The sequence below is a fragment of the Methylobacterium sp. WL8 genome (assembly GCF_008040045.1).
Classification (GTDB): Bacteria; Pseudomonadota; Alphaproteobacteria; order Rhizobiales; family Beijerinckiaceae; genus Methylobacterium; species Methylobacterium cerastii.
Window position 1 is genome coordinate 1 of sequence record NZ_VRVF01000025.1, and the last position, 55,656, is coordinate 55,656.

52 protein-coding genes, 1 tRNA gene and 1 pseudogene are annotated in these 55,656 nt (G+C 70.2%); 33 read left to right on the forward strand and 21 right to left on the reverse strand.

The features are described from left to right. Positions 1–117: pseudogene (locus FV234_RS11105) on the forward strand (IS5/IS1182 family transposase); the annotation flags it as partial. 9 nt (positions 118–126) lie between these two features. On the opposite strand, the gene FV234_RS11110 reads toward FV234_RS11105, so the two are convergent. Next, positions 127–2,673: a glycogen/starch/alpha-glucan phosphorylase gene (locus FV234_RS11110; RefSeq protein ID WP_187273650.1), complete on the reverse strand. Its 2,547-nt coding sequence runs from the start codon at positions 2,671–2,673 to the stop codon at positions 127–129. A 322-nt stretch (positions 2,674–2,995) separates the two neighbouring features. On the opposite strand from FV234_RS11110, the gene FV234_RS11115 reads away from it, so the two are divergent. Both FV234_RS11115 and glgA read left to right on the forward strand, forming a co-directional pair. Beyond that, positions 2,996–4,582, forward strand: a complete 1,587-nt coding sequence (locus FV234_RS11115; RefSeq protein ID WP_147764089.1) for an alpha-amylase family glycosyl hydrolase — start codon at positions 2,996–2,998, stop codon at positions 4,580–4,582. A gap of 175 nt (positions 4,583–4,757) precedes the next feature. Next, positions 4,758–6,293: a glycogen synthase GlgA gene (gene glgA / locus FV234_RS11120; protein ID WP_147829299.1), complete on the forward strand. Its 1,536-nt coding sequence runs from the start codon at positions 4,758–4,760 to the stop codon at positions 6,291–6,293. Between the two features lie 26 nt (positions 6,294–6,319). Here glgA and FV234_RS11125 read toward each other — a convergent pair whose 3' ends face one another. The 7 genes from FV234_RS11125 to FV234_RS11155 all read right to left on the reverse strand — a co-directional run bounded on the left by FV234_RS11125 (position 6,320) and on the right by FV234_RS11155 (position 14,065). Further along, positions 6,320–7,753: a DUF2142 domain-containing protein gene (locus FV234_RS11125; RefSeq protein ID WP_147764091.1), complete on the reverse strand. Its 1,434-nt coding sequence runs from the start codon at positions 7,751–7,753 to the stop codon at positions 6,320–6,322. Continuing rightward, a complete protein-coding gene (locus FV234_RS11130; RefSeq protein WP_147764092.1) occupies positions 7,750–8,535 on the reverse strand; it encodes a glycosyltransferase family 2 protein in 786 nt (261 codons plus the stop codon). Before FV234_RS11130 ends, FV234_RS11125 begins: the two co-directional genes overlap by 4 nt. A 46-nt stretch (positions 8,536–8,581) precedes the next feature. Further along, positions 8,582–9,538, reverse strand: coding sequence for a glycosyltransferase family 2 protein (locus tag FV234_RS11135; protein WP_147829362.1), 957 nt, complete (start codon positions 9,536–9,538; stop codon positions 8,582–8,584). Further along, positions 9,538–10,413 (reverse strand): glycosyltransferase family 2 protein, encoded by an 876-nt coding sequence (locus FV234_RS11140; protein ID WP_238271966.1) that lies wholly within the window; start codon positions 10,411–10,413, stop codon positions 9,538–9,540. Before FV234_RS11140 ends, FV234_RS11135 begins: the two co-directional genes overlap by 1 nt. A 133-nt stretch (positions 10,414–10,546) precedes the next feature. Continuing rightward, positions 10,547–11,665: an NADH:flavin oxidoreductase/NADH oxidase gene (locus FV234_RS11145; protein ID WP_147764095.1), complete on the reverse strand. Its 1,119-nt coding sequence runs from the start codon at positions 11,663–11,665 to the stop codon at positions 10,547–10,549. A gap of 129 nt (positions 11,666–11,794) precedes the next feature. After that, the gene (locus tag FV234_RS11150) at positions 11,795–13,726 is read right to left on the reverse strand and encodes a propionyl-CoA synthetase (protein WP_147764096.1); all 1,932 of its coding nucleotides are present in this window, start codon (positions 13,724–13,726) and stop codon (positions 11,795–11,797) included. Positions 13,727–13,882: 156 nt separating this feature from the next. Further along, positions 13,883–14,065, reverse strand: a complete 183-nt coding sequence (locus FV234_RS11155) for a DUF465 domain-containing protein (protein ID WP_147751100.1) — start codon at positions 14,063–14,065, stop codon at positions 13,883–13,885. Between the two features lie 157 nt (positions 14,066–14,222). On the opposite strand from FV234_RS11155, the gene FV234_RS11160 reads away from it, so the two are divergent. The 5 genes from FV234_RS11160 (at position 14,223) to FV234_RS11180 (ending at position 17,924) form a co-directional block, all read left to right on the forward strand. Beyond that, complete coding sequence (locus FV234_RS11160) at positions 14,223–14,441, forward strand: DUF465 domain-containing protein (protein ID WP_147751101.1); 219 nt, start codon at positions 14,223–14,225, stop codon at positions 14,439–14,441. 122 nt (positions 14,442–14,563) lie between these two features. After that, a complete protein-coding gene (purE, locus tag FV234_RS11165) occupies positions 14,564–15,061 on the forward strand; it encodes a 5-(carboxyamino)imidazole ribonucleotide mutase (protein ID WP_147751102.1) in 498 nt (165 codons plus the stop codon). After that, positions 15,058–16,158: a 5-(carboxyamino)imidazole ribonucleotide synthase gene (locus FV234_RS11170; RefSeq protein ID WP_147764098.1), complete on the forward strand. Its 1,101-nt coding sequence runs from the start codon at positions 15,058–15,060 to the stop codon at positions 16,156–16,158. Before purE ends, FV234_RS11170 begins: the two co-directional genes overlap by 4 nt. A gap of 275 nt (positions 16,159–16,433) precedes the next feature. Beyond that, positions 16,434–17,303 (forward strand): tetratricopeptide repeat protein, encoded by an 870-nt coding sequence (locus FV234_RS11175; protein WP_147764099.1) that lies wholly within the window; start codon positions 16,434–16,436, stop codon positions 17,301–17,303. Between the two features lie 174 nt (positions 17,304–17,477). After that, on the forward strand, positions 17,478–17,924 hold the full coding sequence (locus FV234_RS11180) for a hypothetical protein (protein WP_210250878.1): 447 nt from the start codon (positions 17,478–17,480) through the stop codon (positions 17,922–17,924). 56 nt (positions 17,925–17,980) lie between these two features. Here the strand turns inward: FV234_RS11180 and FV234_RS11185 are convergent, their stop codons facing one another. Next, positions 17,981–19,102 carry an aminotransferase class I/II-fold pyridoxal phosphate-dependent enzyme gene (locus FV234_RS11185; RefSeq protein ID WP_147764101.1) on the reverse strand — a complete coding sequence of 374 codons (1,122 nt, stop codon included), beginning with the start codon at positions 19,100–19,102 and terminating at the stop codon, positions 17,981–17,983. Positions 19,103–19,188: 86 nt separating this feature from the next. On the opposite strand from FV234_RS11185, the gene FV234_RS11190 reads away from it, so the two are divergent. The 4 genes from FV234_RS11190 (at position 19,189) to FV234_RS11205 (ending at position 22,312) form a co-directional block, all read left to right on the forward strand. After that, positions 19,189–20,457: an adenosylmethionine--8-amino-7-oxononanoate transaminase gene (locus FV234_RS11190; RefSeq protein WP_147764102.1), complete on the forward strand. Its 1,269-nt coding sequence runs from the start codon at positions 19,189–19,191 to the stop codon at positions 20,455–20,457. Between the two features lie 121 nt (positions 20,458–20,578). Beyond that, the gene (locus FV234_RS11195) at positions 20,579–20,977 is read left to right on the forward strand and encodes a response regulator (protein ID WP_147751108.1); all 399 of its coding nucleotides are present in this window, start codon (positions 20,579–20,581) and stop codon (positions 20,975–20,977) included. A gap of 281 nt (positions 20,978–21,258) precedes the next feature. Next, the gene (locus tag FV234_RS11200) at positions 21,259–21,843 is read left to right on the forward strand and encodes a MarR family winged helix-turn-helix transcriptional regulator (RefSeq protein WP_147829364.1); all 585 of its coding nucleotides are present in this window, start codon (positions 21,259–21,261) and stop codon (positions 21,841–21,843) included. A 55-nt stretch (positions 21,844–21,898) separates the two neighbouring features. Further along, the gene (locus tag FV234_RS11205; RefSeq protein ID WP_147764103.1) at positions 21,899–22,312 is read left to right on the forward strand and encodes a hypothetical protein; all 414 of its coding nucleotides are present in this window, start codon (positions 21,899–21,901) and stop codon (positions 22,310–22,312) included. A 42-nt stretch (positions 22,313–22,354) separates the two neighbouring features. On the opposite strand, the gene FV234_RS11210 is transcribed toward FV234_RS11205, so the two are convergent. Further along, positions 22,355–22,861, reverse strand: a complete 507-nt coding sequence (locus FV234_RS11210; protein ID WP_147764104.1) for a hypothetical protein — start codon at positions 22,859–22,861, stop codon at positions 22,355–22,357. A 360-nt stretch (positions 22,862–23,221) separates the two neighbouring features. On the opposite strand from FV234_RS11210, the gene FV234_RS11215 reads away from it, so the two are divergent. The 12 genes from FV234_RS11215 (at position 23,222) to FV234_RS11265 (ending at position 32,867) form a co-directional block, all read left to right on the forward strand. Continuing rightward, positions 23,222–24,760, forward strand: coding sequence for an ABC transporter substrate-binding protein (locus FV234_RS11215; protein WP_147829366.1), 1,539 nt, complete (start codon positions 23,222–23,224; stop codon positions 24,758–24,760). A gap of 24 nt (positions 24,761–24,784) precedes the next feature. Then, the gene (locus FV234_RS11220; RefSeq protein WP_147751111.1) at positions 24,785–25,762 is read left to right on the forward strand and encodes an ABC transporter permease; all 978 of its coding nucleotides are present in this window, start codon (positions 24,785–24,787) and stop codon (positions 25,760–25,762) included. After that, positions 25,759–26,694: an ABC transporter permease gene (locus FV234_RS11225; RefSeq protein WP_147764105.1), complete on the forward strand. Its 936-nt coding sequence runs from the start codon at positions 25,759–25,761 to the stop codon at positions 26,692–26,694. The genes FV234_RS11220 and FV234_RS11225 overlap by 4 nt, the downstream gene beginning before the upstream one ends. Further along, positions 26,691–27,671, forward strand: a complete 981-nt coding sequence (locus FV234_RS11230) for an ABC transporter ATP-binding protein (protein ID WP_147829303.1) — start codon at positions 26,691–26,693, stop codon at positions 27,669–27,671. The genes FV234_RS11225 and FV234_RS11230 overlap by 4 nt, the downstream gene beginning before the upstream one ends. Next, positions 27,668–28,660, forward strand: a complete 993-nt coding sequence (locus FV234_RS11235) for an oligopeptide/dipeptide ABC transporter ATP-binding protein (protein ID WP_147829305.1) — start codon at positions 27,668–27,670, stop codon at positions 28,658–28,660. The genes FV234_RS11230 and FV234_RS11235 overlap by 4 nt, the downstream gene beginning before the upstream one ends. A 49-nt stretch (positions 28,661–28,709) precedes the next feature. Next, the gene (locus FV234_RS11240; protein ID WP_147829307.1) at positions 28,710–30,164 is read left to right on the forward strand and encodes an amidase; all 1,455 of its coding nucleotides are present in this window, start codon (positions 28,710–28,712) and stop codon (positions 30,162–30,164) included. Positions 30,165–30,311: 147 nt separating this feature from the next. Further along, positions 30,312–31,217 (forward strand): MipA/OmpV family protein, encoded by a 906-nt coding sequence (locus FV234_RS11245; protein WP_147829310.1) that lies wholly within the window; start codon positions 30,312–30,314, stop codon positions 31,215–31,217. An 84-nt stretch (positions 31,218–31,301) separates the two neighbouring features. Beyond that, positions 31,302–31,646, forward strand: coding sequence for a hypothetical protein (locus FV234_RS11250; protein ID WP_147829312.1), 345 nt, complete (start codon positions 31,302–31,304; stop codon positions 31,644–31,646). Between the two features lie 110 nt (positions 31,647–31,756). Continuing rightward, positions 31,757–31,846: transfer RNA gene (locus FV234_RS11255), tRNA-Ser, on the forward strand. A gap of 192 nt (positions 31,847–32,038) precedes the next feature. Beyond that, positions 32,039–32,203, forward strand: a complete 165-nt coding sequence (locus FV234_RS26650; protein WP_246686176.1) for a hypothetical protein — start codon at positions 32,039–32,041, stop codon at positions 32,201–32,203. A gap of 3 nt (positions 32,204–32,206) precedes the next feature. Further along, a complete protein-coding gene (locus FV234_RS11260) occupies positions 32,207–32,491 on the forward strand; it encodes a hypothetical protein (protein ID WP_246686177.1) in 285 nt (94 codons plus the stop codon). A 172-nt stretch (positions 32,492–32,663) separates the two neighbouring features. Then, complete coding sequence (locus FV234_RS11265) at positions 32,664–32,867, forward strand: hypothetical protein (RefSeq protein ID WP_147763852.1); 204 nt, start codon at positions 32,664–32,666, stop codon at positions 32,865–32,867. A 20-nt stretch (positions 32,868–32,887) separates the two neighbouring features. Here FV234_RS11265 and FV234_RS11270 read toward each other — a convergent pair whose 3' ends face one another. Then, positions 32,888–33,175 (reverse strand): MTH1187 family thiamine-binding protein, encoded by a 288-nt coding sequence (locus FV234_RS11270; protein WP_147763851.1) that lies wholly within the window; start codon positions 33,173–33,175, stop codon positions 32,888–32,890. Positions 33,176–33,352: 177 nt separating this feature from the next. Between FV234_RS11270 and FV234_RS11275 the strand changes: the two genes are divergently transcribed. After that, positions 33,353–34,120 carry a lytic transglycosylase domain-containing protein gene (locus tag FV234_RS11275; protein WP_238271984.1) on the forward strand — a complete coding sequence of 256 codons (768 nt, stop codon included), beginning with the start codon at positions 33,353–33,355 and terminating at the stop codon, positions 34,118–34,120. Between the two features lie 225 nt (positions 34,121–34,345). Beyond that, positions 34,346–35,509 (forward strand): DUF2778 domain-containing protein, encoded by a 1,164-nt coding sequence (locus tag FV234_RS11280; RefSeq protein ID WP_147829314.1) that lies wholly within the window; start codon positions 34,346–34,348, stop codon positions 35,507–35,509. Positions 35,510–35,518: 9 nt separating this feature from the next. On the opposite strand, the gene FV234_RS11285 is transcribed toward FV234_RS11280, so the two are convergent. Next, positions 35,519–36,727: an oxalate decarboxylase family bicupin gene (locus tag FV234_RS11285; RefSeq protein WP_147829316.1), complete on the reverse strand. Its 1,209-nt coding sequence runs from the start codon at positions 36,725–36,727 to the stop codon at positions 35,519–35,521. Between the two features lie 247 nt (positions 36,728–36,974). On the opposite strand from FV234_RS11285, the gene FV234_RS11290 reads away from it, so the two are divergent. Both FV234_RS11290 and FV234_RS11295 read left to right on the forward strand, forming a co-directional pair. Further along, on the forward strand, positions 36,975–37,670 hold the full coding sequence (locus FV234_RS11290; protein WP_147829318.1) for a response regulator transcription factor: 696 nt from the start codon (positions 36,975–36,977) through the stop codon (positions 37,668–37,670). A gap of 40 nt (positions 37,671–37,710) precedes the next feature. Beyond that, positions 37,711–39,144 (forward strand): HAMP domain-containing sensor histidine kinase, encoded by a 1,434-nt coding sequence (locus FV234_RS11295; protein WP_147829320.1) that lies wholly within the window; start codon positions 37,711–37,713, stop codon positions 39,142–39,144. Positions 39,145–39,327: 183 nt separating this feature from the next. Here FV234_RS11295 and FV234_RS11300 read toward each other — a convergent pair whose 3' ends face one another. After that, a complete protein-coding gene (locus FV234_RS11300; RefSeq protein WP_348643057.1) occupies positions 39,328–39,918 on the reverse strand; it encodes a hypothetical protein in 591 nt (196 codons plus the stop codon). Between the two features lie 178 nt (positions 39,919–40,096). On the opposite strand from FV234_RS11300, the gene FV234_RS11305 reads away from it, so the two are divergent. Further along, positions 40,097–41,458: a nucleotide sugar dehydrogenase gene (locus FV234_RS11305; protein ID WP_147829322.1), complete on the forward strand. Its 1,362-nt coding sequence runs from the start codon at positions 40,097–40,099 to the stop codon at positions 41,456–41,458. Between the two features lie 298 nt (positions 41,459–41,756). On the opposite strand, the gene FV234_RS11310 is transcribed toward FV234_RS11305, so the two are convergent. Next, the gene (locus FV234_RS11310; protein ID WP_147829324.1) at positions 41,757–42,746 is read right to left on the reverse strand and encodes a phosphoribosylaminoimidazolesuccinocarboxamide synthase; all 990 of its coding nucleotides are present in this window, start codon (positions 42,744–42,746) and stop codon (positions 41,757–41,759) included. 173 nt (positions 42,747–42,919) lie between these two features. Here FV234_RS11310 and FV234_RS11315 point away from each other — a divergent pair, with 173 nt between their 5' ends. After that, positions 42,920–45,592, forward strand: a complete 2,673-nt coding sequence (locus tag FV234_RS11315) for a glucosidase (protein WP_147829326.1) — start codon at positions 42,920–42,922, stop codon at positions 45,590–45,592. Here FV234_RS11315 and FV234_RS11320 read toward each other — a convergent pair whose 3' ends face one another. The 5 genes from FV234_RS11320 to FV234_RS11340 all read right to left on the reverse strand — a co-directional run bounded on the left by FV234_RS11320 (position 45,593) and on the right by FV234_RS11340 (position 50,641). Further along, a complete protein-coding gene (locus FV234_RS11320) occupies positions 45,593–47,284 on the reverse strand; it encodes a TadE/TadG family type IV pilus assembly protein (protein ID WP_147829328.1) in 1,692 nt (563 codons plus the stop codon). Further along, positions 47,275–47,901, reverse strand: a complete 627-nt coding sequence (locus FV234_RS11325) for a TadE/TadG family type IV pilus assembly protein (RefSeq protein ID WP_147829330.1) — start codon at positions 47,899–47,901, stop codon at positions 47,275–47,277. Before FV234_RS11325 ends, FV234_RS11320 begins: the two co-directional genes overlap by 10 nt. Next, on the reverse strand, positions 47,895–48,461 hold the full coding sequence (locus FV234_RS11330) for a TadE family protein (RefSeq protein WP_238271931.1): 567 nt from the start codon (positions 48,459–48,461) through the stop codon (positions 47,895–47,897). The genes FV234_RS11325 and FV234_RS11330 overlap by 7 nt, the downstream gene beginning before the upstream one ends. 394 nt (positions 48,462–48,855) lie before the next feature. Further along, entirely contained in the window at positions 48,856–49,410 is a 555-nt protein-coding gene (ssb, locus tag FV234_RS11335) for a single-stranded DNA-binding protein (RefSeq protein WP_147829332.1), read from the reverse strand. A gap of 214 nt (positions 49,411–49,624) precedes the next feature. After that, on the reverse strand, positions 49,625–50,641 hold the full coding sequence (locus FV234_RS11340; RefSeq protein ID WP_147829334.1) for an NADP-dependent oxidoreductase: 1,017 nt from the start codon (positions 50,639–50,641) through the stop codon (positions 49,625–49,627). A 134-nt stretch (positions 50,642–50,775) separates the two neighbouring features. Between FV234_RS11340 and FV234_RS11345 the strand changes: the two genes are divergently transcribed. Next, entirely contained in the window at positions 50,776–51,186 is a 411-nt protein-coding gene (locus tag FV234_RS11345) for a DUF4174 domain-containing protein (protein ID WP_147763840.1), read from the forward strand. A 63-nt stretch (positions 51,187–51,249) separates the two neighbouring features. On the opposite strand, the gene FV234_RS11350 is transcribed toward FV234_RS11345, so the two are convergent. Then, positions 51,250–51,741: a hypothetical protein gene (locus tag FV234_RS11350; RefSeq protein WP_147829336.1), complete on the reverse strand. Its 492-nt coding sequence runs from the start codon at positions 51,739–51,741 to the stop codon at positions 51,250–51,252. A gap of 197 nt (positions 51,742–51,938) precedes the next feature. Here FV234_RS11350 and FV234_RS11355 point away from each other — a divergent pair, with 197 nt between their 5' ends. Next, complete coding sequence (locus FV234_RS11355) at positions 51,939–52,688, forward strand: phosphodiester glycosidase family protein (protein ID WP_147753234.1); 750 nt, start codon at positions 51,939–51,941, stop codon at positions 52,686–52,688. Here FV234_RS11355 and FV234_RS11360 read toward each other — a convergent pair. Further along, entirely contained in the window at positions 52,645–54,093 is a 1,449-nt protein-coding gene (locus tag FV234_RS11360) for a cytochrome P450 (RefSeq protein ID WP_147829338.1), read from the reverse strand. The two genes, FV234_RS11355 and FV234_RS11360, sit on opposite strands and share 44 nt — an antisense overlap. Positions 54,094–54,225: 132 nt before the next feature. On the opposite strand from FV234_RS11360, the gene fumC reads away from it, so the two are divergent. Then, entirely contained in the window at positions 54,226–55,653 is a 1,428-nt protein-coding gene (gene fumC / locus FV234_RS11365) for a class II fumarate hydratase (RefSeq protein ID WP_147829340.1), read from the forward strand. Positions 55,654–55,656: the final 3 nt, after the last annotated feature.

The following is a 55,656-nucleotide window of genomic DNA, read 5'->3' on the forward strand; positions in this document are numbered from 1 at the left end:
ATCAGTCGATGCCGCAGGCTCGCCCGTGATCACGAGGCGACGGCCTCTTCCGCACTCGCCTTCTTCGTCCTGGCAGCAGCCATGATCCTCGTCAGACGCCTGGCACGAGCGTTATGAAACGGGGTCTTAGACCTGCACCCGCCAGATCTCCTCGGCGTATTCCCGCATCGAGCGGTCGGAGGAGAACCACGCCATCCGCGCGGTGTTGCGGATCGCCATGGCCCACCAGCGGGCCTGGTCCTTCCAGGCGGCGTCGATCTGGCGCTGGGCCCGCCAGTAATCGTCGAAGTCGACGGTGAGCAGGTACTGGTCGCGGTGGCGCAGGTCGTCGGTCAGCGGCCGGAAGCGGTTCGGCTCGTCGGGCGAGAACCGGCCCGAGGCGATCATGTCGAGGGCGGCGCCCAGGCGCGGAGAGGCCTGGATCGCCTTTTGGGCGTAGTTGGTCTCGGTGATGCGCGCCTGCACGCCGGCGGCGTCGAGGCCGAAGATGAAGATGTTGTCCGCGCCGACGTGGTCGCGGATCTCGATGTTGGCGCCGTCGAGCGTGCCGACGGTGAGCGCGCCGTTCAGCGCGAGCTTCATGTTGCCGGTGCCCGACGCCTCCATGCCGGCGGTGGAGATCTGCTCGGACAGGTCGGCGGCCGGGATGATCGCCTCGGCGAGGCTCACCGAGTAGTTCGGCAGGAACACCACCTTCAGCCGGTCGGCGACCTCGGGGTCGTCGTTGACGGCCTTGGCGACGTCCAACGCCAGCTTGATGATCAGCTTGGCCTGGCTGTAGCTCGGCGCCGCCTTGCCGCCGAAGATCTTGACGCGGGGCGTCCAATCCTTGTGCGGCTCGGCCTTGATCGCCTGGTAGAGCACCACCGTCTCGATGACGTTGAGCAGCTGGCGCTTGTATTCGTGGATGCGCTTGATCTGCACGTCGAACAGGGCCGAAGGGTCGACCTCGATCCCGGTGCGCTCGACAATGATTTCGGCGAGCGCCTGCTTGCGGCTGAAGCGGGCCGCCGCGTAACGCTTCACGAAGGCCGGATCCTCGGCGAAGGCATCGAGGCCGCGCAGCAGGCCCGGGTCGTCGAGGACGCCGGATCCGACGGCCTCGACCGCGAGCCGGGTCAGGCCGGGGTTGGCGTTGTGGAGCCAGCGGCGGAAGGTGATGCCGTTGGTCTTGTTGACGATCTTGTCGCCGTCGAGGGCGTGCAGGTCGCGGAACACCGTCGAGCGCATCAGGTCGGTGTGGAGCGCGGAGACGCCGTTCACCCGGCGGGCGCCGTGGAAGGCGAGGTGCCCCATCCGCACGCGACGCCCCTGCGATTCGTCGATCAGCGAGACCGAGGCGAGGTGGGCGGCGAAGTTCGTCTCGCCCTGCCGGCCGTGGCGGCCCTGCTCTTCGAGGTGCATCCAGTTGATCAGGTAGATGATCTGCATGTGGCGCGGCAGCAGCCGTTCCATCAGCTCCACCGGCCAGGTCTCGAGGGCTTCCGGAAGCAGGGTGTGGTTGGTGTAGTGCAGCGTGTTGGTGGTGACGTGCCAAGCGTCCTCCCACTGCAGGCCGTGATCCTCCAGCAGGATGCGCATCAGCTCCGGTACCGCGATCGCCGGGTGCGTGTCGTTGAGCTGGATCGCGGCGTGGTCGTGCAGCGAGCGGACGTCGCCGCGCTCGGCCACGTGCCGCCGGACGAGGTCCTGCAGCGAGGCGGAGGTGAAGAAGTATTCCTGGCGCAGGCGCAGCTCCTGGCCGGCGGTGGAGGAATCGCTCGGATACAGCACCCGCGAGATCGCCTCGGCCCGCATCCGGGCGGAGACCGCGCCGACGTGGTCGCCGCCGTTGAACTGCGCCAGCTCCACCGGCGCCTCACTCTCGGCCTTCCAGAGCCGCAGCGTGTTGACGGTCTTGCCCTTCCAGCCGACCACCGGCACGTCGTGCGCCACGGCCAGCACGGTCTCGGCGGGATACCAGTGCCGGCGGATCACGCCGTCCGACACCGCGGCCATGGTGACGTGGCCGCCGAAGCCGATCGTGTAGGTCGCGTCCGGCCGCGCGAACTCCCACGGGTTGCCTTCCGCGAGCCAGGTCTCGGGCGCCTCGCGCTGCCAGCCGTCCTCGAAGGTCTGCCGGAACAGGCCGTGATCGTAGCGGATGCCGTAGCCCATCGCCGGGATGCCGATGCTCGCCATGCTCTCCATGAAGCAGGCGGCCAGCCGCCCGAGGCCGCCGTTGCCGAGCGCCGCGTCGGGCTCCGCGCCCTCCACGGTGCCGAGGTCGACGCCGAGGCTCTGCAACGCGGCGCGGGTGGTCTCGACGAGGCCGAGGTTGTTCATCGCATCGGACAGAAGCCGACCGATCAGGAATTCGAGGGAGAGGTAGTAGACGCGCTTGTTCGGCACCGACGCGTCCGTCGCCTGGCAGGCGTCGACGATCCGGTCGCGCAGCGCAAGCGCGGTGGCGGCGAACCAGTCGCGCTCGCGCGCCGTCTCGGGGGTCTTGCCGATGGCGTAGGCGAGCTTGCCGCGGATCGCCTCGCGAAGGTCGGCGACGGCGTCGCCGGAGGCGGGCTGAGCCGGCTTGTCCCAGACGGCGGGCTCGCGGAACGTCGCATGGGTCGTCCGCTCCGGTGCATCGGACCGGTCTTCACCGGGTGCGGGTGCCAGAATAGCGTCTTTCAGCACGTGCAATCCCCCATCGTCCGCGCCAGCGCGTCTTCGCGTCTCGAGCGCCACTAGCGTCCTTCGGCGGTTCTCGACCTCGCCACCTGAGGATCGACGATCCTGCGGTCGCTCACCGATCTTGTCGAGGCGTCGCCGGGGCCCGACCACGTCGGCGGCGGCGATCTCGTCCGCCTTTGTGTCCTTTCAGACACAAGCACCGTCGCACCCAAACCCGACAGGACTTTGTCACGCCGGTGTTGAACTCCGGGTGAACCCTGGCCCCATCGCGCCCTGCCTGCGGAGCCGCTAAAGCCGGGGCCTGTCAACTTCGGGGATATCGTCCATGGCCGACACCGTCTGGTGGAAGCGCGGCACCGTCTACCAAGTCTACCCGCGCTCGTTCCAGGACACGGACGGCGACGGGATCGGCGACCTGCGCGGGATCACGGCGCGGCTCGAACACCTCGCCTGGCTCGGGGTCGACGCGGTCTGGATCTCGCCGATCTATCCCTCGCCGATGGCCGATTATGGCTACGACGTGGCGGATTACTGTGGAATCGACCCGCTCTTCGGCACGCTGGCAGACTTCGACGACCTCGTTGCAGAAGCCCGCCGGCGGCGACTGAAGGTGATTCTCGACTTCGTGCCGAATCACAGCGCGATCACGCATCCGTGGTTTGCCGAAAGCCGCGCCTCGCGAACGAACCCGCGGCGGGACTGGTACATCTGGCGCGATCCGGCGCCGGATGGCGGCCCGCCCAACAACTGGCTCAGCAACTTCGGCGGCCCGGCCTGGACGCTCGATCCGGCGACCGGGCAATTCTACTACCACGCCTTCCTGAGCGAGCAGCCCGACCTGAACTGGCGCAACCCGGAGGTCCGCGCCGCCATGCACGACGCCCTGCGGTTCTGGCTCGACCGCGGCGTCGACGGGTTCCGCGTCGACGTGATCTGGCACCTGATGAAGGACGCCGGATTTCGCGACAACCCGGAGAACCCGGACTTCTCGCCCGAGCAGGCGGAGATCAACCGCTTCGCCCAGGTCTACTCGGCCGACCGCCCGGAGGTCCTGGACGTCATCGCCGAGATGCGCGCGGTGCTGCGCCCCTACGGCGAGCGGGTGCTGATCGGCGAGATCTACCTGCCGATGGAGCGGCTGATGGCCTATTACGGCCCTGATCTGAGCGGCGCCGACATGCCGTTCAACTTCCAGTTGATCCAGACGCCGTGGACCGCCGAGGCGGTGTCCGACCTCGTCGAGAACTACGAGGCGGCCCTGCCCGAGGGCGGCTGGCCGAACTGGGTGCTCGGCAACCACGACCAGCCGCGCATCGCCGCCCGCGTCGGACCGGATCAGGCGCGGATCGCGGCGATGCTGCTGCTGACGCTGCGCGGCACGCCGACGCTGTACTACGGCGACGAGATCGGGCTCGCCCACGTGCCGATCCCGCCCGACCGGGTCCGCGACCCGTGGGAGCGCAACGAGCCCGGCCACGGCCGCGACCCCGAGCGGACGCCGATGCAGTGGGACGGCGAGACCCATGCCGGCTTTTCCACCGCAGAGCCCTGGCTGCCGCTCTCGCCGGATGCGGCGACCCGGAACGTCGACGCCCTGCGCGACGACCCGACCTCGATCCTCACGCTGTATCGGCGGCTCCTCGCCCTACGCCGCGAGCACGCGGCACTGTCGGTGGGCGCCTATCGCGGCGTCGCGGCCAGCGCCGCGGACGTGTTCGCCTACGAGCGCTTTTCCGCGGACGGCGTGTTCCGCATCCTGCTCAATTTCGGCGAGGCGGCGCACGCCCTCGACCTGAAGGGCGACGAAACCTGGACGGTGGTGCTGTCGACCCGGGGCCATCGCGGCGGGGAGCGCACCGCTGCAACGGTCGAACTCGGGCCGAACGAGGGGCTGATCCTGCGCAGGATCTAGGCGCGCGACCGCTTATGCCGCAGTGCAATGCGATGAACCGCCCATTAACGGTCTGATGGCCTAGATTGTGCGTCGCAGCGGAAACCGGCGGGGCACGAGGGCGTTGGCATTGTCGAGATCGGTTGCGGATGAAGCGGTGCGCCAGGACCGTTCCGCACGGCGCGGAATCCCCTTGATGGTCGAGCCCCAAGCGTTCCATTCCGCTTCTGCGAACGCCCTCCGGCCGATCCCGACGCCGTCGAACGCCCTGCCCGACCTTCGCACCGCACTGCAGCCCCGCATCCTCTACGCCACGCCGGAGATGGCCGACTTCGTCAAGGCCGGCGGTCTCGGCGAGGTGGCCGGCGCGCTGCCGCGAGCGCTGCGCAAGCAGTACGACGTCCGCGTCCTGATCCCCGGCTACCGGCAGGTGGTGGAGGCGTTCCCGTCCATGCCCGTGGTGGCGCGGCTCGACGGCTTCGCCGGCGTCCCGCCCTGCGATCTCGGCCTCGTCGAGACCGGCGACGGCCTTCGCATCTACGTCCTGCTCAGCCCCGACCTGTACGAGCGCGACGGCACGCCCTACGGCAACGCCGACGGCGACTTCTCCGACAACGACCTGCGCTTCGCGCGGCTGAGCCTCGCGGCCGCAGAGATCGCGCAGGGTGCCGACCCCGCCTGGGCCGCCGACCTGCTCCACCTCAACGACTGGCAATCGGCGCTGGCCCCGGCCTACCTCGCCTGGCGCCGCATCCGCGTGCCGAGCGTGCTGACGATCCATAACCTCGCCTACCAGGGCTTGTTTCCGCGTGAGACCATGGCCCGCCTCGGCATGCCCGAGGACGCCTTCGACATGAACGGCGTCGAGTTCTACGGGCAGCTCTCGTTCCTGAAGGCGGGCCTGTACTACGCCACCCACGTCACCACGGTGAGCGAGACCTACGCCCGCGAGATCCTGACGCCGGATTCCGGCTGCGGCCTCGACGGCCTGCTGCGGACGCGGGCGGCGCAAGGCCGGCTCGCCGGCATCCTCAACGGCATCGACGAGAGCTGGGACCCGCGCACCGACCCGCACCTCGCCACCCGCTTCGAGGCCGACGACTGGAAGGGCAAGCGCGCCAACGCCGAATCGGTGCGGCGCCAGTTCGGGCTTGCGGTCTCGCGCGGGCCGCTCTTCGCCATCGTCTCGCGCCTCGTGCACCAGAAGGGCATCGACCTCTCGATCCAGGCTGCGGAGACCATCGTCGCCGAGGGCGGCCAGCTCGTGGCCATCGGCCAAGGCGAGGCCCGGTTCGAGGACGCGCTGCGCGGCCTCGCCCGACGCCACCCGGATTCGGTCGGCGTCCACGTCGGGTTCGAGGAGCGGGACGCCCGCCGGATGTTCGCCGGCAGCGACTTCCTGCTGATGCCGTCGCGCTTCGAGCCCTGCGGCCTTGCGCAGATGTACGCCCAGCGCTTCGGCTCGCTGCCGATCGTGCGACGCACCGGGGGCCTCGCCGACACGGTCGAGGACGGCGTCACCGGCTTCACCTTCGCCGACCCGTCGCCGCGGGGCTTCACCGGCGCCGTGCGCCGGGCGCTCGACACCTTCGCCCAGAAGAAGCGGCTCAACGCCATGCGCCGGACGGCGATGTCGCGCACCTTCGGCTGGGACGAGGCCGCCGCCAACTACGGCGACCTCTACGGCCGCGCATTCGGCAACGGCGCCGCCCTGCGCTGGCGCGCCGCCTGAGGCACAACGTCACGAGGTCGCGCCCGTCACAGGGTCGCGAACGGCACAACGGTGAGCCCGATGGCCGCGAGCGCGATCGGCGCGAACCGGAGAACGCGGCGCCTTGATCCGGTCGCGGCGTTCGCCATTGAGAGCGCGAACAGCGGCAGGATCGGCAGCAGGTAGCGCCCCTGCGGACCGTCGACGCGGGGATCGCCGACATTCGTCCAGCTGAGATACTGCGACAGCAGGACGAGCCACAAAGCGAGCCCGGCGGCGAACGCCATCAGCGCGAGCGACGCCCCGCCCTCGCGTCGTCTTCCGGAGCCGGCCGCTGCCGCGGCGAGCGCAGCGATCCACAGCCAGACGACGATTTTGGGCAGGTGGCGATCGTGCCAGCCGAGGATGCCGACCGTGCCCTCGGACAGCATGACCAGGTGCTTCACCGAAAGGAGGAAGCGCGCCGGCACGGTGACGAAGCGGACCGGGTCCGCCGTCAGCACGCGAAGCTGTGCTGCCGGATCGGTGCCCAGGAACGTCGCCGGACGCTCGCCCGGCCAGAGCGGACCCGCCTCGTAGGCCGCGCGCGGCACCGGCGTCGCGATAGTCGCCGTGGCGTACACGGTCCAGAGCGCAGCGGGCAGCACGACCGCCGCGACCAATGCCAGGCGTGGCAGCAGCCCGGCGCCGACCTGCCGCCAGGTCCCACTTGGGAGCGGCAGAAGCAGCATCAGCGCGATCGGCGCGTAGGGCGGCTTCGCCAGCAGGATCAGGGCGACGAGCACGGCCGCGGCGGCGTAGCGCCGTCTGCCCGGCGGCGCACCCGTCTCGACGGTCAGGAGTGCGGCCGCGAGGATCGCGGTGGCGACGATCAGGCCGTCCTGGTTAAACGAGGCGGCGAGCGACAGCGCCATCGGCAGGGCGAGCACGGCGAAGAGCCAGGCCCGCCCGCGCCGCGCCAGCACGAGGGCGCAGGCGCCGACCAGCCCGTAGGCCACGACGTTGAACAGGCGTCCGAGCCGGGCGGAGGCGCGGGCCGACAGGTCGAGGGCGTGGCCGAGCCCGAGACCCGCGGCAGCCGGCCCGTAGAAGACGGGGACGTAGGTGGCGATCGTGTAGAGCGGCGCGAAGGCGCCGGCACCGCCCCAGGGACCGGTGCCGACCGCCGGATCGACCGGCGCCGCCGCGATCCGGGCGTCGGCCGGCTCCCGCGTGCGGGCGAGCGCCTCCCAGACCGGGTCGACGCGCACGCCCGCCGCGATTGCCGCCCGCCCGTCGGGCCGGGTGATCGTCTCGCGATGCCCGACGAGCTGGCCTTGGGCGAGGCTCGCCGCGCGCATGAGGTGAGACGGTTCGTCCGCGACCTCGCCGAGGGGGACGGCGAGCGCGAGCACGAGGCAGAGCGGCATCGCCAGGAGCAGGAACGCGCCGAGCCAGAGACGCAGGTCGGCGGCGCCTATCAGGCCGTCCGGGATTCTCATCGCCGCGGCGTCTCGGCCACCGGTCGCACGCGCGTCCCCTCGGCGGGCGCGAAGAGCGGGTCCTGCCGCAATCCGAGGCGGTGCAGGCGGTAGGCGAAGGCGGTGCGCAACACGCCAAACCCATAGACGACGCTGCGCCGGAAGTTGATCGACGAGGCTTCGGCAAAGTACCGCGTCGGGCACGAGATTTCGCCGATGCGGTGGTCGGCGTGCATCGCCAGGGCGAGCATCTGGTTGTCGAACACGAAGTCGTCCGAGCAGCGGTCGAGGGGGATCGTCTCGATCACCTGGCGGCTCCAGGCGCGATAGCCGGAATGATATTCCGACAGCTTCTGGCCCATCAGGATGTTCTGCAGCAGCGTCAGCACGCGGTTTGCCACGTACTTGTAGCGGGGCATCCCGCCTGCCAGCGCGCCCTTGCCGAGGATGCGCGAGGCGAGGACGGCATCGTACTCGCCGGACACGATCATCGAGGCCATCGCGGTGACGAGGCGCGGCGCGTACTGGTAGTCCGGGTGGAGCATGACGACGATGTCGGCGCCCCGCGCCAGCGCCGCCCGGTAGCAGGTCTTCTGGTTGCCGCCGTAGCCGCGGTTGCGCTCGTGCCGGATGGTGTGGATGCCGAGGCTTTCGGCGAGCGCCGCCGTCCGGTCGCGGCTCGCGTCGTCGATCAGGATGATGTCGTCGACGATGTCCTTGGGGATGTCGTCGAACGTCCGCCGCAGGGTCGCCTCGGCGTTGTAGGCCGGGAGGACGACGGCGATCTTCTGTCCGTGAAGCATGAGATCCTTCTGCGATCGGCGCGCGCGGCGTGGGCCGTCTTCGAATTCAGGGCGCGCGGCGAAGCCGCACGAGGAGGCCCGGCATCGCGCCGGCGAGCAGCAGGGCGGCGTGGACGACCTGCCCCGCCTCCCGCGGCGAGCGCCGCAGCAGCGCCAACCCGAGCCGTAGCGGAAGCTGGAACGCGAAGGTCGCCCCCGCGAGCTTCAGCGCCGTCGCAAAGCCATGGTGCTTGGCCGCGTAGAGGATGCGGCTGCGCTGGATATAGAACAGGCGCCGCGCCTTCACCTGTCGGGTCGTCCCCTGCCCGTCGTGCCGGACCGTCACCTCGGCGAGGTGGCGGACCGTGAAGCCCGCATCCCAGACGCGGGCGCAGAGGTCGACGTCCTCGTAATAGACGTGGAAGCGCTCGTCGAAGCCGCCGAGCCGTTCGAACAGCGAGCGCCGGATCATCAGGAAAGCGCCCATCACCTGATCGACCGGCCCTGACGCGGCGTGGTCCCACTCCGTCATGAAGTGCGTCGGCACCCGCCCCGGCAGCAGCCGGTCGAGGTGGAGTTCCTGTCCGATCAAGCTTTTCGCGCTCGGGCGCCGCGCACACATCCGCTGCACTTGGCCCACGCCGTCGACCAGCTGCGCGCCGACGACGCCGACGGTCGGGTCTTGCGCAAGCGCGGCCAGCGCCAGCCGCAGGGCGTCCGGCCCGGCCTCGGTGTCGGGATTCAGGAACAGGATCGCCGGCGCCCGGCCAAGCGCGGCACCCTGGTTGCAGGCGCGGCCGAACCCGGCGTTGTCGGGGTTGCGCAGCACGGTGAGCCGAAGGTCCGGCCGCTCCAGCCCGTCGGCGGAGCCGTCGACGGAGGCGTTGTCGACGACGACCACCGCCTTTGCGGGGTCTTCGCCGGCGGCAGCCAGGCTCGCGAGGCAGGCGCGCACCAGGGCGCCGCCGTTCCAGTTGACGATCACGACGTCGATCTCGGCCGGGCCTTGGGCGAGGGGCGCCATCATGGCGCGTCGGCCGGGCGCCCGAGCCGGCCACGGAAGCCGTCGAGCACCGCTTGCGCGAGCCGCCGCAGCACCGCCGGCCGGTAGCCGCCGTCGCGCCAGTACAGCGCGACCTGAAGCGGGAGGTAGGCGAGCTGGCGCAGCTTCCACGGCAGCGGGATGTGGCGCAGGCGCCAGCCGTAGACGGAGTTGCGGAGATACGTCGCCATACGGAACAGCGGCTGGCGTGGCGTCTCGATGCCGAACGCGCGGATCGTGCCGCCGCCGACGCGGTGGCCGATCGTGGCCTCCCGCGTCATCCAGCACCCATAGCCGGCGCTCCAGGCGCGAAAGCACCATTCGAGCTCGACGCCGTCGATGAAGTAGTCCGCCCGGAACGGCCCGACGGCGCGGAACGCCGCCACGTCGATGAGTGAACCGGAGGTGGCCAGGAATTCCACCGGCAGCAGCGTGCCGACCGCCTCGCGGCCGGGGCGTTGCCGGAACCGCGGGGGCTTGGCGGCGTCGTTCGCCCGCCCCGGCACCGGGCCGACCACCGCGCAAGGACGGTTCTCGGCCAGCAGGCGGTCGCGGGCCCCGGCCAGGGCGGCGACCATGTCCGGGCCGACCTGCGCGTCCTGGTCCAGCAGGAGCACGGCGTCCGCGCCCCCGCGCGCCGCCGCCTCGACGACGGCGTTGAGCGCTGCGGCGACGCCGACATTGGTCTCGGCCGACAGCAGGCGCACGCCGGCCGCCTCGAGCTTCATGCGATCCACCGGTCCGAGGCCGCCGTTGTCGAAGGCGAGGACCGGATGCGAGCTTCCGGCGTAGCGCCGGACGATGTCGTCGACTTGGTCGCGGCTCGGGTGGAACAGGGTCAGGCCGATGGCCAGCATCTCGCACATCCAAGACTGGCCGCGCAGGACGGGCTGCGCAAGACAGGCCGCGGCCGGCCTACGGCCCGAGCCGATACCGGAATCGCGCGCCCGAGGCGAGGCCCGGGCGATCGAGGTTCGGTGCCCAGCGCGATCAGCGCTGTCCGAAGGTCGGGTCCTTGAACAGGTCCTTGTAGGCCCGCGGCTGCGAGCGCCAGTACTGCTTGGGCGCCCGCACGGTCGCGCCGAGCTCGGCCGCCGCGTGCCAGGGCCAGCGCGGATCGTAGAGCATGGCGCGGGCGAGCGAGATCGCGTCCGCCCGGCCCTCGGCCAGGATCGCCTCGGCCTCGGCCGGCTCGGTGATCAGCCCGACGGCCATGGTCGCGAGCCCGGTCTCGGCCCTGATCCGCTCGGCGTAGGGCACCTGGTAGCCCGGCCCGAGCTTGATCGCCTGCTTCGGCGAGACGCCGCCGGTGGAGACGTGGATCGCCGGCGAGCCGGCCTGCTTCAGGCGCTGGGCGAGTTCGACGGTCTCCTCCAGGTCCCAGCCGTCCTCGACCCAGTCGGTGGCCGAGACCCGCATCCATACCGGATGGCCCGCGGGCACCACCGCGCGCACGGCCTCGAACACCTCGAGCGGGAACCGCATCCGGTTTTCCAGGCTGCCGCCGTAGGCGTCGGTGCGCTCGTTGGCGAGCGGCGAGAGGAACTGGTGGAGCAGGTAGCCGTGGGCGCCGTGCAGCTCGAACGCCTCGATTCCGAGCCGAACGGCGCGCTTGGCGGTGGCGACGAAGTCGTCGCGGATGCGCTTGAGGTCCGCCGCGTCGAGGGCGTGGGGCGCCACCTCGCCGTCGCCGTGCGCCAGCGCCGACGGCGCCTCGGTGCGCCATCCGTAGGGATGCTCCGGCGCGATCTGCTGGCCGCCGTCCCACGGCGCCTGGCTCGACGCCTTGCGGCCGGCATGGGCGATCTGGATGCAGACCGGGATCGGCGCGTAGTCGCGGATCGCCGACAGAACCCGGCCCAAGGCCCGCTCGCAGCCGTCGGAATAGAGCCCGAGGTCCCACGCCGTGATGCGCGCCTCGGGCGACACCGCCGTCGCCTCCAGCGTCAGCAGCCCGGCGCCCGACATCGCGAGCTGCCCGAGATGCATCATGTGCCAGTCGGTCGCCTCGCCGTCGCGCGCCGAGTACTGGCACATCGGCGCGATCAGGATGCGGTTCTCCAGCGTCAGGTCGTCGAGCTTGAGCGGTTCGAACAGGCGGGCGGTCATCGGCAACTCCGGGTTGCGGGGGCCCGCGCTGTGTGCCGCACTCTCGAAGCCGACGCCAGTTCGCCGCCTCATGCCGGTCCTCCGCCGAGCTTTGCTCTCGGCTTGCTGCCGCGACGCGGCTTCTGCGCCTCACCCCTCCCCGATCCCCCGCGCCTTCAGGCTTTCGCCGATCTCGTCCAGGACGCCCGCGTCGTCGATGGTCGCCGGCATGGTCCAGGGCTCGTGGTCGGCGATGCGCTTCATCGTGGCGCGCAGGATCTTGCCCGAGCGGGTCTTCGGCAGCCGCTGCACCGTAAGCGCGAGCTTGAAGGCGGCCACGGGGCCGATCTCGTCGCGGACCTTGGCGACCAGCTCGCGCTCGATCTCGGCCGGATCGCGCGCGACCTGCGCCTTGAGCACGACGAAGCCGCAGGGCGCCTCGCCCTTCAGCGCGTCGCGGATGCCGATGACCGCGCATTCGGCGACGTCGGGGTGGGACGACAGCACCGCCTCCATCCCGCCGGTGGAAAGCCGGTGGCCGGCGACGTTGATGATGTCGTCCGTCCGCCCGAGCACGGTGATGTAGCCGTCGGCGTCGATCACGCCCGCATCCGAGGTGTCGTACCAGCCGGGAAAGGTCTCGAGATAGCTCGTGCGCATCCGGGTATCGGAGCCCCACAGGGTCGGCAGGCATCCCGGCGGCAGCGGCAGGCGGATCGCGATGGTGCCCATCGTGCCGGCGGGCACCGGCTTGCCGCCCTCGTCCAGCACCTGCACGTCGTAGCCCGGCATCGGCACGCAGGTGCTGCCGTGCTTGACCGGGAGCAGCCCCAGGCCGACCGGGTTGCCGGCGATCGGCCAGCCGGTCTCGGTCTGCCACCAATGGTCGACCACCGGCCGGTCGAGCACGCGCTCGGCCCAGGCGACCGAAGCCGGGTCCGCGCGCTCGCCGGCCAGGAACAGGGTGCGGAAGCGCGAGAGGTCGTGGCCAGCCACATGGCTGCCTTTCGAATCCTCCTTCTTGATCGCGCGGAGCGCCGTCGGCGCCGTGAACAGGCAGACCGTGCCGGTCTCGGCGACGACCCGCCAGAACGCGCCGGGATCGGGGGTGCCGACCGGCTTGCCCTCGTACAGGACCGTGGTGCAGCCGTGCAGCAGCGGCGCGTAGACGATGTAGGAATGGCCGACCACCCAGCCGATGTCGGAAGCGCAGAAGTAGGTCTCGCCGGGCTGCACGCCGTAGAGGTTGGACATCGACCAGCTGAGCGCGACGAGGTAGCCGCCGGTGTCGCGCACCACGCCCTTGGGCTTGCCGGTGGTGCCGGAGGTGTAGAGCACGTAGAGCGGGTCGGTCGCGGCCATCGGCACGCAGTCCGGCTTCCGCCCCTCGGCCGCCGCGACCGCCTCGGCCCAATCCCGGTCGCGGCCCTCGACGAGGCTCGCGAGGGCTTGCGGGCGCTGAAGGATGAGGCAGGCGGCGGGCTTGTGCCGGGCCGTGGCGAGGGCGGCGTCCAGCAGCGGCTTGTAGGCGACCACCCGGCTCGGCTCGATGCCGCAGGAGGCGGCGAGCACCACCTTCGGCGCCGCGTCCTCGATCCGGACGCTCAGCTCGTTGGCGGCGAACCCGCCGAACACCACCGAGTGCACCGCGCCGATGCGGGCGCAGGCGAGCATGCCGAACAGGGCTTCAGGCACCATCGGCATGTAGAGGATCACCCGGTCGCCCCGGCCGACGCCGAGGTCGGCGAGCACGGCGGCCAGGGCCGAGACCTCGCGCAGGAGGTCCGCATAGGTGATGGCGCGCTTGGTGCCCGTGGCCGGCGAATCGTAGCGGATCGCGACCTGCTCCGCGCGGCCGCCGGCGACGTGCCGATCGACGGCGTTCCAGCAGGCGTTCAGCGCCCCGTCGGGGAACCAGCGACCGTAGGGGCCGGACTTGGGCTCGAAGGCCCGGGTCGGCTCCGTCGTCCAGTCGATCGCCCGCGCCGCGTCGAGCCAGAACCCCTCGGGGTCGCGCATCGCGCGCTCATGCACCGCGGCGTAGCGCGACGGCAGGTCTGGGGAGGGGTCGGCGGTCGGCATGGCGGCTCCTCGGACGGGGCGGCCTCTTCGGGGGCCGCCGCCTGGCAGCGAAGCTAGCAGGATTGCGGGCCGCGCAGGATCGAGCGGCTGCATAAAAAAGCCGCGCCGTGGGGGACGGCGCGGCGGATCTCGGTGTCGTGCTTCGAAACAGGTCCGTCAGTGCAGCGTGTCGACGCCCGCCTGCAGCCGGTTGATCTCGTCCTTCAGGAGAAGTTTGCGCCGCTTCAACTCGGCGATGTGCAGGTCGTCCTCGGACGGCCTCAGCGTCGCCTGGTGGATTTCGCGTTCGAGGGCTTCGTGCTTCCGGGTGAGCTGGCTCAGATGCGTCTGCAGCGACATGAGTCGTGTCTCCTGTCATCGTTCCGACGCGGGGAATCTGGCACATGTCGAGCCGGCTGTCGAAGGCAATCCTCAGCCTATGCCTCACGAATGCTTGCCGCTCGGGCGTGCCTGACGCATGCTCGATTCCGGCACAGGATGGTTTTCGAAGGCGGCGATGGCGGTTGAGTTGGTCCCGGATGCGCAATCCGAACTGGACGTCGAGCTGGCGCGGCTGAAACAGGAGCATCGCGACCTCGACGACGCGATCGATGCCCTCGAGCGCAACGTCGCCGGCGACCAGCTGCAGATCCAGCGCCTGAAGAAGCGCAAGCTGACGCTGCGCGACAGGATCGCCTTCGTCGAGGACCAGATCACCCCCGACATCATCGCCTGATGCCGGTGGATGCCGGTGCGCCTCGCCTTGCCGCGCCGGATCGGCGCCTGTAAGCGGCGAGCTTGCCAGCGGCGAGGACGGGTCGACCGGCCCGCACCGCGAAGGAAATGGGTTTGACGCGGATGGTGCCGTCGCCTGCGGTCGCGATCATCATGGGCAGCCAGTCCGACTGGGCGACCATGCGGAACGCCGCCGACACCCTCGACGCGCTCGGCGTCGCCTACGACGCGCGCATCGTCTCGGCTCATCGCACGCCGGACCGGCTGGTGGCCTTCGCCAAGGGCGCCAAGGCTGCCGGCTTCAAGGTCGTGATCGCGGGCGCGGGCGGCGCGGCGCACCTGCCGGGCATGGCCGCCGCGATGACGAGCCTCCCGGTCTTCGGCGTGCCGGTGGAATCGAAGGCGTTGTCGGGACAGGACAGCCTGCTCTCGATCGTGCAGATGCCGGCCGGCATTCCCGTCGGCACCCTGGCGATCGGCCGGGCCGGCGCGGTGAACGCCGCGCTGCTCGCCGCCGCCGTGCTCGCCCTGTCCGACGACGCGTTGGCCCAGCGCCTGGACGCCTGGCGCGCGGCCCAGACCGCATCCGTCGCCGAACGGCCGGAGACCGAGACCCCGTGACCCCAAAGACCATCGCGCCCGGCGGCACCCTCGGCATCGTCGGCGGCGGCCAGCTCGGCCGCATGATCGCGCTGGCCGCGGCCAACATGGGCCTCAAGGCCCACATCTACTGCCCCGATGCCGACAGCCCGGCCTTCGACGTGGCGGCTAAGACCACCTGCGCCGCCTACGACGACGCGGAGGCGCTGACGCGATTCGCGCAAAGCGTCGACGTGGTGACCTACGAGTTCGAGAACATCCCGCGCGAGACCGCCGACCTGCTCGCGGCCCACGCCGCCCTGCATCCCAGCGCCTCGGCGCTGGCGACGACGCAGGACCGGCTGTCGGAGAAGGACTTCATCAACCGCCTCGGCATCCCGACGGCGCCGTTCCGCGCGGTCGACACCCCGGACGACTTCGCCCGCGCCCTCGACGCGATCGGCCGCCCGGCCGTGCTGAAGACCCGCCGCTTCGGTTACGACGGCAAGGGCCAGCGCATCATCCGGACGGAGGCCGAATCGGACCGCAACGCGATCTTCGCCGAGTTCGGCGGCGCGGCTTTGATCCTCGAAGGCTTCGTCGCGTTCGAGCGGGAAGTCTCGGTGGTCGCGGCGCGGGCCGCCGACGGGAGCTTCGCCGCCTTCGACCTGTGCGAGAACGAGCACCGCGACCACATCCTCGCCGTCACCCGCGTGCCGGCGCCGGGCATCGCACCCGAGACGGCGCAGGCCGCCCTCGGCATCGCCCGGACGATCGCCGACGCCCTCGACTACGTCGGGGTGCTCGCCGTCGAGATGTTCCTGGTGCGCGAGGCCGACGGCGCCGAGCGCCTCGTCGTGAACGAGATCGCGCCGCGGGTGCACAATTCCGGGCACTGGACGATCGAGGGCGCGACCACCTCGCAGTTCGCCCAGCACGTGCGCGCGGTCTGCGGCTGGCCGCTGGGCGATCCGTCCCGCCCGGGCGGATTGAAGGCCGAGATGCGCAACCTCATCGGCGACGAGGTGGAAGGCTGGCGATCGGTGCTGGCCGAGCCCGGCGCGCACCTCCACCTCTACGGCAAGGGCGAGGCCCGGCCCGGCCGCAAGATGGGCCACGTCACCCGCCTCAAGCCCTGAACTCCGATGCATCCGCACCACAGCGGATGACTCGCGTGCCCCCCGCTTCGACGTTCGCGACGACTTTTCGCGTCGAGCCATACGTTCGCCACATCGGCCCGCATCAACGGGATCGTCGCCCGCGCTTAATCGGGCGTTCACCGCGATGCGCGAACGTGCCGGGGCCAACGCAACCGGATCGGACCGGCCGCGCGCCGGCCGCGCCGCTCGGGGTGCGTGGATCAGAGATTCGGGCGTGCTGAAGGCTTGAGCACCGTGCCGAGGGGAATGGGGCGATGACGTCAGACAGCGTGCGGTTACAACGGGCCCTGCTCGGCCTCGCGGCGCTCGCGAGCGTGGGGCTCGCCGGCTGCGAGACCGTGGGAAGCGCTGCCGGCTCGCGGCAATTCGCCGTGCTGGAGGCGGACACCACGGGCGCGACCAACGTCAACATCGCTTCGCTGACCGAGGTGGTGCAGCGTAACCCCAACGACGCCGCCGCCTACAACACCCGTGGCGCGGCCTACGCCCGCGCGGGCCAGTTCAACGACGCGATCGGCGACTTCACCAAGGCGGTGCAGATCGACCCGAATTCGGGCTCGGCCTACAACAACCGCGCGCTGGCCTATCGCCAGACCGGCCGCAACGACGCCGCGCTGCAGGATTTCACCAAGGCGATCGCCTCCGACCCGAATTACGGCCCGGCCTATATCGGCCGCGCCAACGTGCTGCGCGCCCAGGGCGACCTCGAAGGCGCGATGCGCGACCTCAACGTCGCGATCCGCCTGATGCCCGAATCGGCCGAGGCGTATCACGCCCGTGGCCTGGTCCGGCAGAAGCAGGGCCAGGACATCGCCGCCATCGGCGACTTCGACGCCGCGATCGACCGCAACCCCTTCGTCAGCGCGCCCTACGCCGCCCGCGGCCAGAGCCTGATCGCCACGAACAAATACGACAAGGCGATCGAGGACTACAACGCCGCGCTCAACGTCGACAACAAGGACGCGACCTCCTGGGCCTATCGCGGCCTCGCCTACGAGAAGTCGAACCGGAAGAAGGAGGCGATGGAGAACTACCAGCGCGCCTCGACCATCGACCCGAACAACCCGATCGCGCGCCAGGGCCTCGGCCGCGTGCAGGGCGGCGTCGGCTCGCTGTTCAACTGAGCTTCCGCCGCACGTTCCTGCGATCGACGCCGCGCGAGAGCGCGGCGTTTTTCGTTGCAAGGCCGCGACGGCGCGCATCGTATGCTTTATGCACGTGCGCGCAAACCACCTGTGTTAGCGGCTGCGAAAACAAACCGGATGCGCTGGGTCGCGAAATCTGTCACACTTTCGCAAATGCCGTACTTTTACTGCCATCTTCATGGACCGGGCGGTTTCGAGCGCGACGAGATCGGACTGAAGTTCAGCGGCCTCGATGCGGTCGCCCTCGACGTCTGCCGCGCCATCCTCGACATCTCGGCGGACCTCGCACGCTCCGGCTACGACCCGATGCCCTACGCGTTCGAGATCGTGGACGCGGGCGGCGCGCTGCTGATGGACGTGCCGTTCCGGGAGATGCTGAACAAGGCTCCGCGCAACGGCCGGTACCGCCCTCCCGTCTCTCAGGCGGGGCAGCGCGCCGAGATGCTGCGGGCAACGCTCCTGAAGGCCGCGGTCTCCGAATCGATCGACCGCCTCGGGGAGACGATCAGGATGTCGCGCCAGATCGTGGCGCGCTCGCGCGCCAGCGCCGCAGACGACCCGTGGGGCGCCCCGCCGCGACAGGCCGCCCTCGCGTCCTAGTGCATGTTCTTCACGCGAGCCGGCATCCACCTCGCTCGAAAATGCTCTCGCTCCGGTCAGGCCGGCCGCAGGGCGAGGATGGCGTCGGCCAGCGCGTCGACCTGCGCCGCGTCATGCGCCGCCGAGAACGCCACCCGCAGCCGCGCGGTGCCGTCGGGCACGGTCGGCGGCCGGATCGCCACGACGAGGAAACCGCGCGCTTCGAGCGCCGCGGAGAGCGCCAGCGCATCCTGCGCCGCGCCGACCATCACCGGCACCACCGCGCTCTCGGCCTCCGGCAGCCCGAGGCGTGCGGTGAAGCGGCGGGCGAGCGCCAGGGGTTTCGCGCCGCGCTCGGGCTCCACCTCGAGGATCGCCAGGGCTTCGAGGGCGGCCGCCGCGGAGGCCGGCGGTAGCCCGGTGGTGTAGACGAAGCTGCGGGCGCGGCTCGTCAGCAGGTCGACCACGGCCTGCGAGGCGCAGAGATAGCCGCCGTAGGAGCCGAGCGACTTCGACAGGGTGCCCATCTCCAAGGGCGCTTTCGGACCGCCCTCGACCACGCCGAGCCCGTGCGCGTCGTCCACCAGGGTCCAGGCGTCATGAGCCTCGGCCACCCCCAGGATGTCGCCGAGCGGCGCACGGTCGCCGTCCATGCTGAACACCCGCTCGGTGAGGATCATCGCCCGGCGATGGCGCGCGCGATGCTCGGCGAGCAGCCGGCCGAGGTCGGCGACGTCGTTGTGGCGGAACGTCAGGGTCGTCGCCCCCGAGATCCGCGCGCCGCCCCACATGCAGGCGTGGGCGAGCGCGTCGACGAGGATGAGGTCGCCCGCGCCGACCAGCGCCGGGGTGATGCCAAGGTTGGCGAGGTAGCCGCTGCCGAAAACCAGGGCGGCCTCGGTGCCCTTGTGCGCGGCGAGCCGGGCCTCGATGGCGATCAGCAGCGGATGGTTGCCGGTCACCAGGCGCGATCCGCCGGCGCCGGCGCCGTAGGCGGCGACGGCCTGCTGCGCCGCCGCGACCACCCGCGGGTCGTGGCTCAGGCCGAGGTAGTCGTTGCACGAGAACGAGACCAGGCGGCGCGCGCCGCGTTCCGCCATCGCGTCGACGGCGCGGGTCGTCGGCACGAGGCGGCGGCGCAGCGCGGCAGCGTCCAGGCCGGAGAGCTTGTCGCGGGCGAAGGATTCGAGGCTCGACATGCGGCCTCAAAGCGCCGCGGGGCCGCCGTGAGTCAAGTCGCGCGCGGAGGTTGACCGGCGCGCCGCGGGCCAGCATCGATCGGCGCATGGCGACGGACGATCCGAGCGCCGCCCACCTGTGGCGGCCCTACACCCAGATGAAGCAAGCGGCGCCGCCGCTGGAGGCGGTGCGCACGCACGGGTCGCGCATCGTGCTCGCAAACGGGCGCGAGCTCGTCGACGGCATCGCCTCATGGTGGACGGCGGTGCACGGCTACAATCATTCCCACATCGCCGCCGCGGTGGCTGGACAGCTCGGCACCATGCCGCACGTGATGTTCGGCGGCCTGACGCACGCTCCGGCCGAGCGGCTGGCGAGCCGGCTCGCCGCCCTCCTGCCCGGCGATTTGAACCACGTGTTCTTCACCGATTCCGGTTCGGTCGCGGTCGAGGTGGCGTTGAAGATGGCGGTGCAGCTCTGGCTGAACCGCGGCGAGGCCGGGCGCACCCGCATCCTCGCGTTCCGCGGCGGCTACCACGGCGACACCATGGGCGCGATGTCGGTCTGCGACCCCGAGGAGGGCATGCATCGCCGCTTCGGCGCCTTCCTGCCGAGCCAGGTCTTCTGTGACCTGCCGCGGACCGAAGCGGAGACGGCCGCCCTCGACGGCGTCCTGGCGCGCCACCGCACCGAGCTCGCCGCGGTGATCGTCGAGCCGCTGGTGCAGGGTGCCGGCGGCATGCGGATGCATCCGCCCGAGGTGCTGGCGACGATCGCGCGCCTCGCGCGCCGGCACGGCCTGCCGCTGATCCTCGACGAGATCTTCACCGGTTTCGGCCGCACCGGCACGCTGTTCGCCTGCGAGCAGGCCGGCATCGTGCCCGACATCCTGTGCCTGTCGAAGGCGCTGACCGGTGGGACGATGGCGCTCGCCGCCACGGTCGCGACGCACGCGGTGTTCTCCGGGTTCTGGTCGGACGACGCGAGCGCCGCGCTGATGCACGGACCGACCTTCATGGCCAACCCGCTGGCCTGCGCGGCCGCCAACGCCAGCCTCGACCTGTTCGCCAGCGAGCCGCGGCTGGAGCAGGCCCAAGCGATCGGCGCCCGCCTCGCCGACGGCCTCGAAGCGTTGCGCGGGCGGCCGGGCATCGCCGAGGTGCGCACGCTCGGCGCGATCGGCGCCGTCCAGTTCACCCGGCCGCCGGACCTCGGCGCCCTCAAGGCGCGCTTCGTGGAGCGCGGCGTCTGGGTCCGCCCGTTCGGCGACATCGTCTACCTGACGCCGGCCCTGACCATCGAACGCGGCGACCTCGACCAGCTGATCGAGGCCGTGGTCGCGGTCGCCGGATCGGTCGGGACGACGGCCGGCTGACGACCTGTCGGCAACCCCCGATTCGCACTGCAACCGGAACGCCCCTCTGCCGTTGGACATCGAGAACGACGGTGCGGCGGGGGGCGCGTCCCGGCCGCGCCTCCGGACCGAAACGCTGGAGATGCACATCGTGACGAGCGAGCAGACGAGTCCCCAGGAAGACCGGCCCGTGATCCTGCTCGTCGAGGACGAGGCGCTGACCATCATGGACCTCGGCGACGTGCTCGAGGGGGGCGGCTACGAGACGGTGCAATGCGCCTCGGCCGAGCGGGCGATGAGCATCCTGCAAGCGCGGCCGGACATCTGCGGCCTCGTCACCGACGTGGAGCTGTCCGGCAAGGCCAACGGCTTCGACCTCGCCAGCTCGGTCGCCGAGGCACGGCCCAAGCTGCCGATCCTCATCGTCTCGGGCCGCGCCGCGCCGGACCCGGCGCGGATGCCGGAGGGCGCGCACTTCATCGCCCGCCCGTGCAGCGGCGAGGACATCCTCGACCAGCTCCGCCGCCTGATGCCCTGCTGAGCGGGGGATCGCCGCCGCCACCGTCATCCCAGCTTCACACGCCCGAGGCACAGCCGACCGAGAACGATGTCGGCCCCCGCGCGGGGCCGGACTTTCGGCGTGTTCGGTCGTGTTGTGCGGGGTATGGGATGTCAGCGGCGGATGAGATACCGGCAGCCGCGCCGGTCATCGACAACCCGGGACTGCCCGTGAACGGCAAGGCGAAGAACCGGAAGGACGAGCGGCACGCCGCCGACGCGCCGCGAGCCAAGCGGAAGGGCCGCCCCAGCGAGGTGGCGCCCATCGTCGAGGCTTCCGCCGTCGATGCGCCGAGCGCGAAAACTGCGGAGACCAAGCGCGTCGGAGCCAAGCCGCCGGGCGCCAAGAGCGTCGGGTGGGCGCTTGTCCAGGCCGCGCGGCTGCATCGGGCTCGAATCGGCGACCGGCTCGCGACCCTCGATCTCTTCGCCGGCCAGGAGCAGGTGGTGCAGGTGCTGGCGGCGTCGGGCACCATGACGATGGGCGACCTCGCGGCCACGTTGCGCGTGCGTCCGCCGACCGCATCGAAGACGATCTCGCGGCTGGCCGCCCTCGGCTTCGTGGAGCGCCGGGCGGAAGCCGGAGACGGGCGCATCGTTCGCGTGCGCCTCACCGAGGCAGGGCTGGCCAAGGCCGAGGCGATCGAGGGCATCTGGGACGCCGTCGAGGCGGAATTGCTCTCCGGCTTCGACGGCAAGGAGCGCCGCCGCCTGCGCAAGCTGTTGCGCAAGGCCGCCAAGGGCCTCGCCGAGGCCGGCGGCCTCACCGGGCACGAGACCGAGGCGGATGCCGAAATCGAGGCCGACGAGGACGAGACCGAGCCCCTGGTCGTCGCGCCCGCGCCCTGACGCCGAGAATTTCGAGACCGTTGGACAACGGGAGCGCGGCCGGTACGCTGCCGGAATGCGCACGCCCCTCGCCATCGGCCTCGCAACCGCGGCACTGCTCGCCGGACCCGGCATCGCCGAGACGACTCCGGTCGCCGATACCATGCCGAAGCGGGTCGGCGCGTGCGCCACGACGGTCATCACCGCGATCGGGACGCGCTTCGGCGACACGCTCGTGCGGCCGAAGAGCAAGGACGCCGACGACGGCACCGGCGTGGTGCTCAAGAACGGCGTCTACGGCGTGTCCTATCAATTCGTCCCCGAGGTCGCGAACGCCCGCGTCGGCGACCCGGTCAGAACCTGCCTGGTCTCGGTTCCGAAGGGATGCCCCGAGGGCGACGACCGAGGAAAGGTCTACACGACGACCAACCTGCGCACGCAGGAATCCTGGACGCTCGCCGATTCACAGCACCTCTGCGGCGGCGCCTGACCGGACCAGCCGCGAAGGCTTGTCCCGTCGGGCGCTGTCGGCCTACCGGCCGAGCGGCTGGATGCTCTCAGCGATCGCCTTGAGCTGCGAGGCGTACTTCTTCTCGCCGGCGGGCGATCCCCAATACGACAGCATGCCGACCTTGGTCTCGGACAGGATGATGATCGACAGGCTCACCTTGGTCGGGCCGTCCTTGTCGACGCCGTCCCAGCCGAGGTCGACCACGTCGAAGCCGTTGACCTTGGCCTCGGTCTTCTTCTGCGACTTCGGATCGATCTTCACGCCGCTCTCGGCGAAGAACTTCACTCCCTCGACGATGGCGTTCTCGAGGTTCTTCAGGTTCTGGACCTCGAAGGCGACGTAGATAGAAGCATCCGGCGACGTCGCCTGGGCGCCCTTGTCGATCTCCTCAGGTGACCACGCATTCGGCAGGTCGATGGTCACGATCGGCTTGGCATCAGGTAGCTCGAACGGCTTGGCGAGCGCACCCGATGTTGTGCCGACCAACAGACCGGCGACGACCGCCGTCATCAAAACGATGTTCTTCAAGACAACCTCCACCGTCGCCGAAGACGGCGCTCGGAATACAGCCCTGACCGACGTCGCGCGAGGAGTCGAGACCGGTTCCGAGGTCATGCACGGATCGTGCGCTCGCGCCGTCACGGAATCGGCGCACCCGGTGGCACGAGTCCCGCATAGGGGGTTGCGATCCCTGCATACGCCGTCGACGACGGCGCGCGGATGACGGATCACCCGGAATGATACGACGGACGGTTGACCCGGCTCTATTTTCCTAGGCATCCAGAGTGGGTCGATCCTGCCGATGCCCATCGCTTGAGGGAGTTGCGTTTGTCGATTTCACGGATCCGGACGTTGGCGGCGGCCACCAGCCTCGCCATCGCGCTCGGCATGGCGCCGGCTCAGGCCGCGAACGTCTTCCGCTTCGCCTTCCAAGGCGACATCAAGTCCTTGGACCCGTATTCGCTGAAGGAAAGCTTCACGATCGGCATGCACGCCGCGGTCTACGACGCGCTGATCACCCGCGACAAAGACCTGAACCTCGCCCCCGGCCTGGCCGAATCCTGGGAGACGCCGGAGCCGACGCGCTGGCGCTTCCACCTGCGCAAGAACGTGAAATTTCACGACGGCTCGCCCTTCACCGCCGACGACGTGCTGTTCTCCGCCGACCGGGTGCGCGCTTCGGGATCGAGCTTCACCACCAACATCCCCTCGGACGCCAAGTTCGTGAAGGTCGACGACCACACCGTCGACATGGTGCTGTCGAAGCCGAACCCGATCGCGCTGTACCAGTTCTCGACCTGGTACATCATGTCGAAGGCTTGGGCGGAGAAGAACGGCGCCGTCGCGCCCTCCCCCGTCAGCGCGTCGGCCCCGAGCTATGCGACCCTGCACGAGAACGGCACCGGCCCGTTCGTGATCACCGAGCATCAGCCCGGCGTCCGCACGGTGTTCAAGAAGTTCCCCGGCTACTGGGGCAAGGTCGAGTCGAACCTCGACGAGGCGGTGTTCACGACCATCTCGAACGACGCGACCCGCGTCGCGGCACTGATCGGCGGCGAGGTCGACTGGATCGACCCGGTGCCGCTGCAGGACCAGCAGCGCGTCAACGCCAGCGGCACCGCCACGGTGATGACCGGGCCAGAGCTGCGCACGATCTTCCTCGGGATGGATCAGGTCCGAGACGAGCTCAAGGATTCGAGCGTCAAGGGCAAGAACCCGTTCAAGGACGTGCGCGTGCGCGAGGCGATGTACCTCGCCATCGACGAGGACACGATCGCCAAGCGCGTCATGCGCGGGCAGGCGACGCCGAGCGCGCTGATGATCGCGCCCTCGCTCTACGCCCGCTCGGCCGAGTTCAAGCGCCCGGCGACCGACGCCAAGAAGGCCAAGGCGCTGCTCGCCGAGGCGGGCTACCCGGACGGCTTCACCGTGCCGATGGATTGCCCGAACGACCGCTACGTCAACGACGAGGCGATCTGCCAGGCGGTGGTCTCGATGCTCGCCCGCGTCGGCGTCAAGGTGAACCTCAACGCCCAGCCGAAGGCCAAGTACTTCGCCAAGGTTTTGGCGCCGAACTACGACACCTCGTTCTACCTGCTGGGCTGGACGCCCTCCTCGCAGGACAGCCACAACATCCTCTACGAGATGGTCGGCTGCCGTACCGATCCGAAGTCGAGCCGCGGCGGCTGGAACCTCGGCGGCTACTGCAACACCAAGCTCGACGCCATCGCCGACCAGGTCGAGGGCGAGACCGACCCGGCCAAGCGCGACCAGGAGATCATGGACGGCTTCGAGATCCTGCAGAAGGATTGGGCCGTGATCCCGCTGCACCAGCAGGCCTTGGCCTGGGGCGTCTCGAAGAAGGTGACGCTGACCCAGCGGCCCGACAACCTGCTGCTGCTCTACTGGGTATCGAAGCAGCCGTGAGGCGGGGCGTGGAGGGTTGAACCCATGCTAGCCTTCATCCTCCGCCGCCTTCTGCAATCGGTCGTGGTGCTCGCCGTCGTCGGGCTGATCGCCTTCTCGATGTTCCGGTTCGCGGGCGACCCCGTGAACCAGATCGTCGGCGTCGACACGCCGGTCTCCGAGCGCACCGAGATTCGCAAGAGCCTCGGCCTCGACGATTCCACGGCGGTGCAGGCGGCCCGCTACGCCGCCAACGTGCTGCGGGGCGATTTCGGGATCTCGTACCAGTTCCGCCAGCCGGTCTCGCACCTGCTGGCGGAGCGGATGCCCGCGACCCTCGAGCTGGCTTTGTGCGCGACGGTCTTCGCGCTCGTCGTCGGCATCCTCATGGGCGTCTACTGCGCGCTCCACCGCGAGACGGTGCTGGCCAAGCTGTTCCTCGCGGTCTCGCTCGCGGGCGTCAGCCTGCCGACCTTCCTGATCGGCATCCTGCTGATCTTCCTGTTCTCGGTGACGCTCGGCTGGCTCCCTTCCTTCGGTCGCGGCGACACGGTGCGGCTCGGCTGGTGGACCACCGGCTTCCTGACGGTCTCGGGGCTTCGCGCCCTGATCCTGCCCGCGATCACCCTGGGGCTGTTCCAGATGACCCTGATCATGCGCCTCGTCCGCGCCGAGATGCTGGAGGTGCTGCGCGCCGACTACATCCGCTTCGCCCGCGCCCGCGGCCTCACCACCCGCGCGATCCATTTCGGGCACGCGCTGAAGAACACGCTGGTCCCGGTCATCACCATCGCCGGGCTGCAGCTCGGTTCGGTGATCGCCTTCTCGATCATCACCGAGACGGTGTTCCAGTGGCCGGGCATGGGGCTGCTGTTCGTGCAGGCGGTGCAGAACGTCGACATCCCGATCATGGCCGCCTACCTGCTGCTCGTTGCGGCGATCTTCGTGGCGATCAACCTCGCCGTCGACGTGCTCTACACCATCGTCGACCCGCGCCTGCGACTTGCGGGGCGCACCGCATGAGCCTCGCTTCCGCGACGCCGCCTTCGCGCTGGGCCAAGTTCCTCGATTCCGACGTGTTCGCGAGCTTCCGCCGCTCGAAGCTCGCGATGGCGGCGCTCGCCGTCACGGTGCTGTTCTTCGCGCTCGCCATCGCCGCCCCGTGGATCTCGCCGCAGAACCCCTACGATCCAGCGCAACTCGACCTGATCAACTCCAACCTTCCGCCGATCTGGAGTCCCGACGGCCAATCCCCGTTCCTCGTGGGCACCGACGACCAGGGGCGCGACGTCCTCTCGGCGGTGTTCTACGGCTTGCGCCTCTCGCTCGTCGTCGGCCTGCTCGGCGTCCTCGTCTCGGGCACCCTCGGCGTCGCGCTCGGGCTGATCGCGGGCTATTTCGGCGGATTCGTCGACACGCTCATCATGCGCGTCGCCGACGTGCAGCTCACCTTCCCGGCAATCCTGATCGCCCTCGTCGTCGACGGCGTCGCCAAGGCCGCGGCCGGCGGCGGGCTCGACACCAACGCGACGATCGGGCTGATCGTGGTCTCGATCGGACTGTCGTTCTGGGTCCAGTACGCCCGCACCGTGCGCTCCTCGGTGTTGGTCGAGAAGAACAAGGACTACGTCCAGGCCGGGCGCCTGATCGGCCTGTCCTCGCCGGTGATCATGGTCCGCCACGTCCTGCCGAACGTGCTCGGGCCGGTCTTCGTCATCGCCACGATCAACCTCGCGCTGGCGATCATCACCGAGGCGACCCTGTCGTTCCTCGGCACCGGCCTCCCCGAGACCATGCCGTCGCTCGGCACCCTGATCCGCACCGGCAACCGCTTCCTGTTCTCCGGCGAGTGGTGGATCGTCGCCTTCCCCGGCCTGGCGCTCGCCGGGCTGGTGCTGGCGATCAACCTGCTCGGCGACTGGCTCCGCGACGCGCTGAACCCGAAGCTGCAATGACAGAGCCAGTCCTCTCCGTCCGCGACCTGCGCGTCGAGTTCGCGACGCGCCGCGGCGTCCTCAAGGCGATCGACGGCGTGTCCTTCGACATCGCGCGGGGCGAAATCTTGGGCGTCGTCGGCGAGTCCGGCGCCGGGAAATCCGTCACCGGCGCTGCGGTGATCGGGTTGATCGACCCGCCCGGCCGGATCGCCGGCGGCGAGATCCGGCTCGGGGGCGAGCGCATCGACAACCTGCCGCCGGAAAAGATGCGGCGCATCCGCGGCCGGCGCATCGGCATGATCTTCCAGGACCCGCTGACGAGCCTCAACCCGCTCTACCGCATCGGCCGCCAGATCATCGAGACCGTGCAGACCCATACCGACCTCTCGGCCAAGGCCGCGCGGACGCGGGCGATCGACCTCCTCGCCGAGGTCGGCATCCCGGCGCCCGAGCGGCGGATCGACGGCTACCCGCACGAGTTCTCCGGCGGCATGCGCCAGCGCGTGGTGATCGCGCTCGCGCTCGCGGCCGAGCCCGAACTGATCATCGCCGACGAGCCCACGACGGCGCTCGACGTCTCGGTGCAGGCGCAGATCATCACCCTGCTCAAGCGCCTCGGCCGCGACCACGGCACCGCGGTGATGCTGGTGACCCACGACATGGGCGTGATCGCGGAGGCTGCCGACCGCGTCGCGGTGATGTATTCGGGTCGCGTCGCCGAGATCGGCCCGGTCCGCGCCGTCGTCGGCGACCCGCTCCACCCCTATGCCAAGGGCCTGATGGGCGCGATCCCGACGCTGACCCAGGACACCGGGCGCCTCGCCCAGATCCCGGGCGCGATGCCGCGCCTGACGGCGATTCCCCCCGGCTGCGCCTTCAACCCGCGCTGCCCGAAGGTCTTCGCCCGCTGCCGCGTGGAGCGGCCCGACCCGATCCCGGTCGGCGAGCACCGCGTCGCCTGCCATCTCTACGATCGCGACGAGGTGGCGGCATGAGCGGGCCCACCCCTTACGTCGAGGTCGAGGGCCTGCGGCGGCTGTTCGACGTCTCGAAGCCCTGGCTCAACCGGATGATCGAACGGAAGCCGAAGCAGTGGCTGAAGGCGGTCGACGGCGTCGGCTTCACGATCCAGCGCGGCGAGACCTTCGCCCTCGTCGGCGAATCCGGCTCCGGCAAGTCGACCGTGGCGCGGATGGTGGTCGGGCTGCTGCCGCCGAGCGCGGGCGACGTGCGCATCACCGGCGTCTCGATGACCGATCCGGCGCAAGGCGCGGCCCGCCGCCAGCTGCGACGGCGCATCCAGATGGTGTTCCAGGACCCCTACGCCTCGATGAACCCGCGCTGGCGGGTGGGCAAGATCGTCGCCGAGCCGATCCGCGCCTTCGACCTGATCCAGGGCGAGGCGGCCATCGCCGCCCGCGTCGGCGAATTGCTCACCCTCGTCGGCCTGCATCCCGACGACCGGGTGAAGTACCCGCACGAATTCTCCGGCGGCCAGCGCCAGCGCGTCGCCATCGCCCGCGCGCTCGCCTCGGAGGCCGAGTTCCTCGTCGGCGACGAGCCGACCTCGGCCCTCGACGTCTCGGTGCAGGCGCAGATCCTGAACCTGATGCGCGACCTGCAGGACCGGCTCGGGCTGACCTACCTGTTCATCAGCCACAACCTCGCCGTGGTGCGCCACATGGCGACGCGCATCGGCGTGATGTATCTCGGCCGCGTGGTCGAGATCGGCGGCGGGCGCGAGCTGTTCACGCGCCCCAAGCACCCCTACACGCGGATGCTGCTCGACGCGGTGCCCGATATCGGCCTCACCGGGCGGCAGCGCACGCCGGTCTCCGGCGAGATCCCCAACCCGATCGACCCGCCGCCGGGTTGCAGCTTCAACCCGCGCTGCCCCTTCGCCAACGACCGCTGCCGCGCCGAAGTGCCGGCGCTGATCGAGGGCGTCGCCTGCCACGCCTATCAGGAACGCCGGCTGACCTGAGCGCCTACATGCCGTGCTGCCCCTTGCCATCCTGCGCGGTGGAGACCGCATGACCGCGTCAGCCCTCCCCTCCGACATCCTGGAGATGAGCGCCGTGGCGCTCTCGGCCGCGATCCATGCCAGGACGGTGTCCTGCGTCGAGGTCATGCGCGCCACCCTCGCGCAGATCGCGCGGTACAACCCAGCGGTGAACGCGATCGTCGCGCTTCAGGACCCGGTCCAGCTCCTCGCGGAAGCCGCCGAGCGCGACGCGCGCCTCGCCCGCGGCGAGAGCGCCAGCCCGCTCCATGGCTTTCCGCTGGCGGTGAAGGATTTCGATCCGGTACGCGGCCTGCCGTTCTCGCAGGGCTCGCCGATCTTCCGCCACCGGATCGCGCCGGCCGACTCGATCATGGCCGGGCGGTTTCGCTGCGGCGGCGTGGTCTTCACCGGCAAGACCAACATCCCGGAATTCGGCCTCGGCTCGCACACCTACAACCCGGTCCACGGCGCCACCGCGAACGCCTACGACCAACGCAAGTCCGCCGGCGGTTCGAGCGGGGGCGCCGCGGTGTCGGTGGCTTTGCGGATGCAGCCGGTGGCCGACGGCAGCGACCACGCCGGCAGCCTGCGCAACCCGCCGGCCTTCAACAACCTGTTCGGCCTTCGCACCTGCTACGGCCGCATCCCGATCGCGACGCCGGACGTGTTCGCGCCGGGCTTCGGCGTCTCCGGCGCGATCGGCCGCTCGCCGGCCGACATCGGCCTGATGCTGTCGGTGCAGGCCGGCGCCGACCCGCGCGTGCCGTACTCGATCCCGCAGGACCCAGGCATCTTCGCCGAGGACCTGAAGCGCGACGTCTCCGGCACCCGGATCGCGTGGCTCGGCGACTTCGGCGGCCAGATCCCCTTCGAGCCCGGCGTGCTCGACCTCGGCGTCGCCGCACTGTCCGCCTTCGAGGTGGTCGGCTGCCGCGTCGAACACGCCGTCCCGGCCTTCGACATGGAGCGGCTGTGGCGCGCCTACGTGCTGCTGCGCGCCTGCGCCAACGCGGCGACCCTGCATCCGCTCTACGAGGACCCGGCGCACCGGGCCCTGCTCAAGCCGGAGGCCGTCTGGGAGGTGGAGCAGGGCATGGCGCTCACCGCCGACGCGGTGCGGATGGCGCAGGAGACCCGCACCGCCTGGTACGAGACCGTGCGCCTCTTCATGGAGCGCTTCGACTTTCTGGTGATGCCGAGCGCGCAGGTCTTCCCCTTCGCGATCGAAGCCGACTGGCCGAAGCAGGTCGGCGGGCGCGCGATGGACACCTACCACCGCTGGATGCAGGTGGTGATCCCGGCGACCATGAGCGGCCTGCCGGCCCTCAACGTCCCGGCCGGCTTCGGCCCCGGCGGCCTGCCGACCGGCATCCAGGTCGTCGGCCGCAACCACGGCGAATTGGACTGCCTGCGTCTCGGCGCGGCCTACGACGCGGCCACCAACTGGGTCTCGCGACGGCCGCCGCCCTTGCTCGCGGCCTGATCGCAACGGCCCGGGACCGGGACGCTGCGGACGCATTTCACGCAAGCTGGGCCGGTTCGTTGCGGCGCGGACACAATCCGTTTTTTTGCGGTCGCGAGAGGATGAAACGCGGGCGAAGCAGGGGCCGGCATGTCTATAAGATCGGTCATGAGCAATGCGGTTCGCCCTTCCTCGAAGCCGCATGCGGCCTCCGTCGCCTCGAAGCCGCATGCGGCCTCCCTCGGCATTTCTGCCGGCCTGTTGGCCGTGCTGCTCGGTGGGACGGCGCTCGCCGCCGACCTCGGGGCGATCATGCCGCGAGCGGTGCCGAGCTTCTCGCAGGTCGACCCGGACACCTGGGTCGTCACGCTGACGGGCAACCTGCAGTTCACGCCGCGCTATCCCGGCTCCGAGGACTACACGGTCATCGGCTACCCGGCGATCGACGTGCGCCGGGCCGGCGAGCCCCGCCGCTTCGCCGCGCCGGACGACGGATTCAGCTTCTCGCTCTACGACAACGCCGTGTTCCGCATCGGCCCGACCGCGCGCTTCGTGCCGGGCCGCTATTACGGCGACGACCGCCGCCACCTCTTCGGCTTCCGGGACGCGCGCTTCGCCGTCGAGCCCGGCCTGTTCATCGAGTTCTTTCCGATTCCGTCGATCCGCACCCGGGTCGAAGTGCGGCAGGGCGTGTACGGCCACCACGGCACCGTCGGCTCGGTCGGGGCGGACTACATCCTGCCGGTCGACCAGTTCCAGTTCTCGATCGGGCCGCGCCTGAACATCGGCGACGCGTCGTACGCGCGCAAATACTTCGGCGTCACCGCCGACGAAGCCATCGCGAACGGCCGGGTCACCGCCTACGATCCGGGCAGCTTCTTCTCGGCGGGCGTGCTCGGCGCCGTCACCTACACCCAGGACGCGACGTGGGCCTATACCGGCTACGCCGGCTACACCCGCATCCTCGGCTCCTCCGGCGACAGCCCCCTGGTGCGGCGCCCGTTCGGCGACCCGAACCAGTTCCTGTTCGGCCTGAAGGTCGACTACTCCTTCACCACGCGATCCTGGTTCTGACGCCGGAGGCGACCGACTGAAGGTTCCGCGCCTGCATCGAACGGCATGATTGACCAGTGTGCCGGTCTCGGGCGACAGGGACCGATGCAACCGTTCTTTCGCGTCACGGCTTGGCTCGTGGTGGCCGCGCTCGTCTTCGTCACCCTGTCGCCGATCGGTCTGCGGCCCTCCGTGGCACCCGCCAACGTCGAGCGGGCGCTGGCCTACGGCGCGCTCGGGATGCTGTTCGTCCTCGCCTACCCGCGCCGCTGGCCGGTGGTGCTCGCCGGCGTCGTCGCCCTCGCCGCGATCCTCGAACTCGGGCAGGGCCTGACCCTGACCCGCCACGGCCGCCTTTCCGACTTCCTGGTGAAGGGCGGCGCGGCGATGCTCGGCACCGTCCTCGCTCTCGCCGCGACCTCGATCGCCTCCCGCCGCACGCGCTCGTGAGCCCGAACGGTCAAGCCGCTTGCACGCGGGCGACGCGGCGGGTACAGCACGCCACCCGGTCGAACCGTCCGCCGCCCGCCTAAAGCGGGGCGCGGCCCTCCACCGGGTCCGGAGGGGTGGCCGAGTGGTTGAAGGCGCACGCCTGGAAAGTGTGTATACCGGAAACGGTATCGCGGGTTCGAATCCCGCTCCCTCCGCCACGAACCGCTGATCGTCTCGCGTTCGCTCGGCACTCGACTTTCAACCCAGCTTCCATCGATCGCGTCGGATCCGCCATCCGCTTCCGTCGGAGCACGCCTCTCGTCGGCCAGTGCGCGTCGGCAGCGCGGTGTGGTAGGCAGGCCACCGACTCGGCACCGGCAAGTCCGTCGACCGAAGAGGGAGGACATAGCGTGCGCAAGGCAAACACCGCTCCGGCGGGCATCGTGGTGGGAGCCGTGTGGCTCCTCGCGGCCGGCGTCTCGCCGGCCCAGGCGCAGCTCGATACCGTGAACACGATCCCCTGTGCGCAGGAGGGCGGCGTTTGCCGGATGCCGCATCCGACGAACGCGTATTAAGGCGTGCCGGGCAAGACCAACGGCCGCCCGTTCCCGCAGGGCGGCGTCATCGCCTGCAACACCCAGACCTTCGGCGATCCCGCGCCCGGCCAACGCAAGAGCTGCTGGTATGCGCCGAAACTCGTCGACAACCGCCGCGGCAATTCCGGGGGATACGGCGGCTACGGCGCGGACGACCGCTCGGGCTACCGCGGGCGCGACCGCGACTACGACCGTCCGACGCGTCGATCGGAGGAATACGACGCGCCGCGCCGGCGCTATCGCGGCGAGCCGGACGACGACGAGTAGGGATCGCAACGCCGTCGGCGTTCCGCGATCGGCAGGAAAGTGCCGATCGCGGAACGCCAAGGTGCGCTGGAGCACCACGCCGCGGCAGTGTCGGGCGCAGGAAACATTCGTGCAATCCGCGGTGCTTAACCGTCGGTGCGATCGGTGACCTGACGACGGCGAGGCAGCACACATGACGACCGCGACCCGGCTCCTGCACCTTCCCGTCGTCCTCGTGGCCCTCGCCTTCGCCGCGACGCCCCTGGCGAGCCCCCTCCTCCTGGCGCTCGCCGCCTTCGCCGGCGGGCTGCTCCTGGCCTATCGCTGCCTGGCCGACCTGATGTCGGCGGAGCACGAGACCACGGTGGGCCAGACGGTATTTCGCCACTACCTCTGAGCGAGGAAGTCCGGACCGGGCTACGACACCGCGGTCAGCTTGTCGGCCATCGTCTGCGCCTTGTCCCGGCGCGACGAGAACGCCATCGTGAAGAACACGCGCTGCACGCCGAGCTCGGTCAGGCGCGCCTCGCACAGCTCGATCAGGCGGCAGATGTCGGCGAGCTCGCCCTCGATGTTGGTGCCGTTGGCGTGCATCTCGGCGTTCAGCCCGCTCGTCTCCAGGATCGCCTTGATCTCGCGGACGTAGGACGACACCGAGGGGCCGACGCCCATCGGCACGATGCACAGATCTGCAACAACCTTCATGAACTTGTCCTCGGTGGCGAACCTGGGGTTATGTCCGGCGGCATCGCCCGCTACATAGCGAGCCACAATCCGGAAAGCCGGCCCGGTGCCGTTCTGGCCGAACCGTGCCGCGTTTCCCAGCCCGACCCCGCCTTTGCGATGGAGATCTCCGTGACCGACACCAAGCGCCGCAGCACACTGGCGGCCGTCGCCGCGGTGGCGCTCGCCTGTCTCGCCGGAGGCGCCGAGGCGGCCCAATGCGGCAACTCGGCCGCCGGCTTCGAGGCCTGGAAGTCTCAGTTCGCCCAGGAGGCCCAGGGCCGCGCCAGCGCCGCGAGCCTCGCGGCGCTCCGCGAGACCAACTATTCCACGGCCACCATCTCGGCCGATCGCGGCCAGAAAAGCTTCAAGCTCTCGCTCGACCAGTTCCTGGCCAAACGCGGCGCGACCACGATCGTCTCCCGTGGGCGGGCGCTGAAGCGCCAGAACGCGGCCCTGTTCGCGCAGATCGAGCAGCGCTACGGCGTCCCCCCAGGGCCGCTCCTGGCGATCTGGGGCATGGAGACCGGGTTCGGCGCCGTGCGCGGCAACGTCAACACGCTGTCGGCGGTGGCGACGCTGGCCTACGATTGCCGCCGCTCGGCCTACTTCACCGACCAGCTCTATGCGGCGCTCACCCTCGTCGATCGCGGCATGCTCTCGTCCAGCACCCGCGGCGCGGCGCATGGCGAGGTCGGGCACACCCAGTTCCTGCCGAAGAACGTGCTGACCTACGGGACCGGCGACCTCAACAACGTCGGCGCGGCGCTCAGCTCCACCGCGAATTTCCTGAAGGGCCACGGCTGGCAGGCCGGGGCCGGCTACCAGCCCGGCGAGCCGAACTTCGCTGCGCTCCAGGGCTGGAACGCCGCCACGGTGTACCAGCGCGCGATCGCGCAGATGGGCCGGCAGATCGACGGCGAATAGGACCAGCGCCTGATCGCACCGCCGAAGCGATGAATCAGGGCCGAGAACCGCCACGATTCATCCTCGGTCAACCATAATCCCGCCCCGGAAAAGCCGGGCGGGCTGGGCCTTTTGCCCTCTCGGCCGATCGGGCCGGGAGGGTGCCGGTCCGACCGCACGCACGGACGCGTCCGGCGACAGCGGCTCGGGATCGACGGCATCCGTATCGAAACGGGCGCCGTCCTCATGGTTCGAGACCCCCTCGCAGAAGCCCCTTCCGCCCAAGAGCTGTTCCCGGCGCAACGCCATCGTTCGAACGCCGGCCTTCGGCGCCTCGCCCTGAGGGCGGCATCGGTCGCGGCGGTCGCCGCCCTGGTCTCCGGGAGCGTCGTCCTCGGCGGCCTGCCGCGCGGGCCGACAATCACCGAGGCGCTGGTCGCCTCGACGGATCCGGTAACGAGCGAAGCGGCGGAGGAGCCGGCTCCGACGCTCGGCGCGGAGGCCCGGCAGCGCTGGCGCGAAGCGCTGCTCGAAGCCTTCCCCGACTGGTCCGCCGGGCGGCCGCAGGCCCCGTCCGAGCAAACATCGCCCGAGCAGGCGTCCCCCACCCCGTTCGCGCAGCAGGAGCCGGCCCCGCAGGACCCGTCCCCAGCGACGCCCGGCCTTCCGGCGCAGACGGTGCCGCTGCCGGTGCCGCGCCCGCCCGAATTCCGGCGCCCGGCCGGCACCGAGACGACGCGCCGCGCCGACAGGCAGGCGTCGCGCCGCACCCGGACCGCGGCGATCCCGGCGCCCGCCCCCGACGACCGCAACTTCCTGGAAAAGTTCTTCGGGATCGAGCGCACGTCGACGCCGGCCATGGCCTACGCCGCCCTCGAGACGCCGTCGCCCGCGACCCTGCCGCGGCAGCGGATCGTGCCCCCGGCGAACCCCGACCCGGCGGCGGTCGCCGTCTACGACATCAGCGCGCGCATCGTGACGCTGCCCAACGGCACGAAGCTGGAAGCGCATTCCGGCCTCGGCGAGATCATGGACGACCCGCGCAACGCCCACGTGCGCATGCGGGGCGCGACGCCGCCCGGCACCTACGACCTCACCGAGCGGGAGGACCTGTTCCACGGCGTCCGCGCGATCCGCCTCACCCCCGTCAGCGGCAGCGGTGCGGTCTACGGCCGGGTCGGCCTCCTCGCCCACACCTACATGCTCGGGCCGACCGGCGCCTCGAACGGCTGCGTCTCGTTCAAGGACTACCAGGCGTTCCTGCAGGCCTACCTGCGGGGCGAGATCCAGCGCCTCGTCGTCGTGCCGGGCCGCGGCCAGGACGCACCGCCGAGCGTCGCGCAGCAGGCGCCGCCGAGCGCCACCCCGCCCGGCCCGGCCCGTTCGGCCCGCCTCGGCACCGACGCGTAAGCCGCCTTCTTACAGCGGCACGACCGGCCCCTTCTTCGCCGACAGGCCGTCGATCAGCTTCGGATCGATCCGGGTGTGCGCCTGGACGAGGGCGTGCGGCGTCAGCGCCATCCACTGGCGCAGCGACAGGTCGGCGTAGCGCGGGCTCTTGAACATCTCGAGGAAGGTCAGCGGCGTGTCGCCGGTGTTCTCGATGTAGTGGCCCATGGCGAACGGCACGTAGCCGACGTCGCCGGCCTGATAGTCGAAGGTGCGGGCCTTCGATTCCGAGCCGAACACCGTCATCCGCCCCTTGGCCGAGAGGTAGTACTGCCACGCGTCGCCGTTCGGGTTCCAGTGCAGCTCGCGCATCGCGCCGGGCTCCAGCTCGACGAGGACCGCCGCGATCGTCTCCGAGGCGGGGAAGTTCGACGTGTCGGTGATCCGCACCGTCCCGCCCTTCGTGCGGATCGGCTCCTGCGCCAGCATCCGATGGCTGAACGCTTTCGGGATCGGGCCGGCCCCGCCCATGCGGTCGCCGGCCAGCGGGCCCGGCTTCGGGCCGGGGAAGATGTAGAGTTCGCGCTCCGGGATGTTCGCGAAGGCGCTCTCGGGCAGGCCGAAGTTCTTGGCGAGCACGTCCTTCGGGGTGTGCGCGAGCCAGTCGGTGATCAGGAAGGTCGAATCCTCCGAGAAGCCGCCGTCGTCGAACGCCAGCAGGAATTCGCAGCCGTCGACGTCCGATTCGAGCGCCTGGATCGAGTGCGGGATGCCCGAGGGGGAGTACCAGAGGTCGCCCTCGCCGACGTCGTCGGCGAAGGTGCGGCCCTCCGCGTCGATCGCGGTGATCCGGGCCCGGCCCTTGATCATGTGGGACCACTCGGCCTCCTTGTGCCAATGCATCTCGCGTACCGCGTTGGCCTTGAGGCGCATGGTCACGCCGGCCATCGCCTTGGAGATCGGCAGTTCGCGCACGGTGGTCTGGCGCGCCCAGCCGCCCTCCTCCAACCGCATGTGGCTGTCGGCGAAGGACCATTTCAGGTTCGGCATGGTGCCGTGATCCGTCGTGGGCGGCGCGACCGTGTTGGGGTCTTCCGCCTCGCGCGCCGGGTTGCGCGGCCCGAGCACGTCGGCGCCCTTGCCGGCCCGCTCCAGCGACGGCCCCTCGGCGGCGCGGGCGCCTCCGACGGCGAGCGCGGTGCCGGCGGCGATCAGGGTGCGGCGTGAGATGTCGTTCATGCGGGCTGTCCTTGAAATCCGATGCGCTCGGCGGGGCAGGACAAGCCGAAGGCCCACGATCCGATCCCCGCCCGCCCGCATGGCTGCCGCGCGGAACCGGCGAACCTGTCCGAACCGTCATCTTTTCGCGATGCTCCGGTCATCCGGGCGGTTCCAGGATGCGGGCGACCGATCGGAGGAGGACAGCCGGATCGTGAACGTCCAGACCCATTCCGCCCCGTCCCGGTCCGCGCTATGGACCGAACCCATGCGGCTCCTGATCATCGAGGACGATCGCGAGGCGGTCTCCTACCTCGTCAAGGCGTTCCGGGAGGCCGGCCACGTCGCCGACCACGCGACCGACGGCCTCGACGGCTACGGCCTCGCCTGCGACGGCGCCTACGACGTGCTGATCGTCGATCGCATGCTGCCGAAGCTCGACGGGCTCTCGCTGATCCGGTCGCTGCGCGAGCAGGCGGTGACGACGCCGGTGCTGATCCTGTCCGCGCTCGGGCAGGTCGACGACCGGGTGAAGGGCCTGCGCGCCGGCGGCGACGACTACCTGCCCAAGCCCTACGCGTTCTCCGAGCTGCTCGCCCGCATCGAGGTGCTCGCCCGCCGCGGCGGCGCCTCGGGCGCGAGCGCCGAGGCCACCGCCTACCGCGTCGGCGACCTCGAGCTCGACAGGCTGTCCCATCGCGTGACCCGGGCCGGCCAGGACGTGGCGCTGCAGCCGCGCGAGTTCCGGCTGCTCGAATACCTGATGCGCCATGCCGGCCAGGTGGTGACCCGGACGATGCTGCTGGAGCACGTCTGGGACTACCACTTCGACCCGCAGACCAACGTCATCGACGTCCACGTCTCGCGCCTCAGGGCCAAGCTCGACAAGGGCTCCGCAACGCCGATGATCCACACGATCCGCGGCGCCGGCTACATCCTGCGCGCCGACGAGGCGCGGGCGTAGTGACGACGGCCGTCCCTTCGCCGTCGCGAATCCCAACCCCGTGACGCCGCACGCCTCGGCGCCGGACGGCCCCCTCACGCGCATCCAGAAACTGTTCCGGACGACGGCGTTCAAGCTGTCGATCGCCTACCTCGTCGTGTTCGCGGCCTGCGCCGGGGTCGCGCTCGGCACCATCGCCTGGAGCGCGCGGCGCGTGCTCGACGACCAGATCGTCTCGACGATCGACGCCGAGATCAACGGGCTCGCCGAGCAGTACAACGGCGGCGGGCTGCGCCGGCTGATCGGGGCTGTCGAGCGGCGCGCGGCCGAGCCGGGCGCTTCGCTCTACCTCGTGACCACGGCCAACGGCGACCACGTGGTCGGCAACGTCGGCGACCTGCCCGCGAGCGTGCTGGCGACGCCGGGACAGGCCGAGACCACCTACGGCCGCAGCCGCGAGACGCAGGGCCGCGAGACCCACCGGGCGATCGTGCGGATCTTCACCCTGCCGGGGGGCTTTCGCCTGCTCGTCGGGCGCGACGTGGAGGAGCGCGACCGCCTGCGCGGGGTCATCGCCAGCACCCTCGGCACCTCGCTCGCCGTCGTGGTCCTGCTCGGGGTGATCGGCGGGTGGGTGGTCGCCAGCCGCGTGCTGAAGCGGGTCGACGCCATGACCGAGACCGCCGGCACCATCATGGCGGGGGATCTCGGCCGGCGCCTGCCGGTAGCGGGCAACGGCGACGAGCTCGATCGCCTCGCCCAGAACCTCAACCTGATGCTGGAGCGGATCGGCGAGCTGATGCGCGGCCTGCGCGAGGTCTCCGACAACATCGCCCACGACCTCAAGACGCCGCTGACCCGGCTGCGCAACCGCGCCGACGAGGCGCTCCGCGGCGAACGCTCGCCGGACGCCCTGCGCGCCGCGCTCGACGGCGTGATCGAGGACAGCGACGGTCTGATCCGGGTCTTCAACGCCTTGCTGATGATCGCGCGCCTGGAGGCCGGCAACGTCCGCGAGATGATGGCGCCCGTCGACCTCGGGCCGGTGGTGCGGGCGATCGGCGAACTCTACGAGGCGCTGGCCGAGGAGCGCGGCCTGCACCTCACCGTCTCGGCGCCGGACGGCCTGATCATCGACGGCAACCGCGAGCTCGCGGGGCAGGCGCTCGCCAACCTCGTCGACAACGCCATCAAGTACGGCGCGGGAACCGCTTCCGGCGGCGACGGCACGATCGCGGTGGCGGCCGAGCGGGCCGGCTCCGAGATCGTCGTCACGGTGGCCGACTGCGGACCCGGCATCCCGGAGGCCGAGCGCGGACGCGTCCTCGACCGCTTCGTGCGCCTGGAGGACGCCCGCTCGGCGCCCGGCTTCGGACTGGGCCTGAGCCTCGTCGCCGCGGTCGTCCGGCTACACCAGGGCCGCCTGACCCTGGCCGACAACGCACCGGGCCTACGCGTCGCGATCGCCCTGCCGGCGGCGGAGACTTCCGCCTGAACGGTCTGATCCGGCGGCGACCAGGGCTTCATCGCGACGCCGATATTACCCTCGACTCAGCCGACGAAATCGGCCTTCCTTTCGTAGCGATCGATCGCGAACGCGTTCTGACGAACCTTTTCAGCGTTCGACGACCGCCTGCCGAGCCTGGCCCGCAGGGCGCCGTGCGGCAGCGCCAGCCGTTCAGTGCGCCTCCGGCGCCTCGTCGGCCTCGACGTCCGCGTCGTCGGCCGGTGCGGCGTCCTCGTCACCGTCCTCATCACCGTCCTCGGCATCGGATTCGGGATCGGCCTCGGACGGCGCGGCTTTGGCGATGCTGATGAAGTCGCCCCGGCGGATGGCCTCGCCGCTGGAGGCCATGGCGCTGAGGTAGGCGTTCAGCGTGGCCGGCGCGACGTCGGGCAGGCGCTGGGCCACCTGTGCGGTGGAAAGCCCCTGCGGGCCGGCGCTTTCGAGCAGCGCCCGCAGGCGGCCCTTGGCGGAGTTCGCCCGGGGCCCGCGCGGGCCGCGGGTCGAGGGCTGTCCGCTCGAGGCGGCGCGGTCGGCGTTTCTGCGGGCCGGGCCGTCGGCGACGGAGACGGCGTCCAGGGGCGTGTTCTCGACGATCGAGCGCAGAGCGCCCTCGGCCATCTGCAGCTTCGCCAGCTCGGTGCCGATCCGCTCGTATTCGGCCTGAAGGAGATCGCGGCGCTGGCTGATCTCCGCAAGTGCCTTCGTGATGGTGTGATCTTCCGCCATGACCGCCTCTACTCTCGAACGACGGCCATAACCCATAGCCGTCTTGACCGGTCAAGACCTTCATCTGCACCGGACACGATCGGCCTGGAAAACCTTCCGCACCGATGCCCCCGCACTGGCCTGAAGACGTGGAGCGGGTAAGACATGCATCGGATCCGGCATCCGGGCTTCTGTGCCCGGTCCGTCCACGGGGACAGGCGATGGACACCCTTCGATGAGCGAAGCCCGACCCGCCGGCCCCCGCCTCTCGGTCGAGGAGGCGGTCGCGCGTTTCGCGGGCGGCGCCGCGATCCTTGGGGTGATCGGCTTAGGGTATGTCGGCCTGCCGCTCTGCCTCGCGGCCGCAGGGGCCGGGTTCGACGTGGTCGGGTTCGACATCGATGCCGACAAGCCGACGACGTTGATGCGCGGCGAGACCTACCTCGAGCACATCCCGGCCGACGCGGTGGCGGCGGCTGTGAGGTCCGGCCGCTTCCGCGCCACCGCCGACTTCGACGGCTTGGCGGCGGTGGACGCCATCCTGATCTGCGTACCGACCCCGCTGACCCTGCAGCGCGAACCGGACCTGTCTTTCATCCGCACGACCACCCAGGAGATCGCCAGGCGGCTGCGGCCGGGGCAGCTCGTCGTGCTCGAATCCACGACCTGGCCGGGTACCACCGACCAAGTCGTGCGACCCCTGCTCGAAGCGCTCACCGGCCATCGCAGCGGAACGGATTTCTACCTCGCCTTCTCGCCGGAGCGCGAGGACCCCGGCAACGCCTCCTTCAGCACCGCGACGATCCCGAAGATCGTCGGCGGCGACGGGCCGGACGCGGCGCGGCTCGCCGAGGCGCTCTACGCGCGCTTCGTCGCCCGGACGGTGATGGTGTCGTCCACCGCGACGGCGGAGGCGACGAAGCTGACGGAGAACATCTTCCGCGCCGTCAACATCGCACTGGTCAACGAGCTGAAGGTGATCTTCGACGCGATGGGCATCGACGTCTGGGAGGTGATCGAGGCGGCCAAGACAAAACCCTTCGGCTTCACGCCGTTCTATCCCGGACCCGGCCTCGGCGGGCACTGCATCCCGATCGATCCGTTCTACCTGACGTGGAAGGCGCGCGAGTTCGGCATCGCGACCCGGTTCATCGAGCTCGCCGGCGAGATCAACCAGCAGATGCCGGGCTTCGTGCTCGACAAGCTCGTCCGCGCCCTCGACGCCCATGCCGGCCGCGGCCTGTCCGGCAGCCGCATCCTGATCGTGGGCTTGGCCTACAAGAAGAACATCTCCGACATCCGCGAGAGCCCCGCGCTCAAGCTCTGGACGATGCTGCAGGCCCGCGGCGCGCAGGTCGACTACCACGACCCCTTCGTGCCGGCGGTTCCGACCACCCGCGCCTACAAGGCCTTGAAGGGCGCGACCTCCACGGCGCTCACGGCCGAGACGCTGTCGGCGTTCCACGCCGTCCTCATCGTCACCGACCACGACGCGATCGATTACGCGGCGATCTGCGACAGCGGCGTGATCGTCGTCGATTGCCGCAACGCGCTTCGCAGCCGGGGCCTGACGGGGGCGAACGTCGTTCCGGCGTGATGGAAGCTTACTTTGCGCTCGCCCGTCGCGAGCAACGCTGTTGTCCGACCTCGACGCCTGCGAAGGGATCGGCCCTGTATTCGTTCCACGCCGTCATCCCGGGGCTGCGCAGCAGAGCCCGGGATCGAGAGCCGCCGACGAAGCAGACTGGAACACGACCTGCGGTTCTGGATCCCGGGCTCGCCTCCGGCGCCCCGGGATGACGGGGAGGATTTGAACGCCGGTTTTTCCAGAACCGAGTATCCGATTACCTTCGCGGGCGGCGGAGACCATCTGATCTTGGTCTCGACCCGAGCGGTTAAGAAAGATACGCCTTCAGGTTCCGGCGGATGCGCTCGAGTGGCACCTCGGCGGGATCGGGAAGAGTGAACGTCCGCCCGGTGATGGTCTCGAAGGCGTTGATGTAGACGGCCGCCGTCTCCAGCACGATCTCGGCCGGGATCTCGGGGATCGGATCGGTGTAGGGGTCGCAGCGCGCGACCACCCAGTTGCGGACGAAGTCCTTGTCGAAGCTCTCCGGGGCGGCGCCGGCGGCGAAGCGCTCGGGGTAGGTCTTGGCGAACCAGTAGCGGCTGCTGTCGGGCGTGTGGATCTCGTCGGCGAGCACGATGCGGCCGTCGGAATCGGTGCCGAACTCGTACTTGGTGTCGGCCAGGATCAACCCGCGCTGCGCTGAAAGCTGCTGGCCGCGGGCGAACAGCGCGAGCGCCGTCTCCGACACGGTGCGCCACTGCTCGGCCGTCAGCAACCCCTGGTCGAGGATCGCGTCGGCGGTCAGCGGCGCGTCGTGGGCGCCGTCGGCGGCCTTGGTGGTCGGCGTGATGATCGCCTGCGGGAGCCGCTCGTTCGGGCGCATCCCGTCCGGCAGGGTGTGGCCGTACATCGCGCGCGCGCCGGCCTTGTACTGGGTCAGGATCGAGGTCGCGGTGCTGCCCGCGAGGTAGCCGCGCACAACGATCTCCACCGGCAGGATGTCGAGGCGACGCCCCACGAGCACGTTCGGGTCCGGGTAGGCGAGGACGTGATTGGCGCAGAGGTCGGCGGTGGCCTCGAACCAGTAGCGCGCGGTCTGCGTCAGCACCTGCCCCTTGAAGGGGATCGCGGCGAGCGCCCGGTCGAAGGCGCTGATCCGGTCGCTGCTGATCAGGATGCGGCGCCCGTCCGGCAGGTCGTAGTTGTCGCGCACCTTGCCGCGGTAATGGTTCGGCCATTCCGGCAGCGTCGCGTCCTGGAGGACCTGGTGGGCGTGCGGGGCGAGGGAAGCCTTGTCCAAACCGGGATGCTCCATCAGGCGGCCGATCAGGATGGCGGTGTGGACCAGCGCGCGCGGCGTGACCAGCCCCCGGCATCTGCCTTATTCAACCCGCCCTTGCACGATCGCGCCGCCCATGGGACCGGTCGGCCTCGCGCGCGGCGTCGGCGCCCCGTCCCCGACGCGCCCGAACGGAGGCGATCCCGGACGTGCCCCACACCCACCGACCGCCGCGCATCTTCGACACCGTGGAGGGGCGCCGCCTCGCCGAGACCCGCGCCGACCCGGCCTGGCGCCTGTGGGGGCCGTATCTCAGCGACCGGCAATGGGGCACGGTACGCGAGGATTACAGCGCCGACGGCGAGGCCTGGAACTACCTGCCCCACGACCACGCCCGCTCGCGCGCCTACCGCTGGGGCGAGGACGGCATCGGGGGCTTTGCCGACAAGGACCTCAACTGGTGCCTGTCGCTCGCCCTGTGGAACGGCCGCGACCCGATCCTCAAGGAACGCCTGTTCGGCCTGACCAACGCACAAGGCAACCACGGCGAGGACGTCAAGGAACTGTACTATTACCTCGACGGCGTGCCGACGCATGCGTACATGCGGATGCTGTACAAGTATCCGCACGGAGAATTCCCGTATTCGCGCCTGACCGAGGAGAACGCCCGCCGCGGCCTCGACAACCGCGAGTTCGAACTCGTCGACACCGGTCTGTTCGACGAGGGCCGCTACTGCGACGTCACCATCGAATACGCCAAGGCCGGCCCGCACGACGTGCTGATGCGCGTCACCGCGATGAACCGCGGGCCTGACGCGGCGACGCTGACGCTGCTGCCGCAGCTCTACGCCCGCAACACCTGGTCGTGGGCGAACGGTCCGCGTCCCGACCTGCGGCTCGCCGCCGACGGCACCGTGCTCGCCATCCACCACGCGATGCCGCCGATGCGGCTCCACGCCGACGGCGCGCCGGAATGGCTGTTCTGCGAGAACGAGACCAACGCCCACCGCCTGTTCGGCGCTCTGAGGGCCGGCTATTCGAAGGACGCGATCGGCCGCCACGTGGTCGAAGGCGAAGCGGATGCGGTCAACCCCGACCGGTCCGGCACGAAATGCGCCGGCCGTCACCGCCTCGTCGTCCCGCCGGGCGGCGCGCAGAGCCTGCGCTTGCGTTTCCGCGCCGCCGACGCGCCGGGCGACGCCTTCGCCGACTTCGACGCGGTGTTCGCCGCCCGCATCACTGAAGCCGACGACTTCTACGCCGCGCTGCAAGCCGACGTCGCGGATGCCGACAGGCGCGCGGTGCAGCGCCAGGCCTTGGCCGGCATGCTGTGGTCGAAGCAGCTCTACCATTACGACGTGCGCGAATGGCTCGACGGCGATCCGGCCCAGCCGGCCCCGCCCGAAGCGCGCAAGGCCGGGCGCAACGCCGACTGGCGGCACGTGCGGGCGCACGACATCGTCTCGATGCCCGACGCCTGGGAATACCCCTGGTTCGCCTCCTGGGATCTCGCGCTCCAGAGCCTCGTCTTCGCGACGATCGACCCGGACTTCGCCAAGGGCCAGATCCTGCTCCTCCTCGACGAGGCCTACGGGCACCCCAACGCAGAGCTGCCGGCCTACGAGTGGAACTTCTCCGACGCCAACCCGCCGCTCCACGCCTTCGCCGCCTGGCGGGTGTTCTCCCTCGACCGGGCGCTGACCGGACGGGCGGACCACGACTTCCTGCTCAGGGTGTTCAACAGGCTGTCGATGAACTTCACCTGGTGGGTGAACCGCAAGGACGCGTCCGGGCGCAACCTGTTCCAGGGCGGCTTCCTCGGCCTCGACAACATCGGCCTGTTCGATCGCTCGAAGCCGATCGCGGGCGGGGCGCTGACGCAGTCGGACGCCACCGCCTGGATGGCGATGAACGCCCTCGAGCTGATGCGGATCGCGGTCGAGCTCGCCCTGCGCGACCCCGCCTACGAGGACATGGCCCAAAAATTCTTCGAGCACTTCCTGCTCATCGCCGACGCCGCCGCGCGCAAGGGCGGGCTCTGGGACGAGGCCGACCAGTTCTTCTACGACGTGATCGAGACGCCCGGCGGCGAACGCATCCCGATCCGCGCCCGCACCCTCGTCGGGTTGATCCCGATCTGCGCGGTGGCGGTTTTGCGCGAGGACGACCTCGTTCAGCTCCCCGGCCTGCAGAAGCGCCTGCGCTTCTTCCTGGAGAACCGGCCCGACCTCGCCGCCCTGGTCTCGCGCTGGCAGGAGCCGGGCGAAGGCGGCACGGCGCTCCTGTCGCTGCTGCGCGGGCATCGCCTCAAGGCGCTGCTGCGGCGGATGCTCGACGCGGACGAGTTCCTGTCGCCGCACGGCATCCGCGGCGTGTCCAAGGTCTACGAGCGCCAGCCGTTCCACTTCGCCTGGGACGGCGCCGACCTCACCCTGCCCTACGAACCGGGCGAGTCGCGGACCCGGCTGTTCGGCGGGAACTCGAACTGGCGCGGCCCGATCTGGCTGCCGATCAACTACCTGCTGATCGACGGCCTGCGTCGGTTCCACCGCTATTACGGGCCGGAGTTCCGGGTCGAGGCCCCGACCGGCTCAGGCACCTTCCTCTCGTTGCAGGAGATCGCCGACATGCTGGCCGACCGCATGATCGGGCTTTCGACCCGCGGATCGGACGGGACGCGCCCGTTCCAGGCGACGAGCCGGCTGGAGCAGGAGGACCCGCACTTCCGCGACCACGTGCTCTGCTACGAATACTACCACGGCGACACCGGCCGGGGGCTGGGCGCCTCGCACCAGACCGGCTGGTCGGGCCTCGTCGCGCTGCTGATCCAGCAAAGCGCGCTCGGGCCGCTCCACGCGCTGTCGCCCGCCGAAGCGCCGTGACTATTGCGTCAGCCGCAAGGTGCCGATGCTCGCCGCGATCTGGTTGAAGGCCCCGATCAGGCTCGACGAATCGTTGGCGACGAACGATTGGGATGCCGTCGTCGCGCAGTCGCTCAACAACTTCAGGCCCTGCGTGTCGATGGGATCCGACGGGATGCTGAAGCCGATCGTGTAGATCGAAATTCCCGTGGCTTTCGCGTTCTTGCACGCCAGCGCGGTCAACGCGTCGACGGCGTCGCGGGCGCTGTCGGCATCGTTCACGGTCGGCGTGCCGGGGACGAGCCTCGATGTCGGGCCGGTGCCGTCGACGTTCTTGAGGTAGCCTGCGGCGAAATAGAGCGAGCCGTTGGAGGAGGACCCGTTCGTCGCCCAACTGTTGGCCCCGTCCGTCATCAGGATGATGATCTTGTTGACGGTGTTCGACGAGTACGCGGCCCCGTCCGCGAAGACGCTGATCGGAGACAGCGTACGCCACCCCCACATCATGCCCTCGTGGATGTTCGTCGATCCGAGGGCGGCCATGCCGTTGATCGTCGTCTTCAGCACGGACGTGTCGCTGGTCAGGCGTTGGAGCGGCTGCGTGGTACAGCCGAAGTTCGGCCCGTTCGGCACCTTCGTCGAGGAATTGGAATTCGTCGGCGAAGCGTTCTTCGGGTTGACGTACTTGCACGCCCGACCTTCCGCGTCGAAGAACGACGCATTGGACTGGCTCTGACAGGACGCGTTGTACGTCGAGTCGTCGATGTAGCTGTTATAGCTCCGGCTACTATTGTAGTCGCGATAGCCGGTGCCGCCATTGCCCGGCTCGTCGGGCGCGAACATAGGGACGTAGTATGAGTCAGCGTTCGAACTCGACGGCGTACCATCCTGCACGTTCAGCGGATACGGCAACGTCTCCAGGCACCCGCCCCAACCCCAACCGGAATAGGCGGCCTGCAACTTGGTGAAGATATCGAAACGGTTGGTGAAGCCGGACCCGGACGGCGAGAGCACGTTGTCCCAGTGGTAGGAGGATTTGGCGTTCTGGTCGATCCAGGTCGCGTAGCGGTAGGTCGTGGGGTTCAAGGCGACCGACGCCGCGAACGGCACGATCGCGATCTTGGTGCCGGTGGCGAAGGCGGCGTTGGTGTAGACGTAGTTGACGAAGTTGGTCGCCGCCGTCTGCACCGCCTGGAGCTTGCTCTGGCCGCCGCTCGATTCGAGCATCGAGCCGGTGTTGTCGAGCACCAGCGCGATCTCGAAGGTCTTCGGGATTGGCGTGGCGCAGCGCGCCGATCCGCCAGGGCGCGGTGCCGTCACGCCCGTGATGCGGCCGAAGAAGACCGGTGAGACGATGTGGGTCGTCAAGGTGATCTGGCGCGGGTTCGCCGTCACCGTCAGCGGATCGACCGTGAGGCCGGTCGCGCCCATGTAGCCGGTCATCATGGTGGACGCCTGCGTCTGGAGCACCGCGTTCGTCGTCGCCATCGGCGTCTGGCAGAGGGCGAGCGCGCTGGCGTCGGTCGCCGCCTGGAGCTTGGTCTCGAGGTAGGTGGCGAAGCCGTAATCGATCGCCGCGCCGGTGAATCCGAGGAGCGGGAGGGCCATCAGCCCGAACAGCAGGGCGACGTTGCCGTCGCGCGCCCGCGCGAAGCGGCCGGCTTGTCCACGCAGCGACGCCTTGCGGCCTGCCGGGGTCGGGATCACGGGCATGCGGCGCCTCCGGGCATCCAGACCTCGGTGTAGGTCGACTTGGCGGGTTGGCCGCCGCGCGCCGGCCAGGGGATGCTGGACTTCAGCGTGATCGCGGTGCTGGCGCCCTTCACGAGCTTGACCAACGAGGCACCGAGCATCGGCGTGTACGGCATGCTCACCTCGGTGAGGACGTAGCGGACCCCGGTGGTGCGGAACCCGACGGGCACGGTCAGGTCGGAGGCCGCGCCGGTGGCGCGCGCCGAGGCGTTGGCGTTGGCGGTGCTGGAACAGACCCGCGGGACCAGGTTGAGGTTGGTGAGATCGACGGCCATCGCGCTGACCACGATCTTCACGCGGCTGGCGTCGAACGGTTTCAGCACCAGCGTGGAGGTGGCGAGGATGTCGCCCATCAGCGACGCGTCGATCGGGTTCTGAGCGTCTCCCTGCGCCGTCAGGTCGGACACCGTCCGGGCGAGCAGGACGACCTTGCGCCAGTTGTCGATCGCATGCGCGTATTCCGACAAGCCCGCCCAGATCGTCAGCAGCACGGGCAGGATCAGCGCGAACTCGATCGCGGAGACGCCGCCGCGGGCGCGTACGAAGCTGCGGAGGCACGAAAGTCCGGTCCTCAACATCCGGTCGAGGCCGTGGTCTGGTACGGCTCGGTGCGGAACACCGCCGTCGATTGCAGGAGGTGAGTCCCGTCCGCGAAACTCTTCTGGGCGAGGTTCAGCAGGCTGAAGAACACTGGGATCTTCACCGCCGCGGTGACGACGACGATCGCCCCGGGCTTCGCGCAGGCGTAGTTCGTGCCGAAGCCGCTGTTCCAGGTCCGCGAGGTGGCGTTCATCGGCGTCGCGCCGGCCCCGGCCGAAAAGGACGACGCGACCGACACGTCGATCTTCACGCTGGAACAGTCGAACAGCGTCATCGTCCGGTTCGCACCGGTGCCGCACATCGCGTCGTTGAGCTTCTGCAGCAGGATCGCCGGGCTGCTCGTGGCGGCGTTGGCGATCTGGAACTGCCCGGTGAACAGGCTGCGCACCGCGTTCTGAACGGTGCGGTCGAAGTTCTGCCCGGCCCAGATCACGAAAGCGATCTGGACGATCGCGCCGACCAGCGCGAGGAACGGAAGCGCCACCAGGGCGAACTCGAGCGCCGCGGCGCCCTCTGTGGCGGCGGCGAACGAACGCAAGCGCGGCGGGCGAATGGGACGGGTGAAGCGTCGCGGCATGTCACCGGGGGCGGCTAGAATACATCATCCAGACGCTTGCCAGCCAGATCTAAACCAAACGCAAATGTGCAGACTCAACCCTAGATAACATCTTCTGGCATCAGATTGCCAGTGACACACCCCCCGGTTGCAGACTCAGGTGATAGGCTTAGGACAAAAGGACTGATTTTGCAGAAGAGCATTTGGATCTAGCCGAAACACCGGCCGATCGCGGAAATTAGACTTCTCCGGGTCTAGGCGGATCAGGTGACGATCTCGCCAAAGCTCATGAAAATGGCCCCGGATGGGACATCCGAGGCCGTCAAATTTTCGAGATCGGATCGTTCGCGAAGCCCGAGGCGACCGCGCCCGGGCCCTAGAACGGGATGTCGTCGTCGAGGTCGTAGTTGCCCCGCGAGCCGCCACCACCGCCGCCGCCGGACGGCGCCGGGGGCTGACGACGCTCGCTGCCGCCCTGGGCACGGCCGCCGCCGTATTCGCCACCGCCACCGCCACCGCCGCCGCGGCTGACCTGGCCGCCGCCCTCGTCGTCGGCACCCATCTCGCCGCCGCCGCCGCCGCGGCCGTCGAGGATCGTCATCTCACCGCGGAAGCGCTGCAGCACCACCTCGGTGGTGTACTTCTCGACCCCGGAATTGTCGGTCCACTTCCGGGTCTGGAGCTGGCCCTCGATGTAGACCTTCGAGCCCTTGCGCAGGTATTGCTCGGCCACGCGGGCGAGGTTCTCGTTGTAGATCACGACCGAGTGCCACTCGGTCTTCTCCTTGCGCTCGCCCGACGCCTTGTCCTTCCACGACTCGGAGGTCGCGAGGCGCAGGTTGACCACCGGGTCGCCGGAGCCGAGGCGGCGCGTCTCGGGATCGCGCCCGAGGTTGCCCACCAGAATGACCTTGTTGACGCTGCCCGCCATCGCTCTCTCCTTCGCCGTCGGATCTCACAGGGTCCGGTCTCACCGAGCCCGCGTGCGCCCTTCATGGGCCTCGGACCGGCCCCCGGCAACCGCTTGAGGGGCGCTTGTCCCCATCGTGCACACGCGCCGCCGGCACGATCATGTTCTATCTTTGTTCCCAACCGGCGGCAACTCGGCGCCGCGCGGACACGGCGCCGGATGCAAGCCTTCGCGCTCAGGCGACGTGGACGACGAGCTTGCCGAAGTTGCGGCCCTTGAGCAGGCCGATGAACGCCTCCGGGGCGTTCTCCAGCCCCTCGACGACGTCCTCGCGATACGTCACCGACCCGTCCGCGATCCAGCCGCCGACCTCGCGCTCGAACGCGTCGATGTGGCTGGCGAAGTCCCAGACGATGAAGCCCTGCATCCGCAGGCGCTTGGTCAACACCGCGCGCATCAGGAGCGGCGAGCGGTCGGGACCGGGCGGCAGCTCCGTGGCGTTGTAGGCGGCGACGAGCCCGCAGACCGGCATGCGCGAGAAGTCGTTGAGCAGCGGCAGCACCGCATCGAACACCGCGCCGCCGACGTTCTCGAAGTAGACGTCGATGCCGTTCGGGCAGGCGGCGGCCAGCGCGCCGGGTAGGTCGTCGGAGCGGTGATCGACCGCGGCGTCGAAGCCGAGCTCGCGAGTGAGGTAGGCGCACTTCTCGGGGCCGCCGGCGATGCCGACCGCGCGTGCGCCCTTGATCCGGGCGATCTGCCCGACGAGGGAGCCCACCGGCCCGGCGGCGGCAGCGACGACGACGGTCTCGTTGGGCTTCGGCTCGCCGATGTTGAGGAGGCCGGTATAGGCGGTCATGCCGGGCATACCGAGGACGCCGAGCGCCGTCGTCGGCGGCGCCACCGCGGGGTCGACCTTGCGCAGGCCCTTGCCGTCGGACACCGAATAGTCCTGCCAGCCGCCGAAGGCCTGGACCAGGGTTCCGACGGGGAAGTCCGGGTGCTCGGAGCGCATCACCTCGCTCACCGTCCCGCCGGTCATCGGCTCGCCGATGCCGACCGGCGCGGCGTAGGATTTCGCTGCGCTCATCCGGCCGCGCATGTAGGGGTCGAGAGAGAGCCAGCGCGTGCGCAGCAGGATCTCGCCGTCGCGCGGGGTCGGGACGACGGCCTCCTCGAGGCGGAAGTTCTGCAGGGTCGGCTCGCCGTGCGGGCGCGCGGCGAGGACGATGCGGCGGTTCTTGGCGGCCATGCCGTGTCTCCTTGGGATGGAGGGATCGAGGCTCGTTCGAACGCTCATGTCGCAGCCGTGGCCGCCGATGTCACCGGCTGGCCTGATCCGCGTTTCCCGTTCGAACCATCCCGTTTAGGGGAATAAGGACCATCATGCGCGTCGGATCCGGTGTCGCCCTCGCCATCGCGTTCGCAGCCTTCGCCGGACCCGGCGCGGCGGCCCAGGACCCGCTCGCGCGCTATCGCCAGGTCTCGCGGGTGCTCGTCCTGTCGGCGCCGGATGCGGGAGACCGCCGGCTCGTCGCGCAGCGCGCGACGATCGCCGCGGCGCGCGCAGGTCTCAGCGAGCGGGACCTCGTCGTGGTCGAGGCGGTCGGCGGAGGCGGCGACGCAGAAGCGATCCGGCGGCGGCTAGGCCTGCCGGCCGACGCGTTTCGCGCGGTGCTCGTCGGCAAGGACGGGGGCGTGAAAATCACCGAGCCCGAACCGATCGCGCCGCAGCGCCTGTTCTCGACCATCGACGCCATGCCGATGCGGAGGGACGAGATGCGGCGGCAACGCTGAGCGGAAAATGAAAAAGGGCTGCCCGCAGGCAGCCCCCTTCTTCGTCACGATCGGACGCGCCGCTCAGTAGCAGCGCTCGATCAGCACGCGGCGGTAACCGTAAGGCGTCCAGCGCACCCGCGGGACGGTCACGCACTCGCCGCCGTAGCCGTAGCCGCCGTAGGCCGCCGGGGCGTAGCCATAGCCGTAACCCGGGTAGCCGTAGCCGCCATACCCGCCGTAGAGACCGCCGGCCGCCAGGCCGACGCCGACGCCGAGCCCAAGCCCGCCGAGCCCGTACCCGAGACCACGGCCGTAGCCGTAGCCACGATACCCGCCGTAACCGCCGCGGTAGCCACCGAACCCACCGCGGTAGCCGCCGAAGCCGCCCCGGTACCCACCGAAGCCCGCACCACGGAACCCACCACCGAAGCCGCCGCCCCGGAAGCCGCCGAAGCCGCCCCCGTGGAAACCACCGCCATGGAACCCACCGCCGAACCCGCGCGCTTCGGCCGAGGCCGGAAGGTAGGCGAGAGCCCCGACCATCAGCGTCGAGGCAAGAAGAAGACGCTTCATCTCATCAGCTCCAGAAGAGTCGTGTCCTTGACCCCCGTCACATCGAGAACGCCCAGCCGCCGACTTCGGTTCACGCTGCGACATCGGCGATCGACGCCCGGGCTTCGGGGTCCGGGCCGCTTGAAAACCGTCGCATTCTGAGGTGAGGAGGCGTGCGGCGGCCCCTTCAAGGGCTCGCGCGCGGTCAGGACCTCACGATGATGTTACGCCTTACCAAAGCTGCGGTCCTCGCGCTGATCGCAGTCTCGGCCGGCGGCGCCCACGCGGAGACGGCGCCGAATGAGACGTGCCGCCCTGTCCAGGCGCAGGGCGACAGCTTCACCGTATGCACCGTCGACCTCCGCCGCCAGCGGGTGCGCCTGTTCTGGCTCGGCGCGGACGGGTTGCCGTATTCCTCGCTCTCGACGCTTGCCGAGAAGCAGGGTCCGCGCCTCAGCTTCGCGATGAACGCCGGCATGTACGACAAGGGTCAGGCGCCGGTCGGGCTCTACGTCGAGGACGGGCGGGAAATGAAGGGCGTCTCGACCGCGAACGGGCCGGGCAACTTCCACCTCAAGCCCAACGGTGTGTTCTACGTGAAGGGCGAGCGCGCAGGCGTGCTCGACACCGGCCATTACCTCAAGGCCCGCATGAAGCCCGACTTCGCGACGCAATCCGGCCCGATGCTGGTGATCGACGGCCAGATCCATCCCAAGATCTCCGCCGACGGGCCGAGCCTGAAGATCCGCAACGGCGTGGGCGTCCGCGACGACGGACGGGTGGCGGTGTTCGCGATCTCGGAGCACCCCGTCACCTTCGGCGCCTTCGCCCGGTTGTTCCGGGACGACCTCGGCTGCCGCAACGCCCTGTTCCTCGACGGCAGCGTGTCGAGCCTCTACGCGCCTGCGCTGAAGCGCAACGACCTCAGCCGCCCGCTCGGGCCGATGGTCGGGGCCGTGCCGCGCTAAGAGGCGTCTGCCCCCGGCGGGTCGCATCCATGCGCAGGCCGTGCTCGGGACGCAGCGTCACCCGGTGCAGCGGCGTCATCGGCGGATGGTCGTCCGGCATCCGGAACCGGACCGCGCGGACGACGTGGGCTAGCACGATCACCGCCTCCTGCACCGAGAAGCTCTGGCCGATGCAGACGCGCGGGCCGGCCCCGAACGGCAGGTAGGCGAAGCGCGGGATCGCGTCGCGGTTCGCCCCGAGGAACCGCTCCGGCACGAAGGCGTCCGGGTCGTCCCACAGGGTGCGGTGCCGATGCAGCACGTAGGGCGCCACAAGCACCATCGACCCGCGCGGCACCTTGATGCGGCCGAGGCGGTCGTCGCGGATCGCTTGGCGGCTGAGAAACGGCACCGGCGGGAACAGCCGCATCGCCTCTTCCATCACCGCCTTGGCGAAGGGCAGCGTGTCGAGGGCGAAATCGCCCTCGCCCGCCGCGTCGACCTCCGCCTCCAGCCGCTCCCGCGCCGCGTCGTCCTTCGCCAGGCAGTACAGCGCCCAGGTCAGGGCGTTCGCCGTGGTCTCGTGGCCGGCGGCGATGAAGGTGATGATGTTGGCCTGCACCTCCAGGTCGGTGAGGCCCTTGCCGGTCTCCGGGTCCTGAGCCGCGAGCAGCAGCGTCATCAGGTCCTGCGGCGCGCCGCCGGCGGCGACCTGGGCCTTGCGCCTTGCGATCAGCGCCTCGACCACCTCGGCGAAGTAGCGCCCGGCCGGCCGCGCCCGCAGCCGGCCGAGCCGCGGCACGAAGTCGGGCACGCCGAACACGTCGAGGGGATCGATCGGCCCGACCGCCTCGAGGAAGCGCGTGATCGCGCGCCCGAGGGCGTCGGGATCGCCGGGCAGGCCTTGCGTGAAGATCGTCCGCTCCAGCACGTCGAGGGTGACGCGGGTCATCTCCAGCGCGACGTCGACCCGGGTGCCGTCCCGCCGGGCCAGGCGCCGCGCGAGCTTGGCGCCGGACGCGTTCATCGCATCCGAGAAGCCCTGCACCGTGCGGGCCGAGAAGATCGGCGCCAGCGTCCGCCGCTGCAACTTCCATGCGTCGCCCTCGGCGCTGAGCAGGCCGTTGCCGAGACCGGGGGCGAGCACGCGGCGCTGCAGGTCGTCCTTGCGGTAGTTGCCGACGTTCTCAACCAGCAGGTAGCGGATCAGGGCCGGGTCGCTGACCACGGTGATGCGGCCCATGGCGCCGTCGCCGGCCACCACGGGCGCGGTGAAGTGATCCTCCATCCAGGTGGTGATCGGGTTCTGCCGCGCCGCCTTGAGGAACGCGAACAGGCCCATCGCCGTGCGGCGCGGCGCCGGCACGGGCGGCCGGAAGCGGGCCACCGCCGACGCCGGCGTGTCGATCGCGATCGTCGCCGTCATCGACGCCATCCTTGTTCGCCGGGCGGGGAACAGCCCGCCGCGTTTGTCGAGGCGCGGCCGGAAAAGCACCTTCGCGATTTGCCGCCGCCTGTCGTAGGTAGGCTTCGCATTGCACCAAACGTAGGGGCCACGATGTCGCCGCAGCAGACCGAGACCGAGACTCGGACCGCCACCCGCACGGAATCCGACACCTTCGGGCCGATCGAGGTCCCGGCGCACCGGTATTGGGGCGCGCAGACCCAGCGCTCGATCCAGAACTTCAAGATCGGCACCGAGCACATGCCGGCGCCGCTCGTCCACGCGCTCGGCCTGGTCAAGCAGTCAGCCGCCCTGGTGAACCAGGATCTCGGCGGCCTCGACCCGAAGGTGGCCGAGGCCATCGCCGCGTCGGCGGCCGAGGTGGTGGACGGCCGCCACGACGACGAGTTCCCCCTGGTGGTCTGGCAGACGGGCTCGGGCACGCAGTCGAACATGAACGCCAACGAAGTGATCGCGAGCCTCGCCAACGAGCGGCTCGGCGGCCAGCGTGGCGGCAAGTCGCCGGTGCATCCCAACGACCACTGCAACCGCGGCCAGTCCTCGAACGACGTGTTCCCGACGGCGATGCACATCGCGGTCTCGCGCGAGATCACCGGCCGCCTGATGCCGGCGCTGACCCACCTTCATGCGGCGCTCGACGCGAAGGAGAAGGACTTCGAATCGATCGTCAAGATCGGCCGCACCCACCTGCAGGACGCGACCCCGGTCTCCCTCGGCCAGGAATTCTCCGGCTATGCCGCGCAGGTCGCGCTCGGCGGCTCGCGCATCGCGGCGACGCTGCCCGGCGTGCTGGCGCTGGCGCAGGGCGGCACGGCGGTGGGCACCGGCCTCAACGCGCATCCCGAATTCGCCGAGCGTTTCGCCGCCAAGGTCGCCGAGCTGACCGGCCTGCCCTTCACCTCGGCCGCCAACAAGTTCGAGGCGCTGGCGACCCACGACGCCCTGGTTTTCACCCAAGGGGCGCTCTCGGCGCTGGCCGCCGGCCTGTTCAAGATCGCGCAGGACATCCGCCTGCTGGCATCCGGCCCGCGCTCGGGCCTGGGCGAGCTGTCGCTGCCGGAGAACGAGCCGGGCTCGTCGATCATGCCGGGCAAGGTCAACCCGACCCAGTGCGAGGCGCTGACGATGGTCTGCGCCCAGGTGATCGGCAACGGCACCACGGTGAGCTTCGCCGGCAGCCAGGGCAACTTCGAGCTCAACGTGTTCAAGCCGGTGATCGCCAACGCGGTGCTGCAGTCGATCCGCCTGCTCGCCGACGCGGCGGTCAGCTTCACCGACAACTGCGTCGTCGGCATCAAGGCCAACGAGGACCGGATCGCCGACCTGATGAGCCGCTCGCTCATGCTGGTGACCGCGCTCGCCCCCTCGATCGGCTACGACAAGGCGGCCGAGATCGCCAAGACCGCGCACAAGCGCGGCACCACCCTGAAGGAGGAGGCGCTGCGCCTCGGCTACGTCACCGAGGCCGAGTTCGAGCGCGTGGTGCGGCCCGAGACCATGCTGGCCCCGAGCGCCGAGTAGGCG

Bases quoted from the DNA above. Each gene is read 5' to 3' on its own strand.
- FV234_RS11285 (WP_147829316.1), bottom strand. From the start codon at position 36,727: ATGAACGACATCTCACGCCGCACCCTGATCGCCGCCGGCACCGCGCTC.
- FV234_RS11205 (WP_147764103.1), top strand. From the start codon at position 21,899: ATGCGCACGCCCCTCGCCATCGGCCTCGCAACCGCGGCACTGCTCGCC.
- FV234_RS11320 (WP_147829328.1), bottom strand. From the start codon at position 47,284: ATGCCCGTGATCCCGACCCCGGCAGGCCGCAAGGCGTCGCTGCGTGGA.
- FV234_RS11140 (WP_238271966.1), bottom strand. From the start codon at position 10,413: ATGCTGGCCATCGGCCTGACCCTGTTCCACCCGAGCCGCGACCAAGTC.
- FV234_RS11150 (WP_147764096.1), bottom strand. From the start codon at position 13,726: ATGCCGACCGCCGACCCCTCCCCAGACCTGCCGTCGCGCTACGCCGCG.
- fumC (WP_147829340.1), top strand. From the start codon at position 54,226: ATGTCGCCGCAGCAGACCGAGACCGAGACTCGGACCGCCACCCGCACG.
- glgA (WP_147829299.1), top strand. From the start codon at position 4,758: ATGGTCGAGCCCCAAGCGTTCCATTCCGCTTCTGCGAACGCCCTCCGG.
- FV234_RS11175 (WP_147764099.1), top strand. From the start codon at position 16,434: ATGACGTCAGACAGCGTGCGGTTACAACGGGCCCTGCTCGGCCTCGCG.
- FV234_RS11240 (WP_147829307.1), top strand. From the start codon at position 28,710: ATGACCGCGTCAGCCCTCCCCTCCGACATCCTGGAGATGAGCGCCGTG.
- FV234_RS11280 (WP_147829314.1), top strand. From the start codon at position 34,346: ATGGTTCGAGACCCCCTCGCAGAAGCCCCTTCCGCCCAAGAGCTGTTC.
- purE (WP_147751102.1), top strand. From the start codon at position 14,564: ATGGTGCCGTCGCCTGCGGTCGCGATCATCATGGGCAGCCAGTCCGAC.
- FV234_RS11195 (WP_147751108.1), top strand. From the start codon at position 20,579: ATGCACATCGTGACGAGCGAGCAGACGAGTCCCCAGGAAGACCGGCCC.
- FV234_RS11135 (WP_147829362.1), bottom strand. From the start codon at position 9,538: ATGGCGCCCCTCGCCCAAGGCCCGGCCGAGATCGACGTCGTGATCGTC.
- FV234_RS11145 (WP_147764095.1), bottom strand. From the start codon at position 11,665: ATGACCGCCCGCCTGTTCGAACCGCTCAAGCTCGACGACCTGACGCTG.
- FV234_RS11225 (WP_147764105.1), top strand. From the start codon at position 25,759: ATGAGCCTCGCTTCCGCGACGCCGCCTTCGCGCTGGGCCAAGTTCCTC.
- FV234_RS11265 (WP_147763852.1), top strand. From the start codon at position 32,664: ATGACGACCGCGACCCGGCTCCTGCACCTTCCCGTCGTCCTCGTGGCC.
- FV234_RS11355 (WP_147753234.1), top strand. From the start codon at position 51,939: ATGATGTTACGCCTTACCAAAGCTGCGGTCCTCGCGCTGATCGCAGTC.
- FV234_RS11305 (WP_147829322.1), top strand. From the start codon at position 40,097: ATGAGCGAAGCCCGACCCGCCGGCCCCCGCCTCTCGGTCGAGGAGGCG.
- FV234_RS11360 (WP_147829338.1), bottom strand. From the start codon at position 54,093: ATGACGGCGACGATCGCGATCGACACGCCGGCGTCGGCGGTGGCCCGC.
- FV234_RS11220 (WP_147751111.1), top strand. From the start codon at position 24,785: ATGCTAGCCTTCATCCTCCGCCGCCTTCTGCAATCGGTCGTGGTGCTC.
- FV234_RS11310 (WP_147829324.1), bottom strand. From the start codon at position 42,746: ATGGAGCATCCCGGTTTGGACAAGGCTTCCCTCGCCCCGCACGCCCAC.
- FV234_RS11250 (WP_147829312.1), top strand. From the start codon at position 31,302: ATGCAACCGTTCTTTCGCGTCACGGCTTGGCTCGTGGTGGCCGCGCTC.
- FV234_RS11340 (WP_147829334.1), bottom strand. From the start codon at position 50,641: ATGGCCGCCAAGAACCGCCGCATCGTCCTCGCCGCGCGCCCGCACGGC.
- FV234_RS11190 (WP_147764102.1), top strand. From the start codon at position 19,189: ATGGCGACGGACGATCCGAGCGCCGCCCACCTGTGGCGGCCCTACACC.
- FV234_RS11300 (WP_348643057.1), bottom strand. From the start codon at position 39,918: ATGGGTTATGGCCGTCGTTCGAGAGTAGAGGCGGTCATGGCGGAAGAT.
- FV234_RS11180 (WP_210250878.1), top strand. From the start codon at position 17,478: ATGCCGTACTTTTACTGCCATCTTCATGGACCGGGCGGTTTCGAGCGC.
- FV234_RS11130 (WP_147764092.1), bottom strand. From the start codon at position 8,535: ATGCTTCACGGACAGAAGATCGCCGTCGTCCTCCCGGCCTACAACGCC.
- FV234_RS11290 (WP_147829318.1), top strand. From the start codon at position 36,975: ATGCGGCTCCTGATCATCGAGGACGATCGCGAGGCGGTCTCCTACCTC.
- FV234_RS11345 (WP_147763840.1), top strand. From the start codon at position 50,776: ATGCGCGTCGGATCCGGTGTCGCCCTCGCCATCGCGTTCGCAGCCTTC.
- FV234_RS11125 (WP_147764091.1), bottom strand. From the start codon at position 7,753: ATGAGAATCCCGGACGGCCTGATAGGCGCCGCCGACCTGCGTCTCTGG.
- FV234_RS11160 (WP_147751101.1), top strand. From the start codon at position 14,223: ATGGCGGTTGAGTTGGTCCCGGATGCGCAATCCGAACTGGACGTCGAG.
- FV234_RS11235 (WP_147829305.1), top strand. From the start codon at position 27,668: ATGAGCGGGCCCACCCCTTACGTCGAGGTCGAGGGCCTGCGGCGGCTG.
- FV234_RS11350 (WP_147829336.1), bottom strand. From the start codon at position 51,741: ATGAAGCGTCTTCTTCTTGCCTCGACGCTGATGGTCGGGGCTCTCGCC.
- FV234_RS11325 (WP_147829330.1), bottom strand. From the start codon at position 47,901: ATGTTGAGGACCGGACTTTCGTGCCTCCGCAGCTTCGTACGCGCCCGC.
- FV234_RS11230 (WP_147829303.1), top strand. From the start codon at position 26,691: ATGACAGAGCCAGTCCTCTCCGTCCGCGACCTGCGCGTCGAGTTCGCG.
- FV234_RS11115 (WP_147764089.1), top strand. From the start codon at position 2,996: ATGGCCGACACCGTCTGGTGGAAGCGCGGCACCGTCTACCAAGTCTAC.
- FV234_RS11270 (WP_147763851.1), bottom strand. From the start codon at position 33,175: ATGAAGGTTGTTGCAGATCTGTGCATCGTGCCGATGGGCGTCGGCCCC.
- FV234_RS11155 (WP_147751100.1), bottom strand. From the start codon at position 14,065: ATGTCGCTGCAGACGCATCTGAGCCAGCTCACCCGGAAGCACGAAGCC.
- FV234_RS11245 (WP_147829310.1), top strand. From the start codon at position 30,312: ATGAGCAATGCGGTTCGCCCTTCCTCGAAGCCGCATGCGGCCTCCGTC.
- ssb (WP_147829332.1), bottom strand. From the start codon at position 49,410: ATGGCGGGCAGCGTCAACAAGGTCATTCTGGTGGGCAACCTCGGGCGC.
- FV234_RS11185 (WP_147764101.1), bottom strand. From the start codon at position 19,102: ATGTCGAGCCTCGAATCCTTCGCCCGCGACAAGCTCTCCGGCCTGGAC.
- FV234_RS11215 (WP_147829366.1), top strand. From the start codon at position 23,222: ATGGCGCCGGCTCAGGCCGCGAACGTCTTCCGCTTCGCCTTCCAAGGC.